The sequence below is a fragment of the Nocardia higoensis genome (genome assembly GCF_015477835.1).
Lineage (GTDB): Bacteria > Actinomycetota > Actinomycetes > Mycobacteriales > Mycobacteriaceae > Nocardia > Nocardia higoensis_A.
The window spans coordinates 115,343-172,748 of record NZ_JADLQN010000004.1 but is presented as its reverse complement, the minus strand read 5'-3'; the positions used below and the strand labels follow the sequence as shown (position 1 = coordinate 172,748).

Genomic DNA, 57,406 nt, shown 5'->3' with positions numbered 1-57,406 from the left:
TGCGAATTTCCTGTTTCATGAACTGCCGGCCGAATACGATGATTTCCACCGGCAACCGGCGCTCTTCGATCACCGGTATGAGTTTCATCGTCGTCGCCGACCGAGGTGTTTCTGTCTCGGACAGAATTTCTGGCGGCCGGGCACCAACTACATCACCGGTATCGGCAGGTGCATTCCGGCACAAATTCGGTGAGCATCGGATGCGAATAAACGCGTTTGATCGTGGCGGTAACGGGAATACGGCGGCGGGTTTCAGGCCCGCAGAGCCGATCCGGTCCGGCTCCGCAGTTCGTCGAGGGAGATTCCGTAGGTCGACCGCACCCACACCCCGTCGCCGGTGATCTCGAAGACCGCGTGGTCGGTGTAGACGCGGCTGACGCAGCGCCGGCCGGTGAGCGGGTAGGTGCACTCGGCCACCAGCTTCGACGCCCCGTCGCGGGTGAACAGCGACATCATCACGAAGACCTGTTTCGCCCCGATGGCCAGGTCCATCGCGCCGCCCACGGCGGGGATCGAGCCGGGCTTGCCGGTGTCCCAATTGGCGAGGTCACCGTTCACGGAGACCTGGAAGGCGCCGAGCACGCAGACGTCGAGATGTCCGCCGCGCATCATGGCGAAGGAATCGGCGTGGTGGAAATAGGACGCTCCCGGCGTCTCGATCACCGGGACCTTGCCCGCGTTGATCAGGTCGGGGTCGATCTCGTCGCCGACGGCGGCGCGGCCCATACCGAGCATGCCGTTCTCGGTGTGCAGAACGATGCCCTGTTCGGGGGTGAGGTGGTCGGCGACCGTGGTGGGTTGGCCGATGCCGAGATTGACGAAGGCGCCGTCCGGGATGTCGACGGCGACCAGGGCGGCGAGTTCGTCCTTGTCCAGTGGACCGCGATCGGTGTGTTCGATTGTTCCTGAACGGTTCATCCTGCCGCTCCTTGCCTGGCGAGTTCGGTCACCCCGGCCAGGTGCACGACCCGGTCGACGAAGATGGCGGGGGTGACGATGTTCTCCGGGTCGAGTGCGCCGGTCTCGACGACCTCGCCGACCTGGACGATCGTCGTGCTCGCGGCGGTGGCCATGATCGGGCCGAAGTTACGTGCGGTCTTGCGGTACACGAGGTTGCCCATCCGGTCGGCGCGGTGGGCCTTGATAAGGGCGAAGTCGCCGCGGATGGGGTATTCGAGCACGTAGTCGCGACCGTCGATGGTGCGCTGTTCCTTGCCTTCGGCGAGGCTGGTGCCGACACCGGTGGGCGAGAAGAACGCGCCGATCCCCGCTCCGGCGGCGCGCAGGCGTTCGGCGAGGTTGCCCTGCGGGACCACCTCGAGTTCGATCCGCCCGGAGCGGTAGAGGTCGTCGAAGACCCAGGAGTCGCGCTGGCGGGGGAACGAGCAGACGATCTTGCGGACATTGCCGGTGGCGAGCAACGCGGCGAGTCCGTGGTCGCCGTTGCCCGCGTTGTTGTTGACGACGATGAGGTCTTTCGCGCCGTGACGGCGCAGGGCGTCGATGAGTTCCATCGGCTGGCCCGCGGTGCCGAAGCCACCGATCAGCACGGTGGCGCCGTCGGGGATGTCGGCGACGGCCTCGTCCGCGTCGGCCAGATGGGCAATGGTCACGCTGTCTCCTCGTTTCCCGAAGCAGTGCTTCCCGAAGCGGTGTTCTCGAGCACGACGGCGAGGCCCTGGCCCACGCCGATGCAGATGGCGGCCACGCCCCACCGGTGACCGCCCGCGCGCAGCACCGCGGCGAGCGTGCCCAGGATGCGGCCGCCGGACGCGCCGAGCGGATGGCCGAGGGCGATCGCGCCGCCTCTGGTGTTGACGATCTCCGGATCGACCTTCCACGCGTCGAGGCAGACCAGCGACTGCACCGCGAACGCTTCGTTGAGTTCGACGGCACCGACGTCGGACCAGCTGATCCCCGCTCGGGCGAGGGCCTTCTCGGCCGCCTCGACCGGGGCGTAACCGAAGCGGTGCGGCTCGACGGCGTGGATACCGCGACCGGCGATGCGGGCCACGGGTTCGCGGCCGATGCGGTTCGCGGCGGCGGCGGAGCCGAGCAGCACGGCCGAGGAGCCGTCGCTCAGCGGTGAGGCGTTGCCCGCGGTGATGGTGCCGTCCCCGCGGAAGGAGGGCTTCAGATTCGCCAGGGTCTGCGGGGTCGAATCGGGCCGGATGCTCTCGTCGCGCACGAGATCGACGCCGGGGACGCCGACGACCAGATCATCGTAGAAGCCGGACTCCCATGCGGCGTGGGCGGATCGGTGGGAACGCGCGGCGAATTCGTCCTGTCGCTCGCGGGAGACGCCGTGGATCTCCCGCAGCTGTTCGTTGCATTCGCCGAGCGAGACCGTCCACTCCTTCGGCATGGCCGGATTGACCAGCCGCCAGCCCAGTGTCGTGGAGACGAGTTCGGTATCGCCCGCCGGGAAGGCGCGTGACGGTTTGGGCAGGACCCAGGGCGCGCGGGTCATCGACTCGGCGCCGCCGGTGAGAACGATGTCGGCGTCGCCGGTCTCGATGGCGCGGGAGCCGATCATGGCGGCATCCAGCGAGGAGCCGCACAACCGGTTCACGGTCGTGCCGGGCACCGATACCGGCAGCCCGGCCAGCAGCGCGGCCATGCGGGCGACATTGCGGTTCTCCTCCCCCGCGCCGTTGGCATTGCCGAGCACGACCTCGTCGACGAGGGCCGGATCGAGGCCGGTCCGCTCGACCACCGCTCGCAGCGTGGCGGCGGCGAGGTCGTCGGTGCGGGTCTCGGCGAAGGCGCCTCCGAAGCGGCCGAACGGCGTGCGCACCGCGTCGTAGATGTACGCCTGCGGGGTCATCGGGGGTTCCTTTCCTCGGGTTCGGTCAGCGTCTCGCGCGCGATGCGGAAGGCGGTGTTGGCGTCGGGCACGCCGCAGTAGATCGCCGACTGCAGGATCACTTCCTTGATCTCGTCGTCGGTCAGGCCGTTGGTGCGGGCGGCGCGCAGGTGCATCGCCAGTTCCTCGTGGTGGCCGCGGGCGATGAGCGCGGTGAGCACGGCGACAGACCTGCTGCGGCGGTCCAGGCCCGGCCTGGTCCAGATGCCGCCCCAGGCGTAATCGGTGATGAATTCCTGGAATTCGCGGGTGAGATCGGTGATCGCCGCAGTCGCGCGGTCGACGTGTTCGTCGCCGAGTACCGCCCGGCGCACGGCCGTTCCGGCCGCTCTCCGGTCTGCGATCGTGACCGTGTCCGGGTCGGCGGCGGCGACCGGGCCGATGCTCGCAGGCGCGTCGGTATGCGCGACCGGACCTGTGCCCGCCACAGCTCCAGCGCTCTCGGGCGGACGGCTGTCCGGCGTGGTTTCGGCACCTGCGGCGCTCGCGGTGCGTGCGGCCGGATCGGCATCGGCCGGGCGCCCGCCACCCGTCGCCGGGCGAGGGCGCGCGGGTGCGATGCCCGCCGACTCCGCAATGACGCGGGCCGTGTCGCCCGGGGCTTCGACGGGGGCCAGGTGCGCGGCTCGGTCGAGGACCACGAGGCGGCCGTCGCGAACGCCATGGGCGAGTTCGGCCATAGCGGCGACCGGAGTGGCCCGGTCGTAGGCGCCCGCGAGGGCCACGACCGGGGTACCGATACGCCGGAGGTCGGCGCGCAGGTCGAAGGTCGCCAGGGCGTCGCACACCGCCGCGTACCCGCCCCGGTCGGCGTGCTGTAGCGAATTCAGCAGGGCCACGGTGGTTTCGGGGTGGCCTTCGATGAAGCCGGGGGCGAACCAGCGCTCGGCGGAGCCTTCCACCATGACCGGGGTACCCGCACGGCGGACCAGTTCCGCGCGCTCGCGCCACAGCGTCTCGTCGCCGATGCGCGCCGCGGTACAGACCAACACAGCGGTGGTGATACGGGCCGGGTGGTCGAGCGACAGCTGCAGGCCGACCGCCCCGCCGACCGAGACACCCGCGTAGACGAACGTGCCGCCGCGCTCGCCGCGCTCGGTGAGCACGCCGTCGACGAAAACCCGTACCCCTTCGGCGAGTTCGGCCATGGTGAATCCGTCGCCGACCCCTGCCGCGTTGTGGCCGTGGCCCGGCAGGTCCCAGCCGATCACCTGGAAGTGGTCCGCGAGGAGTTCGGCGGTGGACGACCACAGCGCCACGGCGGAGGTGCCGAGCGAGGGGCCGCAGACCAGCAGCGGCAGCTCGGCGCAGCCGCCCAGCTGCACACCGGTGATGGTGGGGATGGTCATCGCGTGCCTCCCGTGGCGGATCGAGCCCCCGCGAGAGGTACACGGGCGCGGCGGAGGATCTCGTCGATCAGGACATCGGCGCTGCCGAGGTAGTGGGCCGGGTCGAAGTCCGGTTCGGGCGGGTTGTCGACCAGCTCGCCGATACTGCGCTGTTCGGCGAGCAGGGCCGACCTCGCGACCTGGACCGATCGCGCCATACGGCCGGTGTCGACGTGCAGGCCGGCCAGGAGTTCGGCGGTCTGGTCGGCGGCGGTCACCGCGTGCCGGGCGAGCTGAGCCAGGGCGGGCCATTCGGTGTGCCAGGCGCCGTCGGGGCGTTCGTCCACGGCGGTGGCGGCGGCGAGATGGAGCTGGGCGGCCAGGCCGGGGGCGGTCAGTGCGGCCCGGCGGATGAGGACCGACAGGATCGGGTTGGCCTTCTGCGGCATGGTCGAGGAGCCGCCGCGCCCTCGGCCCGCTGGTTCGGCGAGTTCGGCGATCTCGGGGCGGGCGAGGATCAGCACGTCACAGGCGATGTGACCCCAGGCGTCGGTGGCTCTGGTGAGCGCGTCGGCGACGCGATTGAACGGGGTGCGGACGGTGTGCCACGGTGGTGTCCACGCGAGATCGAGCCGGGCGGCTGTGGAGCGGGCCAGGGCGAGGGCATCGCCGGTGCCGCCGGTGAGGCGCACCAATTCGGCGGCAGCGGCGAGAGTGCCTGCGGCGCCACCGATTTGGACGGGCAGGCGATCGTGGGCATCGCGCAGGTCGTCACGCGCTTCGAGGACGCCGTGCAGCCACTGGGCAACTTTGAGTCCGAAGGTGATCGGGACGGCGTGCTGGGTGAGCGTGCGCCCGGCCATCAGGGCGTCCCGGTGTCGTTCGGCGAGTTCGACGAGTGCTTCGACCTGCCGGTCCATGAGTGCGAGCACGGCGTCGGCGGCGCCGCGCAGACCAAGCGCGAGGGCGGTGTCGAGCACGTCCTGACTGGTCAGCCCACGGTGGACCCATCGCGCGGCGTCGGGATGCGCGGCGGCCAGCTGGTCACGCAGCATGCTCACCAGCGGGATGACCGGGTTGCCGCCCGCTTCGGCCGCCACGGCGAGCGCAGCGGCGTCGATATCTCCCACGACCTCGCCGAGATCGACGGCAGCCGGGGCAGGGGCGACGCCCGCTTCGGACAGGGCCGCCAGCCAAGCGGATTCGACCCGCACCAGGTCGCGGACGAACTGTGCGTCGGAGAAGTGGTCGCCCGCCCGGTGGTCACCGGGCCACAGCAGGTCCGGCATCAGCGGTCCCCGTAGTCGAGGAAGACGGTCTCGTCGGGGCCCTGCAGGTGGATGTCGAAGACGAAGCCGTGCTCGTCGGCACGGGTTACCAGGGTGGCGCGACGCTCCTCCGGCAGGGTCGACAGCAGCGGGTCGGCGGCTGCGGCCCGGTCGTCGAGCGGCAGGTAGGCGCGGGTGAACAGCCGGTGCAGCAGGCCGCGGGCGAAGACGGTGATCGCGAAGAACGACGCCCGGCCGGGTTCGGTCGCGCCGGGGCGCACGGTGGTGAAGCAGTAGTGGCCGGTGTCGTCGACCGGGGTGCGGCCGAACCCGGTGAACGTCCAGCCGTCGCGGGCGCGGGAACCCTCGACCTGCGCGACATTGCCGTTCTCGTCGGCCTGCCACAGTTCGATGAGAGCGTCGGGAACCGTCTCGCCCGCGCCGTCGAACACCGTGCCGTGCAGGCGAATCGCCCGAGGATGACCGGCGGGGACCAAGTCGCCGCCACCGGCGAAGGGCAGGGCGTAGCCGAAGAACGGGCCGACGGTCTGGCCGGGGGTGGGTGCGAGCCGGCTCATGCGGTCTCCTCCATCGGGGTGCGGTGGCTGCCGGTCAGGACGATGTCCCAGGTGTAGCCTGTGGCCCACTCGTGGCGGGTCACGTCGTGGTCGTAGGTGGCGACCAGGCGCGCGCGGGCGGCCGGATCGAGGATGGACTGGTAGATCGGGTCCAGCGCGAACAGCGGGTCACCCGGGAAATACATCTGGGTCACCAGGCGCTGGGTGAAATCGGTGCCGAACAGCGAGAAGTGGATGTGCGCGGGCCGCCAGGCGTTGTGGTGGTTCTTCCACGGGTAGGGTCCGGGCTTGATGGTGGTGAAGCTGTAGCGGCCCTCGCGATCGGTGAGGGTGCGGCCGACGCCGGTGAAGTTCGGGTCGATCGGGGCCGGATGCTGGTCGCGTTTGTGGATGTAGCGACCGGCGGCGTTGGCCTGCCAGATCTCCACGAGCTGGTCGCGCACCGGGCGGCCGTCGCCGTCGAGCACCCGGCCGGTCACGATGATCCGCTCGCCGACGGGCTCGCCGGTGGCCTGGATGGTCAGATCCGACTCGAGACGGGCGACATCGCGGTGGCCGAACACCGGGGCGAACAGTTCGATGGTCTCCGGGTCGGCGTGGTGCGGGTCCTTGGTCGGGTGGCGCAGCAGGCTGCTGCGGTAGGGGGCGTAGTTCAACCGGGGCTGGTGCTCGACGGTTGCCGCGGCAGCGTACTCGGCGCTGATCACGGCCATTTCCGCATTCATCTGTGCCTGGCTCGCCGACGCCGAATCCGGGTCGGGCAGCGGGGCCGGGGGCGTCTGCATGCTCTGGGTCACAGGCCGTACCGTAGCCCCGGCCACCCGGCACCGACTTGCCTGTTCTTCCACTGAGCGGAAGGATGTTCGCCATGGCAGGCAACTCCGGCCGGCCCGGACTCTCCGTCACCAGCCGCGCGCTGGCACTCCTGGGCGCCTTCGACCAACGCCACCGGCGGCTCACCTTGACCGAACTCGCCGATCGCGCGGACCTGCCGTTGCCGACCGCGCACCGGCTGGTCCGCGAACTGCTCGCCTGGGGCGCGCTCAGCCGCACCGAGTCCGGGCACTACGTCGTCGGGCGCAGACTCTGGGACATCGGGCTGCTCGCGCCCGTGCAGTCGAGCCTGCGCCAGATCGCCTCGCCGTATCTGCACGACCTCTACGGCGCGACCCTGGCCACCGTGCATCTGGCGGTCCGCGACGGCAGTGAGGTGCTCTACGTCGACCGGCTGTCCGGGCACGCCTCGGTACCCGTGGTCAGCACGATCGGTTCCCGGCTGCCGCTGCACGCCACGGGGGTCGGCAAGGTGCTGCTGGCGCACGCACCCGAAGAGATCAGGGCCGCGGTCCTCGCCCACCTGCCCCGCATCACCCCCTACACGGTGAGCCAGCCCGGCGCGCTGCGCCGCCAGCTCGACAACGTCCTCGACGACGACTACGCGACCACCGTCGAGGAGATGAGCCTCGGGGCGTGCTCGGTGGCCGTCCCGATCCGATCGGGCGAACAGGTGGTGGCGGCCCTGGGCGTCGTCGTGCCCAGCCTCGACCGGGAGCAGGCGAGGCTGGTCAGCGCCCTGCACGTCGCCGCGCGCGGGATCGGGCGCAGCATCCCCGGTCCGATCACCGACTGAAGCGAGTTCCGCTGAGCGGAAGAGTGCCGTGGTAGCGACGCTCGCCATGAGCCCAGAATTCCGGCATGTCCCCCTCACGCACCCACAGTCGCACCCAGATCGCCATCGTCGGCGCGGGCCCGGCTGGGCTCATGTTGTCCCACCTGCTGGCCCGAGCCGGGATCGACTCGGTGGCCGTCGACGTCCGCGGCCGCGAAGAGATCGAGCAGACCCACCGCGCGGGCATTCTCGAACAGGATTCGGTGGATCTGCTGGTCGACACCGGCGTCTCGGACCGGGTGCACCGCGACGGCTACCGGCACGACGGCATCGAACTGGCCTTCGGGGGCGGCGGCCATCGCATCGACTTCACAGCCCTGGTCGGCGCGTCGACCCAGCTCTATCCGCAGACCGATGTCTTCATCGACCTCGCCGACGCCAGGGCACGCGACGGCGGTGACGTCCGGTTCGGCGTCACCGACGTCTCCGTCGGCGATCTCACCTCTGACGCCCCCGTCGTGCGTTTCACCGACGCGGACGGCTCCGCCCACGAGATCCGCGCGGACTTCCTCGTCGGCGCGGACGGCTCGCGCAGCCTGTGCCGCCACGAGGTGCCAGAAGACCGGCGCCGGCAGTACTTCCGCGAATACCCCTTCGCCTGGTTCGGCATCCTCGCGCAGGCGCCGCCGAGCTCGCCGGAGCTGATCTACAACCACTCCCCCCGCGGCTTCGCGCTGATCAGCCAGCGCACCGAGACGCTGCAGCGCATGTACTTCCAGTGCGACCCGTCCGAGAACGTCGAGGACTGGCCCGAGGACCGGATCTGGGCGGAACTGCAGGCCCGCGTCGGCGCCAACGGCTACTCCCTGATCGAGGGCCCGATCACCTCGCGCAGCGTGCTCCCGTTCCGCAGCTTCGTCCAGGAACCGGTGCACTACGGCAGACTCGTGCTCGCGGGCGACGCCGCGCACACCGTGCCGCCGACCGGGGCCAAGGGCCTCAACCTCGCCCTCGCCGACGTGCGCATCCTCGCCGAGGAACTCGAACGCGCGCTCGCCGCGAAGGATCTCGCGCCGCTGGCCGTCTACAGCGAGCGCGCCCTCAGCAGGGTGTGGAAGGCCCAGCACTTCTCGTACTGGATGACCGCCATGCTGCACACGCTGCCCGAGGCCACCCCGTTCGACGTGCGCAGGCAGATCGGCGAGCTGGCCTCGGTCACCGGCTCCACCGCCGGATCGACCTACCTCGCCGAGGCCTACACCGGCTGGCCGGGAGGTCGCCGACCGTGACACTGCCCCGCTTGAGGGCCGACGCCAACCACCTCGGCGCGGACGTCACCGGTTTCCTCCCCGACCCCGCGAGCGTGCCCGGCACCGCGGGCTTCCGCTCCGAGGACGACGCGATCTGGCGGCAGGCCGTCGAGCATCTGCATGTACGCAGCAACGACGTCCACACCGTCTACTCCTACGGTCTGGCCACCGCGCTGTGCGACCTGCACCCGCAAGCCGACCGCGATATCGTCCTGCCCGCGATCATCCTGCACGACACCGGCTGGTCGAGGGTGCCCGAAGCCGAGGTCCTCGAGGCCATCCGCCCCGGCGGCGGCCGCAAGGATCTGGTCGTCGCGCACGAGAAGGCGGGGGCCGAGATCGCCGCCAGGATCCTGACCGAGCTGGGTCACGATCCCGCGAAGACCAGCGAGATCGTCGCGATCATCGACGGCCACGATTCCCGGCTCACCTCGCTGTCGCTGGAGGACTCACTGGTCAAGGACGCCGACAAACTGTGGCGGCTCACCCCGCACGGCGTCGACACTGTGATGAACTGGTTCGGGCTGACCCGGCAGCAGGCGCACACGCTGATCGGCAGCCGAGTGCACGACCATCTGTTCACCGACGCGGCACGGATCGCGGCCAGGGCCCTGGCCGCGATAGCGACGACGGACAGCACTCCGCAGCGGTTCGCGCTGGGCTGAGCCACCAGCGATCCGCGCGACAACAGCCTGGACCGAGGAGACGGCGATGCGAGGTGACGGCCGGACGGTGACCTCCAAGGCGCTGGCCTTGCTCGCCGCCTTCGAATCCGGACCCAATGCCCTGTCCCTGAGCGACCTGGCCGAGTTCGCCGACCTGCCGCTGCCCACCGCGCACCGGCTGGTCGGCGAACTCGTCGAATGGGGCGCGCTCGAACGCGACAGCCAGGGCCGCTACACCGTGGGCCTGCGCCTGTGGACCGTCGCCCAGAACGCGGGCCGCCATCTGCGCGACACCGCCCGCCCCTACCTGCAGGACCTGTTCTCCCTGACCCACGAGACCGCGCACATCGCCATCCGCGACGGCGACGAAGCGCTCTACATCGACCGCATCTACGGCTCGACCCGCGTCCCCCGCGCCTCCCGCGTCGGCGGCCGCCTGCCCCTGCACGCCACCGCCGTGGGCAAGGTGCTGCTCGCCTACGAAGAGGACTGGGTGCGCGAGGCCTACCTGGCCCACCGGCTCGAGGCGACCACCAAACACACCCACGTCAATCCCGGCCGGCTGGCCGCCGAGCTGCGCAGGGTGCGCGACGAGGGCTACGCGACCACGCAGGAAGAGGTCAGGGAAGGCTCCTGCTCGATCGCGGTGCCGGTGCGCCTGGACCCGCAGCCCGCGGCGATCGGGCTGGTCCTGCTCTCCGCGCACGCCGCGACGATGACCCGGTACCTGCCGACCCTGCGCGGCATCGCACAGCGGATCGAGGCCGCCGCCGCCCGGCCGCAGCCCAGCCTGGCGCGCTTTCCCAGCCGAGGACGACGAACCCCCTGATCAGGGCAAGACCCGAGCCACTTCCGTCCAACGGAAGCGCCGCCTGTACTCGCGCAGTGACGCGGAGCACGATGAGGTGACCGTCACACAGCGGTGCGTGACACATGACAGGAGGCGTGATGACGTCGACACACAGCCCGGCCGATACGGCCACCGGCTGCCCGGTCCACCACGGCTACGAGCCCTTCGCCCAGAACGACCCGTTCCCCGCCTATGCCGCGCTGCGCGCCGAGGAGCCGGTGATGTTCGACGAGCGCATCGGCTACTGGGTGGTGACCCGCTACGACGACATCAAAGCCGTCTTCGGCGACTGGGAGACCTTCTCCTCCGAGAACGCCCAGGCGCCGGTGCGCGAACGCGGCCCGCAGGCGAAGCGGATCATGGATGAGGGCGGCTTCACCGCCTACTCGGGACTGTCCGCACGAGTCCCCCCGGAACACACCAGGATTCGCAAGGTCGCCGCGAAGGCGTTCACCCCGCGCCGGTACAAGGTGCTCGAACCGCAGATCCGGGCCAATGTGGTGCGCCTGCTGGACACCATGCTGGCCCGCCCGCAGCGACGCGGCGATCTGGTCCGCGACCTGGCCTACGACGTCCCCACCATCACGATTCTCACCCTGATCGGCGCGGACGTGCACCAGATCGACACCTTCAAGCGCTGGTCGGACTCCCGCGCCGCGATGACCTGGGGCGATCTGTCCGACGACGAGCAGATCCCGCATGCCCGCAATCTCGTCGAATACTGGGCCGAATGCCGCAGGCTCGTCGCCGAGGCCCACGAGACCCGACCCGACAGCCTGGTCGGCGACATGGTCCGCATGCAGTCCGAGGGCGATGAGATCACCGACCACGAGATCGCCTCGCTGTGCTACTCGCTGCTGTTCGCCGGGCACGAGACCACCACCACCCTGATCTCCAACGCCCTGCGCGTGCTGCTCTCGCACCCCGGCCAGTGGCAGCGGATCGTCGCCGACCCCGGCCGCATCCCCGCCGCCGTCGACGAGGTACTGCGCTACAGCCCCTCCATCGTCGGCTGGCGGCGAAAGGCCCTGCGCGAGACCGAGATCGGCGGTGTGGCCATCCCTCAGGGTGCGAACATCCTGCTGCTGATGGGCTCGGCCAACCGCGACGAAACCCGCTTCGACGACGCCGACACCTTCGACATCGACCGGCCCAACGCCCGCGAGCACCTGTCCTTCGGCTACGGCATCCACTACTGCCTGGGCAACATGCTCGCCAAACTCCAGACGAAGGTCGCGATCGAAGAGGTCGCCCGCCTGGTGCCCGGCCTGCGCCTGGCCGACGACGCCGACATCCGCTTCGGCGACAACCTGTCCTTCCGCGCGCCCGTCGCGGTTCCGGTCACCTGGGAGGTCTGACCCCGTGAACGCCCACCCCGACAACACGGACTACATCGTCTTCTTCGACAGCGGCCACGAGCCGACCCTGGCACTGCTCGGCGGCAAGTGCGCCTCGCTGGTCTCGATGACCTCCGCGGGCATGCCCGTCCCGCCCGGATTCGCCATGACCACCGCCGCCTACGACGCCTTCGTCACCGGGACCGGCCTGCGCGAGAAGATCAAGGCCGCGCTCGCCGAGATCGACCCCGACGACGTCGCCTCCATCGACCGCATCTCCGCGAAGATCCGCGCCGCCATCGAATCCCGTGACGTCCCCGAGGACATGCACGGTGTCTTCCGCGCCGCCTACGACGAGCTGATGTCGCGTTTCCCCGGCGGCGAGGTGCCGGTCGCGGTGCGCTCGTCGGCGACCGCCGAGGATCTGCCCGACGCCAGCTTCGCCGGCCAGCAGGACACCTACCTGTGGCTCACCGGCTACGAGAACGTCCGCGAGCACGTGCGCCGCTGCTGGGCCTCGCTTTACACCAGCCGCGCCATCACCTACCGGCTGCGCAACAACATCCCCGAAGAAGATCTGTCGATGGCCGTCGCCGTGCAGAAGATGGTCAACGCCCGCGCCTCCGGTGTCGCCATGACCCTCGACCCGTCCAACGGCGACCGCTCCAAGATCGTCGTGGACGCCTCCTGGGGTGTCGGTGAGATGGTGGTCTCCGGCCAGGTCACCCCCGACAACATCCTGCTCGACAAGGTGATGCTCGCGATCGTGCGCCAGCACATCGGCGACAAGCACGCCGAACTCGTGCCCGACCCGGCCACCGGCGCACTCGTCGAACGCGAGGTCGAGGCCGAACGCCGCGAGGTCCGCTGCCTGTCGGATGTCGAACTGCAGGCCGTCGCCGCCATGGCCAAGCGCGCCGAGAAGCATTACGGCTGCCCGCAAGACATCGAGTGGGCGCTCGACGCCGACCTGCCCGACGGCGAGAACCTGCTGCTGTTGCAGTCGCGTCCGGAGACCGTGCACTCCGTCGCGACGCCCGCCGCTGTCGTGGCCGCCCCCGTGGCGTCGCCTTCCAAAAGCTCCACCGGCTTCTCCTTCTCCGGCCTCGCCGCCCTCAGCCGCCGCTGAATCGAACTCCCGCAAAGGAACATCCATGACCGTCGAGCAGACAATGAAGTCTTTCCCGAAGCCCTCGGAGATCGAGGTGCCCGCCGGAGCCGAGGGCTGGGAGCAGCTCTACCCCTACAACCTCGTCTTCGACAACGCCCCCGGCGGCGACGAGAAGTTCTGGTTCTGCGACAGCCAGCACTGGCCCACCGTGTTCAAGCCCTTCGAGACCATCGGCGGCGAATTCGCGGTCAAGTGCCTCGGCCAGTACAACACCCGCCACCTGCTCATCCCGCCGGCCAACGGCATCGAGTTCAAGATCCACCTCGGCTACCTGTACATGAGTCCTGTCGCCGTGCCCGAGGATCAGATCGCCGCCCGCGTACCGGAATTCGAGCGCCGCGCCGGTCACTACTTCCAGAACTGGGATGTCCTGCTCGACGCCTGGCGCGCCAAGGTGCGCGCCACCATCGACGAGATGGAGACCCTCGAGTTCGCCGCGTTGCCCGACGCCGTGCCCTTCGACGACATCGTCTCCGGCAAGGCCATGGACGGCTCGCAGGTGCTCATGGAGAACTACGACCGGCTGATCGCCCTGCTCTACCGCAACTGGCAGTACCACTTCGAGTTCCTGAATCTGGGCTACCTCGCCTACCTCGAATTCTTCGGCTTCTGCAAGGAAGTCTTCCCCGGCATCCCCGACCAGGCCATCGCCAAGATGGTGCAGGGCGTCGACATGGAGCTGTTCCGGCCAGACGACGAACTCAAGAAGCTCGCCGTCATGGCCGTCGAGATGAACCTGCAGGCCGCCTTCACCGACACCGACGACGTGGCGGGCACGCTGGAGGCGGTGCGCGCCGCGGGCGGCGGGGAATGGCTCGCCGCCTACCAGGCCGCCCAGGACCCGTGGTTCAACTTCACCGTCGGCAACGGCTTCTACGGCCACGACAAGTACTGGAAGGAACACCAGGAGATCCCGCTCGGGTTCATCGCCGACTACATCCGCCGCGTCGACGAGGGCCAGAACATCATGCGCCCGGTCGAGGAACTCGTCGCCGAGAAGGACCGCATCGTCGAGGAGTACCGCGACATCCTCACCGAGGACCTGCGCGAGCAGTTCGACGCCAAGCGCGGCCTCGCCGCCACCGCCTACCCCTACGTCGAGAACCACAACTTCTACATCGAGCACTGGACCATGGGAGTGTTCTGGCGCAAGGTCCGTGAGCTGGGCCGGGTCTTCACCGACGCGGGCTTCTGGTCCGACCCCGCCGACATGCTCTACCTCAACCGCAACGAAGTCCGCGACGCCATCTTCGACCTGGTGACCGGCTGGGCCGTCGGCGCGGAAGCCACCGGCCCGTACTACTGGCCCGCCGAGATCGAACGCCGCCGCGGCATCATCGACGCGCTGAACACCCGCCGCCCGCAGCCCGCCCTGAACACTCCGCCCGCCGAGATCACCGAGCCGTTCACGATGATGCTCTACGGCATCACCACCGAACAGGTTCAGCAGTGGCTGGCAGGCGAGGACACCGACGACGGCGCCATCACCGGCATGGCCGCTTCCCCCGGCGTCGTCGAGGGCCGGGCGCGCGTGGTCACCTCCGCCGATCATCTCTCCGGAGTGCGCGACGGCGAGATCCTCGTCGCCACCATCACCGCGCCGTCGTGGGGCCCGATCTTCGGCAAGATCAAAGCGACGGTCACCGACATCGGCGGCATGATGAGCCACGCCGCCATCGTCTGCCGCGAATACGGCCTGCCCGCGGTCACCGGCACCGGCTCGGCCTCCACGACCATCAGGACCGGCCAGCTCATCCGCGTCGACGGCAACACCGGCCGCGTCGAGATCCTGGAGAGCTGAGCCCATGACGGATTCCGCGCCCCGCACAGTCCTGATCACCGGCGCCGCAGGCGGACTCGGCCGGACCTTCGCCCTCGGGTTCGCCGGGCGCGGCCACCGTGTCGCCGTGGCCGACCTCGACACCGACGGCGTGGCCGAAACCGCCCGCCTGGTCGAGAAGGCCGGCGTCGATGCCTGGTCCGGCCGGGTCGACGTCACCGACCCCGACTCCACGGCGGAACTGGCCGCACAGGTCGCGGAATTCGGCGGCGGCCGCATCGACGTGCTGATCAACAACGCCGCCGTCTACGGCACCGTCAGACGTTCCCGCTTCGAGGACATCGACCCGGTCGAATGGGATCTGGTCATGTCGGTCAATCTCAAAGGCCCGTGGCTGATGACCCGCGCGGTCAGCCCGTACCTGCCCGCGGGCGGCCGCGTCGTCAACCTCTCCTCGGCCACCGTCTACAGCGGCTCGGAGAACTGGGCGCACTACGTCGCGTCCAAGGGCGGCGTCATCGCCCTCACGCGGGTGCTGGCCAAGGAACTCGGCAGGCGTTCGATCACCGTCAACGCCATCGCCCCCGGCTTCACCCTCACCGAGGCCAGCCGCGGCCTGATGGACGACGCCGAATCCTATGGCGTCGACCGCGGCGCGCTGCGGCGCTCCAGCACACCCGAGGACGTCGTCGGCGCCGCCCTCTACCTCGCGGGCCCCGACAGCGGCTTCGTCACCGGACAGACCCTGGTCGTCGACGGCGGCCGCCAGTTCATCTGAGACCACGCTTTCGACCAAGGAGGAACGACATGCCCCAGGTCACCTACACCGACCACACCGGCCGGTCCCGCACCATCACCGCGAACGTCGGCGACTCCGTCATGGAGACCGCCGTGCGCAACGGCGTCCCCGGCATCGTCGCCGAATGCGGCGGCTCGCTGTCGTGCGCCACCTGCCACGTCTACGTCGACGAGGCCGAACTCGACGCGCTGCCGCCCATGGACGAGATGGAAGACGAAATGCTCTGGGGCACGGCCGAAGACCGACGGGACAACTCCCGGCTGTGCTGCCAGCTGAAAGTCACCGAGGATTTCGACCTGCACGTCACCACCCCCGCCACCCAGGTGTGATCATGACCCACGGACTGCTGATCATCGGCTCCTCGCAGGCGGGTGTCGCGCTGGCCACCTCGCTGCGCGCCCTCGGCTACGGCGACCCGATCACCATGCTCGGCGACGAGAACCACCGCCCCTACCAGCGTCCCGCGCTGTCCAAGGAGTGGTTGCAGGGCGAGATCACCAACGAGTCGCTGATGTTCCGCACCCAGGAGTACTGGGCCGAGCACCGCATCGACGTGGTGAAGAACGAGCGCGTCATCCGCATCGACAAACGCGTGGACGGCTCCGGTGTCGCGCACTCCATGTCCGGCGCGCGGTTCCCGTTCGACCGGCTGGCCTTCGCCGTCGGCGCCCGGCCGCGCAGGCTGCTCATCGAAGGCGTCGACCTGCCCGGCGTGCTGTATCTGCGCAACGCCGACGACGCCCTCGAGCTGAAGGCCCGGGTTCCCGACGTGCGTGAGGTCGTCATCATCGGCGGCGGCTTCATCGGCATCGAGGCGGCGGCGTCGTTGAACGTGATGGGCCGCACGGTGACTCTGCTGGAAGCGGCCCCGCGCCTGGTCGCCCGCGCCGTGGGTGAACAGACTTCGGCCTACCTGCTCGACCACCACCGCGCCGCGGGCATCGCCATCGAACTCGGCGCCTCGGTGCGCCGCATCGTGGCCCGCGGCGACCACGTCGGCGGCGTCGAACTGGCGGACGGCCGCGTCGTCCCCGCCGATCTGGTGCTCGTCGGCGTCGGCGTCATCCCCAACACCGAACTCGCCGAATCCATCGGCCTGGAGTGCGACAACGGCATTCGCGTCGACGACGCAGCCCTGGCCTCCGACGGCGTGACCGTCGCGGTGGGCGACTGCGCCAACCTGCCCAACCCGCTGCCCGGCGCCCCCGAAGGCGACCGCGTCCGCTTCGAGAGCGTCAACCACGCCATCGAACAGGCCAAGGTCGCCGCCTACGCCATCACCGGCCGCCGCGAGGAATACGCGGGCATCCCGTGGTTCTGGTCAAACCAGGGCAAGATCAAGCTCCAGATCGCCGGCCTGTCCCACGGCCACGACCGCACCCTGGTCCGCGCCGACCCCGAACGCGGCAAGTTCTCGGTGCTGTACTACCGCGGCGACCGCATCCTCGCCGCCGACTGCGTCAACCACCCGTTGGATTTCATGGCCGTCCGCAAAGCCTTGACCAAGGGCGCGTTTATCCCCTTCGACGCCGCCGCCGACCCATCCGTCCCGCTCGAGTCAGTGACCGTCGCACCGGCGACCCTGGTCGCGACCGACTGAGGAGGCTCCCATGCCCACCGCCCTGCCCACCGAACGGCCGATCCCCGGCCCCGGCCCCGTCGACACCTCCCCCATCACCCTCACCCCCGCGCTGGACCCCGACCTCGATCCCATCTGGAAGGCCGTCGTCCCCGAGACCCGCTCCCGCTCCAACGACATCCACCTGCCCATCTCTCTCGCCTACGCCGAACGCCTCTGCAACGCCTTCCCACACGCCGACCGCCAGCTGGTGCGCGTCGCCATCCAGCTGCACGACACCGGCTGGGGCCGCGTCGACGAAAACCGCATCCTCTCCGAAGGCTTCTCCGGCGAATGGCGCAAAGCCGAGATCCGCTTCGAACACGAGCGCCAAGGCTGCCTCATCGCCCGCGAAGTCCTCCCGCCCCTGGGCTACGGCGACGAATTCGTCGAAGAGGTCTGCGCCATCATCGACGGCCACGACACCCGCATGGAGGCCCACACCCTCGAGGACGCCCTGGTCCGCGACGCCGACCGGCTGTGGCGCTTCGACCACGCGGGCATCGCGCTGGCATCGGGCTGGTTCCGCATGGACCCCGCCGTCTACACCGACCGCCTCGAATCCCAGATCATCCCCGAGTTGCTCACCGCGCCTGCCATCACGATGGCCACCGCCGACCTCCAGCGCTCCCGCGCACTGCTCAAGACGGCGGTGATCCGGTGAGTGCCACCGACATCGATCCGGATACCGCCCGGCCCGGCCGGGACCAGCCTGTCAGTGCCCGGCCCGGCAATGATCAGCCTCGCGGCGCGGTGCCCGAATCGCGGTGGGCCTTCGTCGACGACTTCTACGTCGACGGCGGTTGGGCGAGCTCGACCAGCGCGGCGCGCCTGCCCCAGATCGACCCCGCCACCGGCCGCGAGTGGGGCGCGGTCCCCGACTGCTCGGCCGAGGACATCGACGCCGCCCTCCGCACCGCCGACCGCGCCTTCCGCAGCGGCCCCTGGGCGAAGACCAGTCCGTCTGAGCGTGCCGCACTGCTGAGGCGGATCGCCGACGAGGTCGAGGCCAGGGCCGAGGAGATGGCCGTCACCAACACCCTCGAGAACGGCTCGCCCATCAGCGAGACCCGCGGCGCGGCGGCCAATGCCGCCGGAATCTTCCGGCATGTCGCCGGACTGGCCTCCTGGCTCGAGGACGAAGACGTCCGCCCCTTCCCGGCGGGCGGCGCGGAAACCGTCGTCCGCAAGGACCCCGTCGGCCCGTGCGTGCTGATCGCCCCGTGGAACTTCCCCATCAACCTCATGGTCGTCAAGCTCGCGCCCGCGCTGCTGGCAGGCTGCACGGTCGTCATGAAGCCCGCTCCCAGCACGTCGCTGTGCATCCGGTTCGTCGTGGAAGCGTGCGAAGCCGCGGGCATTCCGCCCGGAGTGATCAACCTCGTCACCGGCGGCGGCGAGGTCGGCGATCGGCTCGTGCGCCACCCGCTCACCGCGAAGGTGGCCTTCACCGGGTCGACGCCCGTGGGCCGTCGCATCGCCGCCGCCTGCGGGGAACTGCTCCGACCGGTGACCCTCGAACTCGGTGGCAAGTCCTCTGCCATCGTGCTGCCCGACGCCGACCTCGACCAGCTGTCCTCGGTACTGATCCGCACCTGCCTGCGCAATACCGGTCAGACCTGCTACATCTCCACCCGGATCCTGGCGCCGTCGTCCCGCTACGACGAGGTGGTCGACGCGGTGAGTCGCGCGGTTTCCGCTGCGCCGCAGGGTGATCCGTTCGACGAGCGGACAGTGTTCGGGCCGATGGCCTCGCAGGCACAGTTCGAGGTCGTGCGCGACTATCTCGACTCGGCCCGTCGAGAGGGCGCCCGCGCGGTCGTCGGCGGCCACGCGCTCGAGCGCGACGGCGGCTGGTTCATCGAACCCACCGTCTTCGCCGATGTCACCCCCGACATGCGCATCGCCCGCGAAGAGATCTTCGGCCCCGTCATCGGCGTGCTGCGCTACGACGACATCGACGAGGCCGTCGCCCTGGCCAACAACACCTCCTTCGGCCTCGGCGGCGTGGTCTTCTCCACCGATCCCGTCGCCGCCCAGGCCGTCGCCGAACGCATCGACAGCGGTTCGGTGGGCGTGAACTTCTTCGCCTCCAACCACAACGCGCCGTTCGGCGGCAGGCACGACTCGGGGCTCGGCGTCGAGTACGGGATCGAGGGGTTGTCGCAGTACATCACCTACAAGTCGATCCACCGCAAGACGGGCTGAGCGAGACCGCCTCGGCAGTGCGGACCCGAGTACGGTCGGACAGTACGACCACGATGTGCCGCCCGCCTTGGAGCGCCGATGACGACAACCGCACCTTCCCTCCAGCGATGCGCCGATGCGCGCGCCGGCGGCCGGCGATCCCCACTCGTCCGAGCTGTCGGCGCGGCGGTCGCCGCGCTGTCGGTGCTGACATCCTGCTCCGGCTCGGATGACGCACCGGCACCGACCACCGCCAGCGCATCGGCCGAGATTCCCGGATTCGAGCCGGAGGCGGAGATCGCTCGTGGCATAAATGTTCCCTGGGGCCTGGCGTTCCTCCCCGACGGCGCGGCATTGGTCGCCGAGCGTGACACCGCCCGCATTCTGCGCATCGAGCAGGGCCTACCCCCGCAGGAGGTCTACCGCGTCCCCGATGTGGTCGCCGAGGGCGAAGGCGGCCTGCTCGGTCTCGCCCTCTCCCCCACCTACGCCGACGACGGCTACGTCTACGCCTACTTCACCGCCGCCGACGACAACCGCATCGTCCGCTTCCGGCTCGACGGCGCCCCGCAACCGGTGTTCACGGGAATAGCCAAGGCGAACAACCACAACGGCGGCCGAATCGCCTTCGGCCCCGACGGCATGCTCTACGCGGGTACCGGCGACGCCGAAGACCCCGACCTCGCCCAGGACCCCGCCTCACCGAACGGCAAGATCCTCCGGCTGACCCCGGAGGGCTCGCCCGCACCCGGTAACCCGACTACCGATTCCCCCGTCTACAGCCTCGGTCACCGAAACGTCCAAGGCCTGGCGTGGGACAGTGCCGGTCGCCTCTTCGCCGCCGATTTCGGTCAGAACTTGTTCGACGAGATCAATCGGATCGAACCCGGCAGGAATTACGGCTGGCCCGCGGTGCAGGGCGGGGGCGGAGCGGACGACGGATACACCGACCCGGTGCTGATCTGGACGCCCTCGGAAGCCTCACCGTCCGGCATCGCGATCACCCGCGACACCCTCTACGTCGCCGCACTCCGAGGCAAGCGGCTGTGGACGGCGCCGCTGAGCGCGGGAACGACAGGTGAACCACGCGCCGTCCTGGACGGCACCTACGGCAGACTCCGCACCGTGACCGTCGCCCCGGACGGCGCCCTGTGGCTCACCACCTCGAACACCGACGGCCGAGGCGACGTCCGGGACGGAGACGACCGGGTCCTCCGCTTCCCCCGCCAGAACTCGTGAAAGCGGAACTCGTCGGCCTTCCCGTCGGCTGAACGCGCCCACGCACCGTCACACCGGCTGGAAACTCACCTCAACGGCGATCGAACGCCTCGGTTCGGCCACCGCTCTCCGACGGATCGATGAGGAGTCGGAGCACTTCGGCGAGTCGACGCAGCACATGACTACGCCAGCCACCGTTCATGAACCGGCGAGCGAGCTGCTGGGTGGGATCATCCGGGTCGAACCCGGAGTGTTCGAGAAACAGGCGGGTGCCCTTCCCCTCGGGCTCCAGCGTCCAGGCGACCTCGGTCGCCATCCGGTCCGGATCGGCGGCGTCGGCCCAGCTGATCCGCAGCCGCTGCGGTGGTGTGCACTCCAGGACTCGGCAGGCGATCTGCCCGGAAAATCCGGTCTGCGCGACCGGGCGGCCACGGAAGGTGAACCGGTGGCCGACCACGGGCCGGAAGTCGTTGGGCATCAGCCACTGCGCCATCAGCTCCGGAATCGTCAACGCGCGCCAGAGCTTCGCCGGCGGGTGCGGAAAGTACTGGTCCACCTCGATGGTGGTCGAATCGTCATTCGTCGTCATCGTCGCCCATCCTTTCGAGGACTCCGCCCAGCGCGGTCATGCGATCACGCCAGAACCGTTCATACGGGGTGAGCCAGTCGATCAGCTCCGCCATTGGTGCTCCCGTGACGCGATAGAAGCGGTGACGACCCACCTGTCGTTCCTCGACCAGGCCGGTCTCGCGCAGGGCGCGGAGGTGTTCGGAGACGCTCGGACGGGCCATCTCGAACTTCCCGGCGAGCTCTCCGACCGTGCGCTCACCGTCGAGGAGTTCGTCGAGAATGTCACGGCGGGTGGGATTGGCGAGCGCGCCGAACACGTCGTCCAACGGGCCGCTCTTGCTGCGGCGAGGCATCGGCTGTCCCCTCAGCCCTGCAGGGCGTAGCCGTTGCCGTCCGGGTCGGCGAATGTCGCCTGCTTGCCCCACGGCATCTCGTTCGGACCGTCCACGACAATCCCGGCCTCCCGCAGGCGGGCGATATCGCCGTCGAGGTCGTCGCTGGCGAACAAGGTGCGCTTCCCCCCGCCTGCGGTCATGCCGGGGAAGGGCTTGTGGAGGACGAGGGTGGTGCCCTCCGGGGCGCCGACCTCCAACCATCGGTTGTCTCCGAAGGTTCGATCGGCCTTCACCTCGAGGCCGAGCACGTCGACGTAGAAGTCACGGGCACGATCCTGGTCGGAGACGAACACGGTCACGGTCTTCACAGTGTTGATAGCCACACCGCCAAGATAGGTAGGAAGTTTCCTACCTGTCAAGCGTTCCGCGCTCGGCGAAGAACCTCCTCCTCGGTCAGCGCGCTGGGCGGATGGTGGCTCAGGCACATGGGCACCACGAGCTTGCCGAAGGCAGCCCCCTCGGTCGCACCGTAGAACCGGCCGGCCGAGAGCCGGGAGATGTCGTCCACGCTCCCGCCTTTCGCCCGCGCCAGCTCGGTGGCGGCCTGGATCTGCGCCGGCGCGTTCAGCAGACCGAAGAACTGGGTGGCGGCGTTGCCGGTCACCATGTTGTGCAGTCCCTTCGGTGCCTGCGTCGCATACACCATGCCGAGTCCGTATTTGCGCGCCTGCGCCGCCAGTCGCAACGTGCTTTCGCTCGATGCCGTCGTGCCACGCGAGGGTACGAACGTCTGCGCCTCATCGAGTACCAGCAGACCCCCCAACGGGCGGTCACCGGCCGGAAATCTCTTGATCCACGCGAACAGGGCCAGCTGGAGTTGGTTGACGAAGGTCTGCCGCTGCGCGTCCGTGGGTAGGCCGATGCAGCTGATCACCGAGACCCGCGCGCGATGGCCCGCGCTCGGGGTGAGCAGCATTCCGGGATCCAGCCTCGTCCCCGCGCCCCCGAAGACCGGGTCGTTGATCATTGCGGCGGAGAACTCGACGGCCATAGCGGCCGCCAGCTGTCGGGCGTCTTTCAGGGTGCTCGCCTCATCAGGCAGGTCGGCGAGCAAGTCGACGAGGTCGTCGAGGTCGGTGCCCCCTCGACGCGCGAAGTAGGTGAGCGCTTGCGTCAGTACGGCATTTCCGGTTTCGAACTTCCTGCTCGTGAGCCCGGCACGGGGGACGAGGCCCGCCACGCACGCGTCGACGGCGATCCGGAATTCGTCGGGGTCGCCGAGTACCGACGAGAAATCGGGCAACGGATTCAGCGACAGCGGCCGCCCTGCCTCCCGCCGCGGAGTCCACACGACGACCTCGGTGTCGGACAGATAGCGCGCGGCGCGCGCCGGGTCGTCGGGATTCCATCCCGGCGGCGGCGTGGGCCACGGGTCGCCCAGCCGTGCCAGGTCGTTGTTGCTGTCGATGAGAATGGCGGACACCCCGTGCAGTGCCGCCTCCTCCACCAGGCGCCGCAAGAGCACGGTCTTTCCCGAGCCGCTTCCGGCGAAGACAGCGGTGTGTTTGCGCAGCAGCGCGAGCGGCACGCGGAATTCGCGGCCGGTCTCGAGGTAACGCCCGAGCGCGATCGACGGCTCGTCCACAGCCACCGTCTCACCCTCGTTCCCGCCGACTCCGGGCTCCGCGACGGAAGCCTCGACGGCGTCCGGGATCGCCGACTCCGGGACCCGCTCCCAGGCGCCGTCGACGCTCGGTTGCGCCATGTCACCGAGCACGCGCGTGAACAGCTGTGTGCTGCTCGCGGGCCGTCGTTCCGCGAGCCAGTTCAGCAGCCCCGGCACGGGCTCGGCGAGCAGCTTCTCGAGGGCGCTGAAGGTGCGCAGGTCCTCGGGCGCCACGGGAAGCGCTTGCCCGTGCGCGGCTTCCAACGCGTTCAGGGCCTCGGCGGTGACAGGCCCGCGGGCGAAGGCCGTGTTGCGCAGCACGACCAGATGCCGAGTGGAAGAACCCGGGCGAATACCGGATTCCAATGTCGCCGAACGCAGTCTGGTCAGCACTGCCCGGTGATGGGGGTGCGCGATGGCACGGAAGCTCCAGTGCTCCTCGTCCTCGGTGGCCTCGTCCAGGGTCCGTCGTAGTCGCGCGTGCAGCGCCGGTCGCGCGACACTCGGGAGATCGACGGTGAGGTCGTGGCGCTCCTGCTCGTGCACGAAGGCCCGCAGTCCCGCATTCAGCAACTCGGACATTCTGCTGTCCTCATGCTTGGCGTCCAGCGGGGCCGTCACGTCGGCGTCCCGCCACAACCGAGCGAAACGCTCGTCCAAGACAGCGGAGTCCTCGGGCGTGACCGAAGGTCTGGCAGCTTCGTCGACAGCGGTAGCGAAGTGTTCGAGCTCGATGACCCGACCTTCGCTCAGACACCTTCGGACATGGCCGTCCAGGTGCTGGAGCAACCGCCGGGGCGTGAAGGCGGCGATCACCGGATCGTCGAAGGCGACAGGCAGCACCGGCCAGGTCGGATAGGGCGGCACGAAGCCGATGTCGCCGTACAACCCGCCGAGGTGCCGCTCGACGATCGCCGCGGCCACCGCGGAATCCGGCATGGCTGTGGCGAGTTCGAGCACGGTGAATCGGTCGGCCGCCGAATTCACCGCCCGGTGGGCGATCAGATCCCAGGATTTCGGAATGCAGGCGACCACGACGAGTGTGCGAACGGTCTCCTCGCGCATCCGCATGAGGCCGTCGGCGAGACGCTCGGCGAGGCCGTCACCGTCGCTGTGACCGGATTGGGCGATCACCGAGTCGATCTGGTCGACAGCCAGCACGACCGGGCCGGTGAGCGCGAACAACCGGCACAGTTCATGGAAGACGAGCTGCGGCGGTTTGACGCGCTGCCGGAAGCCCCACTCGCCGCGCGCGGCTTCCTCTATCCCGTCCTCGAGGACCAGGAAGCTGTGCCCGATCTCGCGCGCCTCCCCCTTGGCCTGATAGAGGATCAGGGCGCGCAGAGTGTCCCGGCATTCCTCCGCCGCCTGGATGTCGAGATCCTCGACCGCGTCGACGAACGCGCTCACGTCGGCCGGGCAGACGGGAAGCATCCCCCGCACCCGCAACCCCAGCTCGCGATCGCAGCCGGTGAGTTCGGTCAACGTGGTGAGCATGCGCCCCAGCTGCCCGCCGTCGGCCCCGCGCAACTGAGTGACGATGCCGTGCACAGCCCCCGCCCAGAACGACGCCCCGTCGATCAGCTTGGGCATGAAGAAAGAGCCACCGGCCTGCTGCACATGCTGACGCAGCCAGCCGAGCATGTGCGTCTTCCCGACCCCCTTCTCACCGCTGAGCACGAACCCCGTCGGTGCCACCGTGGGCCTGGCCCGAGCAGCCCGAACGGCGCGGACGAGCTCGGCCACGGCGTCCGGATGCAATCCGTCGACGTGGTGGCTCAGCGGGCTCCAGATCGCTTCCGGATTGAGCACGCTGCTGAACTGGATCGCGGACAGCGCGTTGTGCTGTTCCTCGTTCATCACCGTATCGATCTCGACACCCCGGCATTCATTTCGACGCTTCCACCGTCAGCAGGTGCCGAGGTGTCCCACCGAGCACCACGGCCGCGTCCCGGTCCTCGTCGGTCAGCGTCTTCTGATCCGCCTCGGCCCGGACGTGCACACCCGGACGGCGCGACAGCAGTTCGACGCCCCGGTCGAATTCCCCTCTCGGCAATCCGTCGAGCCGATCCCGCAGCACCGCGAGCCGAACCGGCCCGCCGCCGCCCTTGCTGACCGCCGTGTACGCCGATTCGACCTGCCCCGCCACGTCGGGCCGGAACAGATCAGCCGGTGAAAGACCCGCCTCGTCGAGGTACCGGCGCAACGCGGCGAGCACGGCGTAGAGGGCGCCCCCGGCGGGCCCGGAGCGGGCGGGCCGCTCCCGCGTCAGCTCCGCGCCGCACCAGACCGCGCCGCGATCGGTGAGTTCGTGCACGAAGGACCGATTCAGCTGGACGCTGTCCACCAGGCCGAGGTCGTTGAGGCGCCGCCGGTACCTGCCCTCGAGCTTGACGCCCGCGACGGCGTAGAGCTCCGCGTTGGTCATCTCCCTGGCCTCGGCCATCAGCACGAGCAGCACGCACCGCTCGGTGAGGGTCAGCCGGTCCTCGGACATATTCGTCCCCTGTTCCTGGTGTGTCGGTGAATCCCGCTCGACTGCGTGACTCACGAGGTACGCGCGATCCCTGCCCGCGGCCGGTCACCCCCCGCACCACGCCCCGCCCGTCCCGGCGCAGTCCGATATTCCCCGTCGCCGACGATCGGCTCGTTCGTCGACGGCGGTGTCCGATCGGCGGGCGACGGGCATCGATGATTCGACTTGTCGAGCATCGAATTCTTCTCCCCACGATTCCATGATCAGCCGCTCGTCACGCTGCGCCGAAACGAGACTCTAACCCCGATGAGGCGGCCCGTGCAGGGTACGCGGGAACCACACCGCCGAGCCGACCACAGACGTTGTAGTCGATTCGGTTGATTTTCCGCCCGTATCCCGGCATTTTCGTCCGGACCGAGGGCGAGATCGACGACAACGCTTCTACTATGAGCCCGCACAACGCCTACCCGTACAGCGAGTTCGACTGTCCTGCAGCAGTTTCTGCTCGGACATCCGCACGAACGACTGTGCTCACCGAATGCGCGGCACGGCAATGCCGGCATTCCCCGGTCGGCAGATCCGCAGCCGAAGATCGCGGCCCAGCCGACGAAGACACCGCGGGACAACCCGCACATCATCGACCCCAAAGGCTCCTCATGGCATACCAGGACCGACAAGCCGAGAACCGCGCACGCGCCCGGCGCACCAACCGGAACAGCCTCATCATCGTCGGCGCGATCATCGGATTGCTCTGCCTGTGTGGCGGCATCGGCTCGGTATTCGGCGACGACAACGACGCCGAACAACCGGCACCGACCACCACCCGGGCAACCCCCACAACCACTCGACCGACGACCACCCGTGCGCCGACATCGGTTCCGATGCCTCTCGAAAGCGTCTCCCCGCCAGCTCATTCCGCGACCGATTCGGCACCGGCCGGCCCGCCGGTCACGCACGCACCGGAGCCGACGCCCGCCCCACCGGTCGCTTCTGTCCCCGAGCCCGAGCGCGCACCGGAGCCCACTGCCGTGCCACCCCCGCCCGCGCCCGAACCCGAGCCGACTATCGCGCCGCCCCCACCCGCGCCGTCGAACGTCTACTACAAGAACTGCGCCGCCGCCCGCGCCGCAGGCGCTGCGCCACTGTACGCGGGTGAACCGGGATACCGGTCCGGCCTGGACAGAGACGGCGATGGCGTGGCCTGCGAGTGATCGACGGCATCCCCCGGACAATCATCGAAGCTATCCGACCCTGACAGGAGATCCGTATGCGAGTTACCCGTATAACGACGAACCTTCCGGTGGCCGACATCGCCGCCGCGAAGGGCTTCTATACCGATTTCCTCGGCCTGAGCACCGAGGAGTTCGATCTCGGCTGGGTCGCCCGGTTCACCTCGCCGACGACCGGCGCCCATGTGCAACTGGTGACAAGCGATGCCACCGCACCCGAGGACTCGGCCATCTCCGTCCACGTGGACGACCTCGACGCCGCCTACGAGGAGGCCCGCCGACTCGGTTATGAGATCGTGCACCCCCTCACCACCGAGGAGTGGGGCGTGCGCAGGTTCTTCGTCCGCGCACCGGACGGCACCGTGGTCAACGTCGTCGCCCACCACGACTGACCCCGCCCTGATCGGGCCACCGCCCCAGCAGATCGCCCCGCCCATCCGGCTGCTCGTAGCGCAGTAGTTCCTGACGTCTGCCGGTCTTCCGGAGGAATCGATGCTTGGGTGCGACACCGAAGCGGTGACCGGGGCGAGCGGCTCGGCGGCGCACTCACGGCAATGGATTCCGGCCTCATGGCGTGAGATTGTGGCCTGCTGTTCGGGAAACGAGGTCGACGATCGTATCGACTTTTTTGCGGTCCGTGAGGAAGTTCCGGCCGAGCTCGTGACGGCCCGAACGGTAGGTGGGCATGGGGTACGAACTCCGGGCAATGGGGTGGCCCGGGCAGCACGAAGACGCCGCCCAGCAACTGACGTGCTGAAAGCGGCGGAACTCGGTCACTGCGATGCTCGTAATTCCCACGGCCGCGACCTGCACCATGGATGCGAGTCGGGATCACTCGTTGCAGATCGACTCCATAGAGCCTGGCTCCGCGGCAGCGGCCCCAGGTCGGCAGAAATCGAGTACTTCAGGCAGGAGGATAGGAGGTAGCTTGTCGTCCGTGACCGGACACGTGATCATCCTGACGGGCCCACCCGGGGCCGGCAAGTCCACCCTCGCCGCGAAGCTCGCCCGCTGTTCCAGCAAGGGAGTTCATCTGCACACGGACGACTTCTGGCACTACATCGTTTCAGGTGCGATACCTCCGTACGAACCCGCCTCTAGTGCGCAGAACCAGACCGTCATGGATGTGATCGCAGGCGCCGGCTATACCTATGCGCTCGGCGGATTCACCACGGTGATCGACGGAATCGTGGGGCCGTGGATGCTCGACCACTTCCGAACCCGAGCGGCACAGCACCCGGAGCTGGTGGTCCACTACGTGGTGCTCCGGCCGCAGCGCGATATCACGCTGCAGCGAGCCCGAGCCCGAACCGCGCCGAACGCTTTGATCGACGAGGGGCCGATCCTCTCCATGTGGGGTCAGTTCTCCGACCTCGGCGAGTTCGAAAACCATGTACTCGACACCTCGGACGAACCGGAAGAGCGCAGTGCCCAACGGGTGGCAGAAGCCATCAGTGGCCGCCGTTTCCGGCTGTTTGCTACGCCGTGAGCTCACCGCGTTGGTGACGTCGGTGCGGAGTTGAATCACGGAAGGCCGGTTCCTGGCGACAGTGTCGAATCGACCGTAGTTGTAGTGAACGGGCACCGATCAGGAGCACGGGGCAGTCCCCAGCAACGGACGTCAACAGCGTCATGACCCGCAACGTCAGCTGCTGCTGGTGGCTTCGGCCATCCTGCTCGTCGCCCCCGACCGCGCCGACTCCAGCGTCGCCACATCGTTCGCCACGGGATGCGTCCTCGCTCTGCCGGCGCGACCTGCGTGGCCGGGCTCATCACGCTCGTGGCGAGGCATTCGGCCTCAGGCTCATGGTCCTGGCTGTTCAATAGTGCGCGAGTTCGCTTCACGATGCGCTGCCGTCACAAATGCCGCGCAGGCCCGCGGGTCCTTGTCACCAGCGGGGGTTTCGACGCCGCTGTTGACGTCGATGCCGTGCGGTCGGACAGCCGCGATGGCTTCATCGATGTTGGCGGGGCCGAGCCCACCCGCGAGGACCACCGGGCAATTCACCTCGGTGAGGGCACGCACGATCTCGGCGCTGATCGTCCAATCATGCGTCCTTCCGGTACCACCGAGGCGATCCGCTGTCCGCGAATCCAGCAGTACAGCATCGCAATCCGCGGCGGCGCGCACCGCGACCTCGACAGCTTCGGGCCCGGTCACATGCACCGCCCGCAGCACCTTGCGACCGTTGGCCAGTTCGCGCACGCGGCGTGTCGTTTCATCGGTGACCAGGCCGTGCACCTGGATCGCATCGACCCCGATCCGATCGGCGAGCCGGACGATCTCGGAGGCCTCCTCCAGATGAGTGACCAGCACCCTGGTCACGAAGGGAGGTGTGCGGCGGGACAATTCGGCCGCGCGATCGGCATCCAGCGCGTCTTCACTGACATGGGTCACACCGCTGATGAGCCCGATCGCATCGGCTCCCGCGTCGACCGCGATTCTCAGGTCCCTTTCGGAGCGAATCCCGCAGATCTTCGCGCGTATGGTCATTCCGAACAACCTACCGCCGGAGGCGACCGCGCAGATCGTTGCCGCACGATCCGAAGGCCCTTCGAGTGGCTCAGCAAGATGGAGTATCCGCTCGAGCCTGACTTCGGTCGTCCACACCCGGTGTCCGCACTGCGAGCCGCATTCTTCGACAACCAGATTCGGGCCTTCGTCCGACCGCGCCCCGGTCGCTGTACGCGATGCGAAGGGCGCCCGAATCGGCGAAGAGCCCAAGGCCGCGTCCATACCCGGCCGGTCGTCGAGCCGGCCCGGCCGCGAGACCGTTCGAGTCATCGGTAAGGACTCCAGCCGGCCGCGCGCGGGATGACCGTGTGGGGCGCGATCAGCGTGCAGGCCAGCGCGAGTGCCTTCGCGGCGGAGCCGAAGTGCGCCGAACCGGGGGCGAGGATCACGACCGCGCCGAGCTTGTGCGCGGTGTGGGTGATCAGCGTGGTCGGCATATAGGTGTTCTCGTCGATGGCGATCACCTCGGCGACGTGGCAACCGTGCTGGGCCGCCAATGCGACGAGCGTGGCCCGATCGTCGGCTTCGGACTCGCTGATTCCGAGGTTCACCAATCCGAGTGCGGTATCCATGCGTCCCTTTCGATCAGCCCGCGGTCGCGGAAGTACCGGTAGCCGTCGGCGCTCACGAGCAACGCCGCGACGCGGGTCGAGCAGTGCCAGGGGCATTCGTCGTGCAGGAGCAGCGCTTTCGCGGCGTCGGCCGGTGAGCGCACGGGCCAGTGCGGATTGTCGTGGCGGAGCCGGTCGGTGGCGGTGCGATCACGAATGCTGAGGGCATGGGTGATCGGGATGACGCCGCCGACAGGCGAAGGCGACATCGGCTCCGGACTGTCAGCGACCACGACGGCACTCCCCTCCCCTGCCGCGCGACCGCCCCGATGCGCCTCGCTCGCGCCGTGGCGCCCTCACCGGCCGGAGTCCGCGGACAGCCGCACGGGCAGCGACCGGTGACCGTGGGCGACGAAGCTGCTCAACGGCTCGAGCGCTTCGGGCGCGACGGCGAGCGTGAGGTCGGGGAACCGGTGGAACAGCGCGGGCAGCGCGATCCCGGCTTCCAGGCGGGCCAGCGGCGCGCCGAGGCAGTAGTGCGGGCCGTAGCCGAAGGACAGATGCTCGGTGCTCGGGCGGGCCGGGTCGAAATCGTCGGCGTCGGATCCGTGCGAGCGGCGGTTGGCGGCGGCGAAGCAGGCGAGAACGGCCTCCCCGGCCTTGATCCGCCTGCCCGCCACATCGAAGTCCACGACCGCGTACCGCAGCGGCAGATTCGCCACCGGCGGCGCCCACCGCAAGGTCTCCTCGACGAGACTCGACCAGCTGATCCGCCCGGCACGAAGCCGACCCAGAAGCTCGCGCCGGCGCAGCAACTGACACACCGCCTGGTCGAGCAGGTTCACGGTGGTCTCGTAGCCGGCGCTGATCATCAGCAGCAGCGTGTGCACCAGCTCTTCCTCGCTCAGCCGGTCCCCGTCGTCGCGATGACCGATGAGCAGACTGGTCATGTCCTCCCCCGGCTCGGCCCGGCGGCGGGCCACGAGCGTGGTCAGGATGTCGACCATCTCGGCGAACGTGACTCGCGGATCACGCTGCGGCGCAGTCGAGAAGATCTCCCCGACACACACCCGCAGCCCCTCCCGCAGGTCCGTCGGGACACCCATCAACGCGGTGATCACCCGCAACGGCACCTGCGCCGCGAACTCCTCCCGCAGATCCACCACCACCCCCGCGGGCCGCGCGGCCAGCCCGTCGAGCAGCTCGGCGACGATCCGCCTGATCTGCGGCCGCAGCAATGCGACCCGGCGCACGGTGAACGCGGGCCCGACGAGTCGGCGCAGCCGCTGATGGTCGGTGCCGTAGGCGGTGAACATATTGCGCACCGACACCCACGAGATCAGCGGCCAGTCCGGCGGGACCAGCCCGGCGACGAAATCCGGCCAATGCCGATGGGCGTCCTTGGACACCCGCCAATCGACGAACAGATCCTTCACCAGGTCGGCATCGGTCACCGCCCAGGCACGTATCCCGCCGGGCAACACCACCGGCACCAACGGCCCCAGCGCACGCAGCCGTGCCGCTTCACCGGCGATATCAGCCCCGGTGACATCGAGCACGACAGGTGCGGGGGCGGACTGAAGATCGGTCATCACGTTTGCCTTCTCGAGTCGGATGGATGTCAACGGCCGGTCGGCAGAGCCAGCGGCGGAACAGGCGCGAAGACGACGGGCAGCGCCTCCAGCGCCCGGTGGAACGGTCCGGGCCGCCACCGCAGCTGGTCCACGGGAACCGCGGGCACGATCTCCGGCAGGGCGTCGAGGAACTGATCGATCGCGTCCCCGGCGATCAGATGAGCCAGCCGCGACGCCGGGCACCTGTGCGGTCCGGCGCCGAGCGCCAGATGCGATGCGTTGTGCCGGATATCGCCGCCCACGATGTCCGGATCGGTATTGCACGCGGCCAGGCTGATCACGACCGGCTGATGCGCGGGCACCCACACCGCACCGCCGATCAACTGCGGCCGACGCGGATAGGACATGCAGAAATTCGCGATCGGCGGGTCACGGAACAGCACGCGCTCGAGCGCATCCCGGGTCGAGCATGCCCCACCGGCGACGTCACCCCCGAAACCGGAGCGAGTCATCATCGCCAGCAACGTGTTCACGATCAGGTTCGTCAACGGCTCACTCGCCGCGCCGTAGAGGGTGACCAGCTGGTGGACGAGCTCCTCGTCGGTGAGACCGGCACGATGGGCCGCCAGCCAGGAGGTGATGTCCCGGCCCGGCCGAGCGCGTTTGCGGCGGACCAGTTCGGCCAGCGCTTCCACGAGCAGCCGGTTCCCCTCGGCGGCGTCGGTCGTGTCGAAGACCATCGCCATTCCGGTAGCGGCTTGCTCGCTGAGGTCGGGGTCGCATCCCAGCAGGTCGCTGATCACGTCGAAGACCAGCGGGAAGGCGAACTCGCCGATCAGGTCGGCGTAGCCGCGTTCGCAGAACCGGTTGATGTGGTCGAGGGCGATCCGCTCGACCACGGCGTGGGTGGCGTGGAGGTCGACCCGGTCGAGTGCGGCCACGGTGGCGGAGCGGTATCGGGCGTGCTCGGGGCCGGTGCTGCGCAGGGCGTTGGGGCGCCACTGCATCATCGGCAACACCGGGCAGTGCGGTGGGATGGCTTGCTGCCAGGTGCGCGGGTCGGTGGGGAAATGCTCGGGGTCGTGCAGGATCTCCAGGGCTGCTCGGTAGCCGATCACCAAGGTTGCGGGGACGCCCGGCGCGAGCCATACCGGAACCAGTGATCCGAACCGCTCGCGCATCTGCGCGTAGACGGCGTGCGGGTTCACCGCGAACTGCTCGGTGTACATCGGGACACGGAACTCTCGGTCCGCGACCTGGGGTGAGCCGTACCCAGCCGGGCATACTCTGGGGACGCCGGATGGTGTTGTGAGCAAGGCTGATACTCCGAATCACGAACGTGGACATGTGCACCGTTGCCGTGCAGGCGATCGCTCATGTACCGATCGCGGCGCGTTCCCTGGCGCAAGGAGACTCCGATCGGCAGCGACGAGCTGAGGAGCTGCTGGCAATTTCGTGGTCAGCGCCCGATGCCGAGGGATCGCCACACGTCGTCGCCATGCAGTTCTCGCACCCCGGCACCGGGGCCGAGATCTACTCTCGTGGAGATTGATTCAGCCGAAGATGGCCTAATGACGGAGTACTGTGGGCGCAGCGTAGGGGTGGTCTTCCATACAGGGTGCGAAGGCGGGGCGATGGTACGAGCGCAGGAGTGGACGGGGTTCGAAGCGGTCGCTTTGCAGGAGGCGATGCGCAGATCGGTGCGCGACTTCGCCTCGTTGCTGGGTGTCGAGACGACCACGGTCAACAACTGGCGCGCCGGCTTGGGCAGTGTCGTCCTCCGCACCAAGACTCAGGAGATTCTCGACACCGCGCTGCGGCAGCGGGCATCGGATGAAGACCGCGCCCGGTTCGAGGAAATAGTCGCCGCTGGCCAGACCGCATGGGAGGAACGCAGACAGCGCCAGCGGCGCCGAGCTACAGCGCTTCCACAGGTAGCGAATGCGGCTACCGTGGAGCTGAGCCCTCCAGTTGCGGCAGAAGAGGTTTCAGTGGATCGGAAGAGATTCCTTCAGGTGATGACCGGGTCAGTAGCAGGGCTGGTGCTCGGTCCATCGGCGCTGAACGAGTCGTGCGAATGCCGGACCTACATGGCGGATTCGCCACTCGGCAGCCTCAAAGACACACATACGCCGCCCGAACTCGTCGACCACTTCCACGTCCAGCTCGCCGGACACTACGCAGCGGACGCCTTTCTAGGCCCCCTTCACCTCATACCCGCCGTGCAGGCTCAAACCGAACTGATCATCCAGTTGGCGAGCGAAGCCGATTCCCTCACACGCTGCGGCCTACTCGAAACCGGCGCCGCCTACGCCGCTCTCCTCGGCTGGCTCCATCAAGACGCTGGCAACCTCGCCGCCTCCACACAATGGCGCTACACCACCTTGGCCCTCGCGCACCGCTCTGGTGAGCAGCAGGTCATCTCATACGCCTTGTCCAACATGGCGATGCTCGCGCTGGACCTCGACGACGGCCGTGTCGTTGTGGACTACGCCCGTGCCGCTCAGTCTGCCGGGCAGAAACTGTCCCCGAAGTGCCGCGTGATCGCACTTCAACACGAAGCACAAGGCCACGCCATGCTTGGAGACCGCGCAACAGCGGACCGCCTGCTAGACAACGTCGCCGCTCTCACTGCCAGGGTTGACGACGAACATCCATGGGGCAACGCCTGCCGACGCACCCCACACCATGTCGAAGTGCAACGTGCGATCAGCTACGGACGCACCGGCACAGCGCAAGACGCCGCCGACGCAGCAGCCCTGTGGGACGAAATCATGGACTCCATGCCCGAGCTGGCACGCCGCGACAACGCAGTCTTCCGGGCACGACAATCCGCCGCACTCGCCAAAATGCCAGACCCTGACCGTGCCGTCTGGGCAGCCACGGAAGCTGCCAAAGCCTTCGAGAAAACTGGTTCAGCGAGACTCCGCCGGGAATTGAAGGCCCTCCTTGCCCATTCAAGCGCGTGGGCACACACTTCAGCGGGCCGTGAACTCCAAGCCATCGTGGGGTCCCTCGCATGAGCTCACCGCCCGCACCACTGAACGACAGCCAGATCGCCGCTGCCCTTGCCGCCCTACCCGGCTGGAAGCGCGACGGGAACGAGATCACACGTACGTTCGCCCACACCTATCACGAATGCGTCCACTTGGCCGTTTACGTCGCAGCGAAGGCCCGTGAAGTCGGCCATCACCCGGACATGCTGATCACCTGGCAGCGAGTCGAGTTCCGGATCACAACTCACGACGCCGGACGGAAACTGACCAAGCTGGATTTCGATCTCGCTAGGCATATCGATCAGATCGCAGAAGCGGCCGGTGCAACGCCTGTTACAGGAACATAGCTTCGGATTCGGGAAGCGCAGTGCGATCCCAGTCGCGCCGGGCCCTTCCCTACGCCCACCTACACGCAAGCGTCAATAACGTGGTGCCCCGCAATGCCGCCAGCAAGAGAGCGAGCTGTGGGGGATGCATCATTCCGTGGCAGATAACGCTGACGCATCCCTGCGTGCGCGGGCAGGCGCGGTTTCTCTGCCGGGAAGAGTGGCGGTGGTGGGGCACTCCCTGCGGGTGCGGGGCAGACGCCGTCAACAGCGCGCAGGACAACCTCGGCACGGGACCATCCCCGCTCGTGCGGGGCAGACCTGCCCGCCGCGGGGCGGGCGATCGCGGCCCAGGGACCATCCCCGCACGTGCGGGGCAGACCGCAAACGCACTCAGTTCGAGGGCGAGATCAAGGGACCATCCCCGCACGTGCGGGGCAGACATCGGCCACCGCATGGTCGCCGAGACCCGCGGGGGACCATCCCCGCACGTGCGGGGCAGACGCCACCTGCAACCCCGAAGGGCCGCGGCACTGGGGACCATCCCCGCACGTGCGGGGCAGACATCTGCGTGAAGTCGGTGCTGCGACTATTCCGGGGACCATCCCCGCACGTGCGGGGCAGACAAGCCGCGGGGGTGCCGCGCCGCCCACTGCCCGGGACCATCCCCGCACGTGCGGGGCAGACGTGCCCACCCCGGCTGATCACATCCTGAACCGGGGACCATCCCCGCACGTGCGGGGCAGACCAATCTTGCGACCCGCACAATGTCGGCCAGGCGGGACCATCCCCGCACGTGCGGGGCAGACGTCGATTCCGCGCGTAGGGCGATCACCGAGCAGGGACCATCCCGCACGTGCGGGGCAGACGCGAACTTGCGGCATGGCACCCGATATGTGTGGGGACCATCCCCGCACGTGCGGGGCAGACATCGCGTACGCCGTCACCACACAGCAATGGTGGGGATCATCCCCGCACGTGCGGGGCAGACCAGCCCGATGATGTGAAATACGTGCACAACAAGGGACCATCCCCGCACGTGCGGGGCAGACACCGCCATCTATCAGAGGATGAACGGGCGGGAGGGACCATCCCCGCACGTGCGGGGCAGACCGATGTCTGGAGCGTTTTCATTGCCATATTCAGGGACCATCCCCGCACGTGCGGGGCAGACTGGCAAGAACTCGTGTTTCGTTCGTGGCTATCGGGACCATCCCCGCACGTGCGGGGCAGACATCGCGGCGAAGTCGGGCTGCTGGGTGTTGGTGGGACCATCCCCGCACGTGCGGGGCAGACCGCCACGAATCCCAGATCTGCACGGCGTTCGGGGGACCATCCCCGCACGTGCGGGGCAGACGGCGGCATGGTGCGCTACCTGAGTCTCCGCGAGGGACCATCCCCGCACGTGCGGGGCAGACACCACTGTCCTCGACCTGATCACGGCCACCCCGGGACCATCCCCGCACGTGCGGGGCAGACGCGGTGCGGGGATGGCCCTTAGCTCGGCGTGAGGGACCATCCCCGCACGTGCGGGGCAGACACTTGTTGACCTGCGGCGTTCCGACGCATCACGTCCGTTTTCATTCACTTTGAATCGCTACCGTGAAAGAGCGCAGCCCGCCGAAGTCGACCAGCATCCACTACTGCGGGGGACGACTCGCACGATGCGCCTCTGTACATGATCGCGAATTCAACCATGATGCTTGCAGATGCAACGAGCGTTTCCCCGGTTCTCCGGGGCTCGAGATGAGCTGACGCCCAGCTACGGTCCATCCCCGCCATTACGGGGCGACTGGTACGTTACTTCACTTCGTTTCAGCAGGCGAACCCTTCCGTCCGAGCCTATCGACAGGTCCGAGGTTGTCATCGAGAAATCGACAGACCCCGGGTATCGGAGTACCGAAGGCGTTCGGGGAGCCCCTCGCACCGACCATCAGCATCGACGACGAGAACGTCCAGCCGTCCGAATGGTCCCCGACCGAGAGGCGGCCATGTCTTGGTAGCAGGTATGCGCCCCCTCGAAAACCACCGGACCGGAACGGCGATCGTGTTCGACATGATGTCGTACTGCTGTCGACGAGCAACGTCGACTTCGGCTGGCGTGAGGTCTCCCCGATACCGGCGAAAGTCCAGCGGCAAAGTTCCCGTCGAGTCGTAGGCGAGCCCGCCATCCGATCGCCGAAACACGACCACGACAGGAACGGTCTCCTCGCCGAGTCGCGATCGGGCGCGAATCCCCTGTGCTCCACCGTTATCCCCGGAACCATGAGCCGATCCCGAAGCTAGATTCTCGATGCCGGTCGGCCTCCCACGACGCGTGTAGGGGGCGACCGCGAGGTGCTCGGCCTGCATGTACTCCTCCTGAAGCTCGACTTCCCATTCGTGCCTCGTTGTTTCGATCAGTTCCCCGATCGAACCACCGGCGGGAGAAAGCGGACCGTAGACAGACTCGATGAGAGCGCCCGAATCGGCCGGAGTCACGATGTGCAGCGTCGAGTTCCCTCCCGGATGAACACCACAGGTGCCGCAGGTTCCTCGCCCGATGCGATCCGACAGCGTTTTCCAGGTAGCAGCGAGGACGAAGGGCGCATAGACCCAGGCATCGGCATTGGTCTCGTCGTCCGGCCTGTTCCGACTCGGTTTTCCGACAACCGGCAACCCATTACGCGTTCGGTGCAGAACGGTCATCTGCGGCGCCCTGAACCGAGGCGGCCGGAGGGGATCGTTCACCGAGTGGCGATGCAGTCTGCCGCGTCGCTGGATCAGCAGGTCGATGGGCGCCAGATCGGTGACGATCCAGTCGAAGTCGAGATCGAGCGACTGTTCGACGACTTGCGTCGCGATGACGATGAGGCGCTGTGGCCGGAGCGGATTGGGGCCGCCACCCGGAACAGCACCGACCTGTTCGGTTATCTCGGCTTCGATCTGTTGGCGGATCCGGGGAAGCATCCCCGCGTGGAGAATGACGATCTCGTCAGGTTCCCAGCCCTCGTTCTCGGCGAGGGCACGCACTTCGGTGTAGAGATCGTGCGCCTGTTGCACGCGATTACGAATGACTGCGACGATCCCGCCGGACCGAATCTCGGATAGGAGCCGATGCGCCAGCGCGACATGTCCTGGATCCTCCTCGAGGCAGATCGTCGTGTGGAGCGGATGCGGCACCGGCGGGGCAATACGGCGGACCGAACCGTGCTGATCGACGATTGTGATCGGACCGGACTCTCCCGCATCGACAGGTGCGGTACCCAGTCCCCTGCACCATGCTTCGGTGAGTTCCGAACGCACATTCCGCGGCAACGTAGCGGACAGGACGATGACCGACGCACCTGCATCGGCGAACCAGGACAAGGCGGCCTGTAAGAGATGCTGCTGGAACAGTTCATAGGCATGGGCTTCGTCGATGATGATGATCTTGCAGGCAAGTCCGAACATCCGGAGGAACCAATGCCGCGACGGCTGCGCGGACAACACCACCTGATCGACGGTCCCGACGCCGAAAGGTGAGATCAGACCGAGGCAGCGGCGCAGAAACCAGGGATCGAGCACGACATGTCCGTCGAGATCGTTACCCGCTTCGATGGATGCCGCAGCGGCCTCGCGAATCGCGTCCAGTTCCGACTGTTCGGCCGCACCGGCATCGAGCAGCTCGTGGACGATAGTGGCGGCTGCCGCTGCGCCGTGGACGACGGCGAGATTGGCGATGCCGTCTCGACCGAGCGCGGTCCCGAGAAAGGACCTCATCTCACGTGCGGCCTGATTCGTTGCCGCGCGGGTCGGAACCGCCTGGTAGACCCCGGTATAACCGCGGGTCCGAATCAGCCGGTGGGCACACCACAGCGCTCCCCTGGTCTTTCCCGATCCGGTGTCGGATTCGATGATGGCGAGGATCTGCCCTTCCGACGGAACGTGGTCGACAACCGCGGATTGGAAAGGGCGCGGCATCGTCGCCGGCCAAATATCCGCCCATTGCACCGGATTCGGCTCCCAGCGATTCAGATGCAGCCGGTCACACGCGGCGACTGCCTCGGCTCGCGAACTCGCCCACCATGACGAGATCGGCCCGAGGCGCCGGTAGGTGAACAGCGTTTCGGTGGAGGCTACCCAGTCGGCGAGCACCACCAAACCGGCGAACACCGGAAAAGTACTCGGCCTGGTGGGCCGGACAACGTGTGGCAGTGCTTCCAGATCGACCTCGAGCTGTTCGGCCAGGTCCGTCAGCAGCAAAGGATGCACCTCGCGCAGCAGTTGCGGCGAGACGGCAGCAGCAGCGCGATCGACGGTGTCCTTCGGTGGTATATGGCCGTGATGCCCGCCGAGCAGCATCGCGACAATGTGCAGCCCTCGCACCGGCTGCTCGTTACCGCCGCAATCCGGGCACCGGCATCCGAGTAGCCGGGGAAGAACAGCCGCAGTGACGTGCTCGTGACGGGCGCCGGCCGCCAAGTCCGCCGCATGCGCCAATGGAAACCCGTGAGCGTGCACTATCCGCTCCCATTCGGCGCGACCTTCGACAAGCCCCGGCCTGGCTCCGCGTCCGGTGCCGAACAGGTGTTGAAAGCAATCGGAGGCCTTGCCTAGATCGTGCAGTGCGGCGAGGAACGCCACCACCGCACGCGCGACGGACTCGTCACCGCCACCGAATGCCTCGGCCAGTCGCACCCGCATGGGTTTCGGCAGGTATACGTCCCACAGCCGCATGGTGACCGCGGCTACGTCGAGGAGGTGCGCCAGCAGCGGGTCCCAGGATGGCCCACCCCGGGCCGCAGACATCCCCGACAGATCCGTCTTCCCCCACGGCAATTGGGAGTTTCTAAGTTCCTCTTCCATGACTTCCTCTGCGGCAGTATGGTTCTCGCGTGCCATCAACTAGCTTGGCGTCATATCAGGATATTCCACAGGGTTCCGCGTTCCACTGGGATCCGCGGACCGAATCATGCCTTCTCGCACTGACAACCAGCGGAGAGCGACGCCCCGTCTCCCTCGTCACCGCGTTGGCCGAAGCCGAAGAGCTGCAGACTGTCTCGGGGACGACTCCCGGCGAAACCGTGGCAATCATCGAGTGTCTGCTCGCCATCTGCTATGCAGCAGGGATCCACCCGGAAGACACCGAAGAATGGGTGGAGTGGGTAAGGACCAGACACCCGCTGGACGAAGCCGCCACCTGGCTACGCAACGATCCCGGCACATGGAACATGTTCGACCGACTGTTGCCGTTGTGGCAGAACGCCCACCTCGCGCCATTCATCGACGAACACGGCTGCGGGCCCGCACAACTGGTGCTCGAACACAGCGGGGACTACCTCCTGCATTTCGACAAACACCATCTCGAATACGAGCACCCTCTTCGCCCCGCCGAGGCGTTCCGGGCGACGCTCGTTCAGCACTGCTATGCACCCGGCACCCGTGGTCGTGTGCCCGGCAACTTGCCGGGACTGGGGCCGGCACTCAACAATCTCGCCACTACTCGGCTCTCATCACGCATCCGCGTACTCGCCCTCGGCGACACCCTCGCCGATACCTTGCGCCTGAATCTCGCTCCCTGCGAGATGGGCAAGGCGGGCACGTTCAACAGGAGCTGGACGCAACGACAACGCCGCCCATTCGATCGCAAACCGAACGGGCGAACACCCGATGGTCCCGCCGACCTGCATAGCATTCTCGGCCGTTCCATCCTTCTACGACCGGTCCGTGCGGAAGACGGAAGCATCGCGGTCGATCGCGTCCTGATCGGCGCAGGCGAACTTCTCGCCCCCCTTCCGGCAACGTACCTTCAGGATGCGGTCCTGGTCCCCAAGGGAACGACTTCCGAAATGGCCCCCTTGCAGCCTTCCGTCAGGCGCGCACTGTGGCGGCAGTCGCACGCGCTCTACGCGGCAGTCGCCCAGCGCACCATGGGAAGTGATCTCTACAGTCGGCTCGCTTCGATCAGTGAACGTCGGATACTTCTGTGGGCGGTCGGTCTGGCTACGGACCAGAACAAGATCGCCACTTGGATTTCCGATACTTTCCCTTTCGTCCCGGGCCGCGAGCAGGAGCTGCACAGAGCTTCCGAAACCGGTTCGCAAGTGGCTGAATACCTCGGAACCGCACTCCGCGCCGCAGCACACACTGCCTGGACCCTCGCCTATCCGAGCGCAAAGCCTGCCGACAAAGCCCACCAGATGGCTCGCTTCGACGCGTCTGCCGAACACTACGCTGCTGCCGCCAACCCCTTTCATGAACTGCTCGATGCCATCGCAGAAGGCCGGGGAGTCGAAGACGCCGGGCGTGAGTACGCAGGAACGCTCCGCCGTTCCGCACATCGACTACTAGGACTTCGTCTGGCCTCACTACCGAAGAACTCGCGCGGATTCCGTGCCCGGGCGGCTGCCGAGCACCGGTTCGCCTCGGAACTGACAAGTACCAAAGCGCCCTCCCTTCTCCAGAAAGCCCCCCGACCGTGACCGATTCTCTTCCTGCCGACGCACAGGAGATCGACTCCCCCGCAAAGCCTTCCGCAGTCCGACTCACCGCGCACCTGTGCGGGCTCGTCCGCAACCACGATCTCGGCGCACTGGCCGATCTACGCCGGATCCACGCCATCAGTCAGGCTCGCCTACTCGTCGCGTCATACGCACCGACCGAAGCAGATCGGGAAGTCTACGAACGAGTCGCATTCCTGTTCGCTCGGTACCACGCAGGAAAGACCAGGCCCTCCACCGGTTGGGGCAGTATCGGCAATGCGCTCGGGTTGATCGGCGCTCCGGGTCATCGCGGCCCGAAGAATCCGGGCACCACTCGGCTACTCGACCGGATCACCACATCACGCGATATCCCGTGGCGCCACCTCCAGCACGCTGTCGAGCGCGCCCGCGCAGCCGATACACCCCCGCCGGAGTGGGTCCGGCTCACCGACAATCTCACCGCATGGCATAAATCCAAGCGAGAAGTCGCCTACCGATGGGCCCGCGACTTCTACACTCCCGCACCACACACCGCGAATGGAGCCACCCGATGACCGACCTCGGCCAACCACAGTTCCTCTCTTTGCAGGCACTCGAAACTGCGGCTGCCGCACTGCCGGTGCGTGACGAGAACGGGATGCCCAAAACCATTGTCTTCGGCGGTCAGGAACGCACCCTCATCACCAGTCAGGCAAGGCGCCGAGCAGAGCGAATGCATTCGCGACGACGCGCCAACGACGGCGAGGGCCCGCTGGCCGGCAAATCCACCGGACTCCGCACGCGCGAATGGGCATTGCTGGCCTCCCGCGCACTGGCTACCGAACACGGTTGGGATCGCGACAAAGCCCTCGACACCACCCGGGCCTGCCTCGAAGCCGTGGGCCTGAAATTCGGCGACAAACCCACCACCGCTGCACTCACCAAAGTGCTGATCTTCGCCCCCGGCGATGCCGGTAGCGAGATCGCATGCTACATAGCTACACACCACGAGATCGTCACCGCTTGGGTCGACGAATACCTGGACGCGAAGGCAAAACTGGCTGCACAGAAGAAGACGAGAGGTAGGAAGGCAGATACATCCGACGACACCACCGAGGCAGGACCCGCAGCAAAGACTCCCCTGCCTGCCGCGCCGAAAGAGCTTCGTTCCGCAGTCCTGACCGCACTTGCTCCACGGGATGCCATCGATATCGCCCTCTACGGTCGGTTCCTTGCTGAAATCCCGGACGCGGCCAACGTCGATGGAGCAATCCAGACCGCGCATGCGTTCACGGTGCACCCCGCGGAACACATCGACGACTTCTACGCCGCCGCCGACGACGCCAAACTCGAACGCAAGCGCAATGCGCTCGACTTCCTCGAAGCCGGCGACGATGCGGGCGCAGGCATGACCGGATACCAATCGCTGATATCAGGCACCTTCTACCGACACGCGGCCCTCGATCGCCGCCGCCTCCGCACCAACCTCCGAGCGGCTGGGATGGCCGAGGCGGACGTGGAGTCCGCCGCCCAGGCGGCTGAAGCGGAGTTCATCGAGGCATTCGTCAACGCATACCCGGAAGCCAAGCGGAACAGCACCGCATCCACCGGCAGCCTTCCCAACTTCGTTCTCTCGTTCGAGGGATCACGCCCGTTCAACTACGCAGCCACCTTCGAACGTCCCATCATCCCGACAGGCACCAGCAGCACCGCCGCTGCGGCCACCGAGCGATTGCTCGACCATCACGCGTTCGTCGTCGGCAAACGCCCTGACATCACCGCGGGCAAGATGCTCACCTACGACCTCGATATCGAGGAGTTGCTCGCCAAACGCGCCAGCACGAACACCTTGGTCGGCATCGAAGTCGCCACTCTCGACGAACTCATCGGCGGATGACTACCGATCGCATGACGTCGGTACTGCTGTTGCGTCTGGCGGGCCCACTGCAGTCCTGGGGCAGCCGATCCCGCTTCGCCCACCGCGACACCGACCTGCGTCCCACCAAAAGCGGAGTCATCGGTCTATGCGCGGCCGCCATGGGGCTGGACCGTGCCGATCCGTTGGGCCCCCTCGCGGAACTCCGTTTCGGTGTTCGCGCAGACCGGCCCGGCACTGTCATCCGCGACTACCAGACCGTCGGTGGTGGCACCTACCCGTTGCGGCCCCGGGACCTGATCCTCGACCACCGCCGCGCTTCGCGCGCACAACCCAGCAGACCACTGGCTGATGACGGCACCTTCGGCGACTACGTCCTCGAAGACTGGTACGGCATACCGAAATACGTTATCCGCGATCCGGACAGCGGGGGTTTGATCACGGAGACGAAGGCAGTCACCCGCAGCCCCATGATCACCGAGCACTGGTACCTCGCTGATGCCGCGTTCGTCGTCGCGCTGGAATACAGCGACCATGATTTCCTAGAACAGATCGGCCATGCCGTCGAGCACCCCCAGCAGCTACTGTGGCTCGGCCGGAAATCCTGTCCCCCTACCGGTGAACTCGCAAATGGAGTCCACTCGGGCACAGCGGAATCCGTTCTGGCTCGCACTGCACTGCTCGAGAATGCCACCGATACGCGACCGCGAGTCTGGCTGGAAACCCATCCCGGAGTCGGTGCCACTCCAGCCCACGACCAGCCCGTCACCTTCGACTCCGACAACCGATGCCACACTCTCCGCTGGGAGAAACGAACCCGCATCACCCCCACCTCCGAGATCGAATGGAACCTGATCCAGTGACCGAACCAGCCGCTCCCGCTCCAGCATCGGCCCGTTTCGTCACCACTCACCACGTTCTTGCCCTCGATGCACGACATCCCTTCACTACCAAGGCCCTGCTCGACGCCCAAGCCATGCACCGAACCGTCATGAGCGGCTTCCACGGCTGGGTAGAGCAGGGAGAGCCCAATGCACGTCAGCTCATGGGAATCCTTTCGACCTGGAACCTCGACCTGCAAACCGCGACTCTCGTCCTTGTCGTCCAGGCCGCTGTCCCCGCGGATTGGTCCCGAATTCCCTCGGCGGCAATGAAATTCGCACCGAAATCCCTTCCCGTGGACGCCGTGATCCGAAAGGGAGCGACCTACGGTTTCCGCACGGTTGTCAACCCGACCCGCGATCGGGCAGCCCCTAAACCGGCCGGCGGCAGTGCGAAACAGCGCGGCAGACGCTCTCCCCATTCGAGCCCGAAGTGGGTGGAATCCTGGTTCACAGAACGTCTTCAGCCGGAAGGAGAGCCAAACATCTCGCCGAACGGCGTTCGCAGAATCGGCGCCCATGCCACCAGTGAACAATTCGCTGTTCGTATGCTGCCGATGGTCTCTTCCAATGGACCGCATGCCGGCCTTCGGATCACCCGAGCGGAGATCAAAGGCACTCTCACAGCAACCGACCCAGCCACCTTCGTCAACGCGCTCACCACCGGCATCGGGCACGGGCGGGCGTACTCGACTGGGCTGATCCTCATTCGCGCGTGAAGGTAAACCATCGGAGCGAGCTACTCGCCGAACCAGTACGTGCGCAATAGACCTTGGGAAAGTGAATGAAAACCGAGGTGTTGCGCTGCAAAGCAGCAGGTCAGGAAGTGTCGGCCCCGCGTACGCGGGGATGGTCCCGCCGCACCGCTGATTCAGCCGTTCGGTGACGCGTCGGCCCCGCGTACGCGGGGATGGTCCCAAGTGCCGGAACCGTACAGACTTGGGGTGCAGGTCGGCCCCGCGTACGCGGGGATGGTCCCAAACAGACTTGGGGTGCAGGTCGGCCCCGCGTACGCGGGGATGGTCCCAGCATCACAGTCGCGGCGGACGACATCAAGCTGTCGGCCCCGCGTACGCGGGGATGGTCCCAGGGCGCGGTCGGCGTCGGTCTCGGGGTCGAGGTCGGCCCCGCGTACGCGGGGATGGTCCCAGTCCCCAATGTTTCCTGCGAGTCGGTGAAAGGTCGGCCCCGCGTACGCGGGGATGGTCCCGCCGCTGTGCGGGACAACCAGCCTGGAGAAGCGTCGGCCCCGCGTACGCGGGGATGGTCCCTCGGTCATCGCTTCGGTCATCGCGTAGCGCAGGTCGGCCCCGCGTACGCGGGGATGGTCCCCGTTTGGTCTGTGTGCTTGTGGGCCCTGGATGGTCGGCCCCGCGTACGCGGGGATGGTCCCTCCACCCGGCCGTCGAGCGTGTACTCGACGGCGTCGGCCCCGCGTACGCGGGGATGGTCCCGCGTACCGGGTGCCGCGGGTGGTGACCGGTTTGTCGGCCCCGCGTACGCGGGGATGGTCCCGCCAACGAGATCGAGCAGCAGCGCGGGTTGATGTCGGCCCCGCGTACGCGGGGATGGTCCCGCATCGATCTCGTCATCGACGTCTCGCAGCATGTCGGCCCCGCGTACGCGGGGATGGTCCCCCGACCAGCACCTGATCGAGCACGCCGGATTCGTCGGCCCCGCGTACGCGGGGATGGTCCCGAGACCCGCACCTGACCGAGGCGTTGCAGCTGGTCGGCCCCGTGTACGCGGGAATGGTCCCGGCGACCCTGGGTACTCGGGGATCTCGAACCGGTCGGCCCCGCGTACGCGGGGATAGCCCCCGCAGCATCTGGTGGAGCTCCTCTCGATCGCCGTAGGCCCGCGTAGTGGGGATCGTTTCGACCGGCGGGTGCCGGCCAGCACCAACCGCAAGTCAGCCCTGCGTATGCAGGGATGGTCCTCCTATCAGGGCGTCGCCACAGCCGAAGCATGAAGTTTGATGTCAGGTCCCAGGATCTGGAATTGGGACTGACCGGGCTCACCGTGTTCGAGGTACACAGTCGTTCCTTCGGTGGCGTACGCGCGATGCAGGCGGCGGGCAAGCCTCGGAATCAGGTAGTCATCGATGCGGTTGTTCGGCACCCACTCCCAGTGGTCCAGTTCGACGGTATCGAGTCGTATCCGCTCTTCGTCGGCACCAAGTATGCCGCAGGCAAAGATGTACAGGAGCTTGTCGCCTTCGTCATCACGCGGTGCCCAGTCATACGCGAGTAGCCGTGTGGGTGCACGGTCAAGGCCGATCTCTTCTCGGACCTCGCGGCGGCACGCCTCGACCAGGGACTCGCCGTGACCTTGTCAGGAGTTGGTCTGCTGCGGAACGCGTTTCCTTGAGGGAAATCAATCCGACAGCTCTCAGAACTTTCATGATGGCCGCAGGCTTGGCGTCGCCCGGGGCGAGTTGAATGATGGTCGGCCCGTTCGCAGCGAGTATCGCCTCCCGAATCCTCGGAGGTAACGGCTCGAAACCGCATTCCTGCCACACACATTCACATCTCGGGCAGTGACCTTCCAGCTCCCGCTCGTGTCCTCTGCCCTCCACCTCTGAGACCTCGGCGACCGTGCAGTCGGTCGACATCCCGCATTCAATGCAGTTCGTCGCATACGGCGCGGATTCCACCACGGTGTCCATCGCGCTGAATCGTAGTGTCGATTCCGGTACTGCCTTCGGAATGCAAATAGATCCGCTACCAGCTGACGCTGGTAGCGGATCTATTGCTGCTCCCCCATCTGGACTCGAACCAGAAACCTGCCGATTAACAGTCGGCTGCTCTGCCAATTGAGCTATAGGGGACTATTCTGTTCGGTTCGACCCTTTCGGTCCGACCGAGGAGAAACTTTAGCGCATGCTCGCACCGGTTCCCAAATCGGCCATCTACCTGCGGCGATGCATCCCACCTCGGCGTGTCGTAGGCGACGTACGGGCGGGTGGTGGCCGGATCGACACGGAGGCGCCGTTTCGGGCAGGATGGTAGCCGCGAACAGGCGATTGGGAGGAGCTCCACCAGATGCTGCGGGTGTTGATCGGTATCGCGGCCGGGTACGTACTCGGGACCAAGGCCGGGCGGGCTCGGTATGAGCAGATCAGTTCGGCCACCCGGGCGGTGGCGGGCAGCCCGGTCACTCGCAAGCTGGTGTTGGTGGGGCGGCAGCGGCTGGCGGACAAGCTGAGCACTCGGCCGCCGTTGGAGCCTATGAAGCCGATCGACGAGCGGACCACGATTCTGGTGCCACAGGATCAGCTGCGGCGGGGCAGCAAGCGGGTCTAGCCGGTGGCGAAGTCGCCGACGTTGCCCATGGCCTGAGCTTCCAGGCTCTTGCGGTACTGCTCGAGGGCGACGAGATCGCCGAAGAGGGCCATGTATTCGTCGGTGTTGTCGCTGGCCGACAGGCGCTGGAGTTTGGACTTCAGGGTGGCGATCTGGCGGCCTACGTGGGCTTCCTGGGTGCGGGCCAGCAGGCCCGTGATGACGCGCGGCATGTCGTTGATCGACTTCACCGGGATCGACGTGCCCGCCAGTTCCGAGACCAGGGCCCGCAGGGTGAGGTCTTCGGTGGCGTCGGCGACGGCGTTCACCCATTCGGCGCCGCTGAGGCCGCAGGACGCGCCGCCCGCTTCGGCGATCGCGGTGCGGATCGCGATGTAGGCGGGGTGGGTGAACGCCTCGATTTCGAGGGCGTCGAAGACCGCGCCCGCGATGGCGGGGTATTGCAGTGCGGCGCACAGGGATTGGCGTTGCGGGAGCAGGACCGGGTCGTTCGGATTGGGGCGTGCGGCGGGGTGCTCGGCGACCTTGGATTCGGCGGGGGCGCGCTTGGGGATGATGCCCGAGCGGGGGGCTTTCTTGGCTTCCTCGCCGACGCGGCGGACGACGGTCTGGATGTCGTCCCAGCCGACCCAGCCGGCCAGGCGGGTGGCGTAGGCCTTGCGGGTGGCGTTGTCCTTGATCTGGGCGACCACGGGGACCGCGCGGCGCAGCGCCTCGACCTGGCCTTCGACGGTGTCGAGGTTGTGTTCGGCGAGCAAGCCCTTGATCACGAACTCGTACAACGGGGTTCGGCGGGCGACGAGGTCGCGGACCGCGGCGTCGCCGTGGCGCTGGCGCAGGTCGCAGGGGTCCTGGCCGTCGGGGGCGACGGCGATGTAGGTCTGACCGGCGAGCTTCTGGTCGCCGGAGAAGGCTTTGAGGGCGGCGGCCTGACCGGCGGCGTCGCCGTCGAAGGTGTAGATGATCTCGCCGCGCCAGAAGTTGTCGTCCATGAGCAGGCGGCGCAGGATCGCCATGTGGTCGTCGCCGAAGGCGGTGCCGCAGGAAGCGACGGCGGTGGTGACGCCGGCCAGGTGCATGGCCATGACGTCGGTGTAGCCCTCGACGACGACGGCTTGGCGGCTCTTGGCGATGTCACGCTTGGCGAGGTCGAGACCGAAGAGCACCTGGGACTTCTTGTACAGCAACGTTTCCGGGGTGTTGATGTACTTGCCGGGCATGGTGTCGTCGTCGAAGAGCTTGCGGGCGCCGAAGCCGATGACCTCACCGCCGAGATTGCGGATCGGCCACAGCAGCCTGCGGTGGAAGCGGTCGATGGGGCCGCGTTTGCCCTGCTTGGACAGGCCGGCGGCCTCCAGTTCCTTGAATTCGAAGCCCTTGCGGAGCAGGTGCTTGGTGAGGGTGTCCCACCCGGCGGGGGCGTAGCCGCAGCCGAAGTGGCGGGCGGCGTCGGCGTCGAAGTCGCGGTCGGTGAGGAACCTGCGGGCGGTCTCGGCTTCGGGGGTGGCGAGCTGGGCCATGTAGTACTCGTGGGCCGCGGCGTTGGCCGCGACCAGGCGGGAGCGGGTGCCGCGGTCGCGCTGCACGGAGGTGCCGCCGCCCTCGTAGTTGATCTGGTAGCCGATGCGGTCGGCGAGCTGCTCGACGGCTTCGACGAAGCCGATGTGCTCGATCTGCTGGAGGAACTTGTAGACGTCGCCGCCCTCGCCGCAGCCGAAGCAGTGGAACAGGCCGTGGTTGGGCCGCACGTGGAAGGAGGGGGACTTCTCGTCGTGGAACGGGCACAGGCCCTTCATGGAGTCCGCGCCCGCGCGCTTGAGGGCGACGTACTCACCGACCACGTCTTCGATCCGGACGCGGTCGCGAATCGCCGCGATATCGCGATCAGGAAGTCGTCCGGCCACGGGTTGCAGTCTAGCCGCGCGGGCGGGGTCCGATCACCCGGCCAGCTCGACCGCCATACGTTCGAGGCGGCTCTCGGTGTAGGAGGCGATCTGGTCGATGACCACCCGCACACGGGCGGTGTCGGTGTCGGCTTCGTTCCACCACGGCAGCAGCGGGGGGTCCAGGTGATGTGGGGCGGATTCCAGCAGGCCCGCGGCCACTTCCTGGATGCGCTGGCGCTGGACGGCCTGGCGCTGCTTGTGGACGGGATCGAACATGACGTAGCGCAGGGCGAAGGTCTTGAGGATGGTGACCTCGGCGGCGGCGATCCGCGGGATCTCCAGGTCGGCGTGGTAGCGGATGAGCGGTCCGGGGCCCGCGACGGCGCGGGTGGCGGTGATGGCCGCGGTGGCGAAGCGGCCGACCAGCTCGCTGGTGAGGCGTTTGAGGGCGACCGAGGCGGTGAAGGAGCCGTCGTAGTGGAAGACGTCGGCGAGGACGGGGATCTCGGACAGACGCTGGGCGGCTTCGACCAGGTCGTCGACGGGGATCTCGGGGTGCTGGCGGTGGCCCATCCGGGCGAGGGCGTCGCGCTCGGCGGGGTCGGCGAGTGCGCGCAGGTCGATGCGGCCGTCGATCACGCCGTCCTCGACATCGTGCACGGAATAGGCGACGTCGTCGGACCAGTCCATGATCTGGCATTCCAGGCTGCGCACGCGGTCGGGGGCGTCCTTGCGGATCCAGGCCAGGCGGTCGGTGTCGATGTCGTAGGCGCCGAATTTGGTGCCGGGTCCTGTTCTGCCCCAGGGGTATTTGATGGCGGCGTCGAGGGCGGCGCGGGTGAGGTTCAGGCCCGCGCTGACGCCGTCGGGGGTGAGGATCTTGGGTTCCAAGCGGGTGAGGATGCGCAGGTTCTGGGCGTTGCCTTCGAAGCCGCCGTAGGCGTCGGCCCAGGTGTCGAGGGCCTTCTCGCCGTTGTGGCCGTAGGGCGGGTGGCCGATGTCGTGGGCGAGGCCGGCCAGGTCGACGAGGTCGGGGTCGGCGCCGAGGCCGTCGGCGATGCTGCGGCCGATCTGGGCGACCTCGAGGGAGTGGGTGAGGCGGGTGCGCGGAGTGTCGCCGTCGCGCGGGCCCATGACCTGGGTTTTGTCGGCCAGGCGGCGCAGGGCCGCCGAGTGCAGCACGCGGGCGCGGTCGCGGGCGAATTCGGAGCGGTGGCCGACGGTGAATTCGGCTTCGGGGGAACCGAATCCGGCGGTCTTGGGGGCCTCGGTGACCATGCGCTCGCGGTCGTGGCCGGTGTATTCGTTCATGGCGTCCATCGCGTCACTACCTGCCCTGCGTGTTGTGGCTGCACTGCCTGCCGTGCATGGTCGTCACTGCCCCGCCGTGTAGGGGAAGTCGGCGGAGAAGTGGGTCAGCTGGTACCAGAGCAGCGCGAAGGTCTCGCGGAAGATGCCGTGGGCCTGGGATTCGCGGGTGTAGACGGCGGGGCCGGTACGAGTCGGGGCGGTCCAGGCGCGCAGGCCGTCGTCGCGGGCCATGGTGCGGGTGCGCAGGGAATGCCAGGGGTCGCTGACCAGGGCCACCGAGGACCAGCCGCGTTCGGCCATGGCGTCGGAGACGGCTTCGACGCTGCGCAGGGTGTCGGAGCCGGTTTCCACGGCCAGGATGGCCTCGCCGGGGATACCGCGGTCCTCGAGGTAGTTCTTGCCGGAGGCGGCCTCGGTGTAGAGGTCGCCTTCCTGTTTGCCGCCGACGGTGATGACGCGCGGGGCGACGCCCGCCTCGAAGAGGTCGTAGGCCTGGTCCAGGCGTGCTTCGAACACCGAGGACGGGGTGCCCGAGTACTGGGCGGCGCCGAGGACGACGATGGCATCGGCGGGGGTGTAGTCGTTGATCCGGGCGACCTGCCACACGCGTACCGCGGTTCCGCCGACCACGATCGAAGCCATCAGCACAGCGCCAGCGACACCCCGCCTGATCCAGCGCGCGAGGCCGGGGCCGAAGCCCCGGCGGAGCCCGGATTCATGGGTCGAAGCCGAGTGGGCGCGGGGGGCTGGCGAGATCACTCCCCAAGTTTGCCAGGCGGGGGCCGCCGAGCAGGTGCGGCGGCCGTGACGGTGATCACCCGGGCGTTGCCGGCCTCACCAGCCTCGGGCGCGCCACTCCCCCAGATGCGGGCGTTCGGCGGCCAGGGTCGTGTCGTCGCCGTGGCCGGGGTAGACGAAGGCGTCGTCGTAGTGGTCGAACAGTTTCGTGGTCACGTCGGTGAGCAGGGAGTCGAAGGCCTCGGGCGAGTGGGTCTTTCCGACGCCGCCGGGGAAGAGGGAGTCACCGGTGAAGATGTGGGCGCGGCCGGTGGGCTCGGTGAGTACCAACGCGATCGAGCCGGGGGTGTGGCCGCTCAGATGGATGACATCGAGGGCGAGGTCGCCGACGTCGAAGGTCTCGCCGTCTTCGAGGAGGCGATCGGGAGGCACCGGGAGGGCATCGGCGTCCAGGCGGTGCGCGGCGGTGGGCACGCCGAGGGATTCGGTGACCTGTTCGAGGGCCATCCAGTGGTCGCGATGCTGGTGGGTGGTGATGACGAAGCGGACCTTGCCGGGCATCTCCTGCTCGACCAGTTGGAGGATGCGATCGGGTTCGTTCGCGGCGTCGATGACGACGGCGGCGCCGCTGACGGCGCACTGTACGAAGTAGACGTTGTTGTCCATCCCGCCGACGGACATCTTGATGATCCGCGCGCCGTCGAGATCGCGTTGCTGCGGATTCGACCCGGACGACACATGGCCGGTGTACGGGCGGTCGATGGTGATCACCTCGACGATGCTATTGCACGCCGGTAGCCGAAGGCTATTGCGCGCCGGTAGCTGCGGCGGGCTATACATTCGGACTATGTCGTCGTGCCTCGAGAGCTGTCGCCGCTGGATCTCCCGGGCGGTCGTCGGCCTTGCGCTCTTGGTCGCCGCGTTGCTGGGGGCCGCGCCCGGTTCCGCGGAGCCGCCGGGCCGGATGGACACCTACGTGGTCGACTCGGCGGGCGCGCTGAGGGGAGAGGAGGCGGCGCGGGTCGGAACGGCGGTGGACCGGCTCTACACCGACCACCGGGTTCGGCTGTGGGTCTACTACGTCGAGGACTTCGACGGGAAGTCGGCGCAGCAATGGGCGGCGCAGACCGCGAGCGCGTCCGGGTTCGGTTCCCGCGACATGCTGCTCGCCGTCGCCACCGGCGCGCGGGAGTACTGGCTGGACGGCGACGCGCCCAGCGGGGTCAGCGAACAGGAGCTCGACGATGTCCTGGCGAACGAGGTCGAGCCCGCGCTGCGGGAGAGCCGGTGGGCGGACGCGGCCGTGCTGACCGCCGACGGGATCGGTGCGGCGATCAGCGGCGGCGGCACCAGCATGCGGGGCCTGCTGATCGTGGCGCTCGTCGTGGCGGCGGGCTTGGCCGCGCTGGTGTGGTGGTCGCGCAGGCGCGGTAAGCGGCGATCGGCCGCCGAACTGGCCGCGGCCCGCCGGATCGATCCCGACAACACCGCCGCGCTGGCGGCGCTGCCGCTGGAGGCCCTGCACGCCCGATCCCGCGAGGTCCTGGTGGAGATCGACGACGCGATACGCGCCAGCGACGAGGAGTTGCAGCTTGCGATCGGCGAATTCGGGACCACGGCCACAGCGCCGTTCACCGCCGCGGTGAACAATGCGAAGGCGGCCGCGGCGCAAGCGTTCCGAATCCGTCAGCAGCTCGACGACGACATTCCCGAGACCACGGACGAGCAGCACCGCCTGCTGGTGGAGCTGCTCACCACGGCTGGGCGCGCCGATCGCGAACTCGACGCGCGGGTGGCCGAATTCGACGCGATGCGTGATCTGCTCATCGACGCCCCGAACCGGCTCGACAGGCTTACCCGCGATCTGGTGGAGCTGACCGGGCGCACTCCGGCCTCGGAGGCCGAACTGGCCCGGCTGACGGCCGCACATCCGGCGAGCGTGCTGGCTCCGATCGCCGACAATGTGCGGATGGCGGGAGAGCGGATCGCCTTCGCCGAACAGAACATCGATGCCGCGCGCGGTGCGCTCGCCCTTCCGGTCGGGCAGCAGGGCGGCGCGGTCGCGGCGATCCGAACCGCCGAGAGCGCGATCGGGCAGGCCAGGACGTTGCTGGACGCGGTCGACAACGCGGCGTCGAACATCCAGCAGGCACGCGACGGGTTACCCGCGGCGCTGGACGAACTGCGCAAGGACATCGCGGCCGCGGCCGGACTCACCGGCTACGGCGGGTCGGAGCTGGCCACCGCGGTCACCGCCGCCCAGCAGACGCTGGACACTGCGGGCGGGCAGGCCGACAGCGATCCGCTCAGCGCCTTCCACGCCGCGGTCTCCGCCGACGCCGCACTCGATCGCGCGGCGTCGGCCGCCACCGACCGCAAGCTGGCCGCCGAGGAGCTGCGCAGGCGGTTCGACAACGCGCTCATCGACGCGCAGACACGGGTGACCGCCGCCTCGGACTACATCAGCACCCGCCGGGGCGGAGTCGACGCGACCGCGCGCACCCGGTTGTCGGAGGCGCAGCGTCACCTCGATGCCGCTCGAGGGCTGGCGGGCGCCGATCCGGCGGGGGCGCTCGAACATGCCAGGACAGCAGCCGATCTGGCGGGCCGCGCCTTGCGGGAGGCGCAGACCAGTGTCAACGCGTGGGAGAAGAACATGAACCCGTTCTCGGGCCCGGGCAACAGCACCGGCGCGATTCTCGGCGGCATCATCATCGGGGAGATACTGCGCGGGGCGGCAGGCGGATCGGGGGGCTTCCGCCCGACGTCGTTCGGCGGGGCGTCGAGTCGCGGTGGGCGCGGCGGACGGTTTTGAGCCGACCGCCGGGCGGCGCACATCACATCCATCGGTCTTGGACCCCGGCGGCCGCGGAGATCGGTTGCCGCGTTGCCCCGGACCGTCAGCGGCGGGTCGGCCCCTGGACGGTGCCGCTACGACGGCCCGGGTTGGTCCGTGCGACCGGAGACATCGCCGGGGGCTGCGCCGGATGCGGAACATGAGGTCGGATTCCCGCCGGTGCGCAAGGCTCCGGAGCCCCACCCTCGAAGAGAAAGGTTTTGCGACAAGACACCCGGAAAGGAACAGGTGTGGCAGACATCGCGGTGGTGACAGGCTCGACGCGGGGCATCGGATTCGAAACGGCCCTGGCATTGGGCTCGGCGGGATACACGGTGATCGTGACGGGGCGGTCACAGGAGGCGGCCACGGCCGCAGCGCGCCGACTGGGCGAGCACGGGATCGACGCACGGGGGTACGCCCTCGACGTCACTTCGTTCGGTTCCGTACAGCGCCTGGCCACCATTCTCGCCGAGACCCATGGGCGAGTCGATGTGCTGGTGAACAACGCCGGCATCGCCGGCGAATGGGACGCGCCCGGCCCCAGCGTGTACGCCCATCCGCAAGCGGTGCGCAAGACGATGGAAACCAATGTGTTCGGCGTGTTCCACACGGTAGAGGCCATGCTGCCGTTGTTGCGGCGCAGCGAATCCGGCCGGATCGTCAACGTGTCCTCGTTCGTGGGCTCGCTGACCCTGCAGGCGCAAGCCGATCCGGCCGACCTGATGGTCCCCGTCTATCAAGCTTCCAAGGCGGCACTCAACAGCCTGACCATCACGTTGTCGAAGGCGCTCGCCGACACCAGCATCAAAGTGTTCTCGATCGATCCGGGGTTCGTGCAAACCGACTTCTCCCCCATCAACCGCGCGCAGGCGCCGCTGACCGCCGCACAAGGCGCCGAGCCCGTGGTCAAGGCCGCAATGCTCGACCTCGACGCCCCGTCAGGCGCGTTCCTCGGCCGCGACGGCGCGCTGCCCTGGTAATCGGGCCTCGCCGCCGTGCCCGATTGCTTGTGAACTCATGACGGCATCTGGCTGATCCCGACTGTGCTCCGGGTCTCGACATCGGCTGCGGGGTGCGAGAGCCGAGACCCGGCACGTTCGGGCACCGCGCGAGGCGGGCTCGGCCGATAGCCGTGATGCGAAGCCGAGCAAGAGCGTAGAGTCGGGATCGGTCCCGCCGCGCTCACATCTGATGTGGTTGCGACATCCTTCGGCGGGCCGAATCAGGTATCTCGGTTGCGGAAAACCGCGACCATCCCGGCACCGGCTTCTTCCGGTGAGCCGTTTCCGCCACCACCAGCAGATAGGTCTGTCTGGCGCGCACCGGACCGGCCGAGGAAGGACCACCCGCGATGACCACTTCACCGCGTACCGCCGGCACCGAACGAGAAGTACTCGAGACTCTGCTCGACCAGGCGCGCGCCGACCTCATCGACACGGTGCGCGGCCTGTCCGAATCCGACGCCAGGACTCGGCTCGTGCCCTCACCGACCACGCCGATCACCCTGATCAAACACGCCACCTTCGCTGAGCGAATGTGGTTCCAGCGCACACTCGGAGGACTCACCGACGCCGACTGCGACGGCCCGCTGTGGGCCCACGGCGGTTTCGAGGTAAGCGATGAGGAGACCGTGACCGAGGTGATCGCGGAGTTCGAACGCGCAAGCGCCCGAGCCCGGTCCATCGCCGCGGAGCTCTCCCTGGACGAAATCCGCAACCATCCCCACACCGGAGTGGTCGTCAGCCTCCGATGGATCTACGTGTTCATGACCGCTGAGTTCGCTCGGCATGCCGGCCACGGAGACATCTTGCGCGAGCAGATCGACTCGATGACAGACCCGCTGCGGTGACCTCGAGGACTGGGGCGGGTTCCTCGGTGTCGAGAGCTGGACCGGCGAGAGGTGCGGGCTCGAGGAGCTGGGATTCTCCCTGACTTCGATTGCCATCCGAAGGTCGAACGCCGACTACGCGGGGCCGTTGACTGTGGACATGCCCCTGGTCGGCTCAGGCGTCTATGGGCTCGCTTGCCAGCGTGGACAATTCGCGGGAGACCGCTCGTGGCAGCCGGGCGGCCGCCGATCCGCCGCCGAGGATGCCGACGCACAGGCGGTCGGCGAAGGTGTAGACGAGGAAGGTGACCGCGGCGGAGCTGCCGGTCGAGGGGCGGGGATGGGCGCTGACGTAGACGATTTCGTAGTCCGAGAGCGTGAGACCGGGCGGGGTGGGCAGCTCGGGCACCCGGCCGGTGTTGGTGATGGCGACGTGGCCCGCGGTGGAGTGGACACGGTGGGGGCCGAAGAACTCGGGGAAGTGCAGGACCGACTGCTGGATCACGCCCTCGGCGAGGTCGTGGTTCAGGCGGGCGGCAATGCGTTTGGCCAGGGCGACGAAGCCGGTGCCGGGGCCGATATCGGCGGAGAATCCCGCCAGGCCCGCCATGTTGGTGCCTTCCTGCGCGGCGACGGGCGGATCGAAGCGGTTGCGCAGGTCGACCGGGTAGACACAGGTCAGGGGAATCGGTCCCTTGGTGGCGGCACCGTTTTCGGCTTCGCCGCGGCCTGCCGCGTAGGCGCGCAGCAGGGCGGCGGTGACCAGGCCGTTCACGCTCACGCCGTAGTGACGGCCGACCGCGATGATGTGCTCGGTGGACGCTGCGTCGAGCAGGACGCGCTCCGGGCGGGCGATGGTGGGCGGGGCGGGTTCGGGTGGGTCGAGCGGGAGCGCGGTGTCGGCGGGTGAGAGCGGCACGATCACTTCTTCCAGCCCGGAGATGGCGCTGCGCCGGGCGCCGCGGCGGACCGCGTAGTACTCCAGCGATTGTGGAAGCTCGTGCGGCACAACGGCTGTCGCGCCGTCGGTGACGCTTTCGGGGTGCACGCGTTCGGTGTAGTGCTGCCACAGGCGCACGAACAGCGCGACGCAGTGGCCCGCGTCGGCGACGGCGTGGTGGACGAACAGTGTCACCCTGGTCCCGCCCTCGCCCGGGGCGATGTCCAGGTAGGCGAGTTGGTGGCGTGGGTTCATCGGTTCGGGCGGGATGCGCACCTCGTCGATATCGCCCGGCTGCACCCAGGCACCCATGTAACCGATGGACCGCAGCAGCCAGCCGCCGCCCGCGCCGTCTTCGCCGATCCGGCAGACCAGCACCGGATACTCGCGCTGGAGGGCGGTGAAAGCCGCTCGCAGCGCGTCGATCTCGAGCTCACCCCGTGCTACGACCGAGCGCCCGGTATACGTGCCGTGCCGCACGAACCGCGCCTCCGACGGCGCGAGTTCGCGCACCACGACATCTTCTTCCCACACATCGAAGAGAGTGCGCGCAGCGGC

The 57,406-nt window shown here is 68.1% G+C and carries 52 protein-coding genes, 1 tRNA gene and 3 CRISPR repeat arrays (1 of these 56 only partly in view); of the genes, 27 read left to right on the top strand and 26 right to left on the bottom strand.

The annotated features are described in order from the left end of the window. The 8 genes from IU449_RS21365 to pcaH form a co-directional block, all read right to left on the bottom strand. Nucleotides 1-73 carry the 5' portion of a hypothetical protein gene (locus IU449_RS21365; RefSeq protein ID WP_195003897.1) on the bottom strand. 110 nt of this gene lie to the left of the window's left edge, so the window shows 73 of its 183 coding nt (coding positions 1-73); its start codon is at nucleotides 71-73; its stop codon lies beyond the left edge, outside the window. A gap of 179 nt (nucleotides 74-252) precedes the next feature. Further along, nucleotides 253-918 (bottom strand): 3-oxoacid CoA-transferase subunit B, encoded by a 666-nt coding sequence (locus IU449_RS21360; protein WP_195003896.1) that lies wholly within the window; start codon nucleotides 916-918, stop codon nucleotides 253-255. Further along, nucleotides 915-1,613, bottom strand: a complete 699-nt coding sequence (locus IU449_RS21355) for a 3-oxoacid CoA-transferase subunit A (protein ID WP_195003895.1) — start codon at nucleotides 1,611-1,613, stop codon at nucleotides 915-917. The genes IU449_RS21360 and IU449_RS21355 overlap by 4 nt, the downstream gene beginning before the upstream one ends. Next, entirely contained in the window at nucleotides 1,610-2,827 is a 1,218-nt protein-coding gene (locus tag IU449_RS21350) for a thiolase family protein (RefSeq protein ID WP_195003894.1), read from the bottom strand. The genes IU449_RS21355 and IU449_RS21350 overlap by 4 nt, the downstream gene beginning before the upstream one ends. Further along, nucleotides 2,824-4,215 carry a 4-carboxymuconolactone decarboxylase gene (pcaC, locus tag IU449_RS21345; RefSeq protein WP_195003893.1) on the bottom strand — a complete coding sequence of 464 codons (1,392 nt, stop codon included), beginning with the start codon at nucleotides 4,213-4,215 and terminating at the stop codon, nucleotides 2,824-2,826. Before pcaC ends, IU449_RS21350 begins: the two co-directional genes overlap by 4 nt. After that, entirely contained in the window at nucleotides 4,212-5,483 is a 1,272-nt protein-coding gene (locus tag IU449_RS21340) for a lyase family protein (RefSeq protein WP_195003892.1), read from the bottom strand. Before IU449_RS21340 ends, pcaC begins: the two co-directional genes overlap by 4 nt. Then, entirely contained in the window at nucleotides 5,483-6,040 is a 558-nt protein-coding gene (pcaG, locus tag IU449_RS21335; protein ID WP_195003891.1) for a protocatechuate 3,4-dioxygenase subunit alpha, read from the bottom strand. The genes IU449_RS21340 and pcaG overlap by 1 nt, the downstream gene beginning before the upstream one ends. After that, nucleotides 6,037-6,825: a protocatechuate 3,4-dioxygenase subunit beta gene (gene pcaH / locus IU449_RS21330; RefSeq protein WP_195004117.1), complete on the bottom strand. Its 789-nt coding sequence runs from the start codon at nucleotides 6,823-6,825 to the stop codon at nucleotides 6,037-6,039. Before pcaH ends, pcaG begins: the two co-directional genes overlap by 4 nt. Nucleotides 6,826-6,908: 83 nt before the next feature. Between pcaH and IU449_RS21325 the strand changes: the two genes are divergently transcribed. The 13 genes from IU449_RS21325 (at nucleotide 6,909) to IU449_RS21265 (ending at nucleotide 20,605) form a co-directional block, all read left to right on the top strand. After that, entirely contained in the window at nucleotides 6,909-7,670 is a 762-nt protein-coding gene (locus IU449_RS21325) for an IclR family transcriptional regulator (protein WP_195003890.1), read from the top strand. Between the two features lie 65 nt (nucleotides 7,671-7,735). Continuing rightward, nucleotides 7,736-8,938, top strand: coding sequence for a 4-hydroxybenzoate 3-monooxygenase (locus IU449_RS21320; protein WP_195003889.1), 1,203 nt, complete (start codon nucleotides 7,736-7,738; stop codon nucleotides 8,936-8,938). Further along, nucleotides 8,935-9,624, top strand: coding sequence for an HD domain-containing protein (locus IU449_RS21315; RefSeq protein ID WP_324188366.1), 690 nt, complete (start codon nucleotides 8,935-8,937; stop codon nucleotides 9,622-9,624). The genes IU449_RS21320 and IU449_RS21315 overlap by 4 nt, the downstream gene beginning before the upstream one ends. A 46-nt stretch (nucleotides 9,625-9,670) precedes the next feature. Then, on the top strand, nucleotides 9,671-10,453 hold the full coding sequence (locus IU449_RS21310) for an IclR family transcriptional regulator (protein WP_195003888.1): 783 nt from the start codon (nucleotides 9,671-9,673) through the stop codon (nucleotides 10,451-10,453). Nucleotides 10,454-10,572: 119 nt separating this feature from the next. Further along, a complete protein-coding gene (locus IU449_RS21305; protein ID WP_228805461.1) occupies nucleotides 10,573-11,832 on the top strand; it encodes a cytochrome P450 in 1,260 nt (419 codons plus the stop codon). A 4-nt stretch (nucleotides 11,833-11,836) separates the two neighbouring features. Further along, nucleotides 11,837-12,940, top strand: coding sequence for a PEP/pyruvate-binding domain-containing protein (locus IU449_RS21300; RefSeq protein WP_324188365.1), 1,104 nt, complete (start codon nucleotides 11,837-11,839; stop codon nucleotides 12,938-12,940). Nucleotides 12,941-12,965: 25 nt separating this feature from the next. Next, on the top strand, nucleotides 12,966-14,783 hold the full coding sequence (locus tag IU449_RS21295) for a PEP-utilizing enzyme (protein WP_195003886.1): 1,818 nt from the start codon (nucleotides 12,966-12,968) through the stop codon (nucleotides 14,781-14,783). Nucleotides 14,784-14,787: 4 nt separating this feature from the next. After that, a complete protein-coding gene (locus IU449_RS21290; protein ID WP_195003885.1) occupies nucleotides 14,788-15,540 on the top strand; it encodes an SDR family NAD(P)-dependent oxidoreductase in 753 nt (250 codons plus the stop codon). Between the two features lie 29 nt (nucleotides 15,541-15,569). Continuing rightward, entirely contained in the window at nucleotides 15,570-15,890 is a 321-nt protein-coding gene (locus tag IU449_RS21285) for a 2Fe-2S iron-sulfur cluster-binding protein (protein WP_195003884.1), read from the top strand. Nucleotides 15,891-15,892: 2 nt separating this feature from the next. Then, nucleotides 15,893-17,161, top strand: coding sequence for an NAD(P)/FAD-dependent oxidoreductase (locus IU449_RS21280; protein ID WP_195003883.1), 1,269 nt, complete (start codon nucleotides 15,893-15,895; stop codon nucleotides 17,159-17,161). 10 nt (nucleotides 17,162-17,171) lie between these two features. Further along, nucleotides 17,172-17,843, top strand: coding sequence for an HD domain-containing protein (locus tag IU449_RS21275; RefSeq protein ID WP_195003882.1), 672 nt, complete (start codon nucleotides 17,172-17,174; stop codon nucleotides 17,841-17,843). An 89-nt stretch (nucleotides 17,844-17,932) separates the two neighbouring features. Further along, nucleotides 17,933-19,387: an aldehyde dehydrogenase family protein gene (locus IU449_RS21270; RefSeq protein WP_195004114.1), complete on the top strand. Its 1,455-nt coding sequence runs from the start codon at nucleotides 17,933-17,935 to the stop codon at nucleotides 19,385-19,387. Between the two features lie 78 nt (nucleotides 19,388-19,465). Further along, nucleotides 19,466-20,605 (top strand): PQQ-dependent sugar dehydrogenase, encoded by a 1,140-nt coding sequence (locus IU449_RS21265; protein WP_195003881.1) that lies wholly within the window; start codon nucleotides 19,466-19,468, stop codon nucleotides 20,603-20,605. A gap of 70 nt (nucleotides 20,606-20,675) precedes the next feature. Here IU449_RS21265 and IU449_RS21260 read toward each other — a convergent pair whose 3' ends face one another. Genes IU449_RS21260 through IU449_RS21240 form a run of 5 tightly spaced genes read right to left on the bottom strand, consistent with a single transcriptional unit; the run spans nucleotide 20,676 to nucleotide 25,652 of the window. Continuing rightward, nucleotides 20,676-21,173: an SRPBCC family protein gene (locus tag IU449_RS21260; protein WP_195003880.1), complete on the bottom strand. Its 498-nt coding sequence runs from the start codon at nucleotides 21,171-21,173 to the stop codon at nucleotides 20,676-20,678. Next, nucleotides 21,160-21,507 (bottom strand): ArsR/SmtB family transcription factor, encoded by a 348-nt coding sequence (locus IU449_RS21255; RefSeq protein ID WP_195003879.1) that lies wholly within the window; start codon nucleotides 21,505-21,507, stop codon nucleotides 21,160-21,162. The genes IU449_RS21260 and IU449_RS21255 overlap by 14 nt, the downstream gene beginning before the upstream one ends. Nucleotides 21,508-21,518: 11 nt before the next feature. Next, nucleotides 21,519-21,872 (bottom strand): VOC family protein, encoded by a 354-nt coding sequence (locus IU449_RS21250; RefSeq protein WP_195003878.1) that lies wholly within the window; start codon nucleotides 21,870-21,872, stop codon nucleotides 21,519-21,521. 32 nt (nucleotides 21,873-21,904) lie between these two features. After that, nucleotides 21,905-25,015, bottom strand: coding sequence for an ATP-binding protein (locus tag IU449_RS21245; RefSeq protein ID WP_195003877.1), 3,111 nt, complete (start codon nucleotides 25,013-25,015; stop codon nucleotides 21,905-21,907). A gap of 28 nt (nucleotides 25,016-25,043) precedes the next feature. Then, nucleotides 25,044-25,652, bottom strand: a complete 609-nt coding sequence (locus IU449_RS21240) for a hypothetical protein (RefSeq protein ID WP_195003876.1) — start codon at nucleotides 25,650-25,652, stop codon at nucleotides 25,044-25,046. A 635-nt stretch (nucleotides 25,653-26,287) separates the two neighbouring features. On the opposite strand from IU449_RS21240, the gene IU449_RS21235 reads away from it, so the two are divergent. The 3 genes from IU449_RS21235 to IU449_RS21225 all read left to right on the top strand — a co-directional run bounded on the left by IU449_RS21235 (nucleotide 26,288) and on the right by IU449_RS21225 (nucleotide 28,349). After that, complete coding sequence (locus IU449_RS21235) at nucleotides 26,288-26,842, top strand: excalibur calcium-binding domain-containing protein (protein WP_228805459.1); 555 nt, start codon at nucleotides 26,288-26,290, stop codon at nucleotides 26,840-26,842. Between the two features lie 56 nt (nucleotides 26,843-26,898). Beyond that, nucleotides 26,899-27,252 (top strand): VOC family protein, encoded by a 354-nt coding sequence (locus IU449_RS21230; RefSeq protein WP_195003874.1) that lies wholly within the window; start codon nucleotides 26,899-26,901, stop codon nucleotides 27,250-27,252. Nucleotides 27,253-27,797: 545 nt separating this feature from the next. Next, nucleotides 27,798-28,349, top strand: a complete 552-nt coding sequence (locus IU449_RS21225; RefSeq protein ID WP_195003873.1) for an AAA family ATPase — start codon at nucleotides 27,798-27,800, stop codon at nucleotides 28,347-28,349. A 315-nt stretch (nucleotides 28,350-28,664) separates the two neighbouring features. Here the strand turns inward: IU449_RS21225 and IU449_RS21220 are convergent, their stop codons facing one another. The 5 genes from IU449_RS21220 to IU449_RS21200 form a co-directional block, all read right to left on the bottom strand. Then, the gene (locus IU449_RS21220) at nucleotides 28,665-29,597 is read right to left on the bottom strand and encodes a phosphoribosylanthranilate isomerase (RefSeq protein ID WP_228805458.1); all 933 of its coding nucleotides are present in this window, start codon (nucleotides 29,595-29,597) and stop codon (nucleotides 28,665-28,667) included. A gap of 44 nt (nucleotides 29,598-29,641) precedes the next feature. Then, complete coding sequence (locus tag IU449_RS21215) at nucleotides 29,642-29,947, bottom strand: hypothetical protein (RefSeq protein WP_195003872.1); 306 nt, start codon at nucleotides 29,945-29,947, stop codon at nucleotides 29,642-29,644. Then, nucleotides 29,923-30,219, bottom strand: coding sequence for a hypothetical protein (locus IU449_RS21210; protein ID WP_195003871.1), 297 nt, complete (start codon nucleotides 30,217-30,219; stop codon nucleotides 29,923-29,925). Before IU449_RS21210 ends, IU449_RS21215 begins: the two co-directional genes overlap by 25 nt. A gap of 63 nt (nucleotides 30,220-30,282) precedes the next feature. After that, the gene (locus IU449_RS21205; protein WP_195003870.1) at nucleotides 30,283-31,518 is read right to left on the bottom strand and encodes a cytochrome P450 family protein; all 1,236 of its coding nucleotides are present in this window, start codon (nucleotides 31,516-31,518) and stop codon (nucleotides 30,283-30,285) included. 29 nt (nucleotides 31,519-31,547) lie between these two features. Continuing rightward, nucleotides 31,548-32,729, bottom strand: a complete 1,182-nt coding sequence (locus IU449_RS21200) for a cytochrome P450 (protein WP_228805457.1) — start codon at nucleotides 32,727-32,729, stop codon at nucleotides 31,548-31,550. Nucleotides 32,730-33,134: 405 nt separating this feature from the next. On the opposite strand from IU449_RS21200, the gene IU449_RS21195 reads away from it, so the two are divergent. Next, the gene (locus IU449_RS21195; RefSeq protein ID WP_195003868.1) at nucleotides 33,135-34,523 is read left to right on the top strand and encodes a hypothetical protein; all 1,389 of its coding nucleotides are present in this window, start codon (nucleotides 33,135-33,137) and stop codon (nucleotides 34,521-34,523) included. Then, nucleotides 34,520-34,843, top strand: coding sequence for a 4a-hydroxytetrahydrobiopterin dehydratase (locus IU449_RS21190; protein WP_195003867.1), 324 nt, complete (start codon nucleotides 34,520-34,522; stop codon nucleotides 34,841-34,843). Before IU449_RS21195 ends, IU449_RS21190 begins: the two co-directional genes overlap by 4 nt. Nucleotides 34,844-35,114: 271 nt before the next feature. Beyond that, nucleotides 35,115-35,631: a CRISPR direct-repeat array (repeat unit 29 nt; unit sequence GGGACCATCCCCGCACGTGCGGGGCAGAC). A gap of 91 nt (nucleotides 35,632-35,722) precedes the next feature. Further along, nucleotides 35,723-36,362: direct repeats of the CRISPR family, unit length 29 nt; unit sequence GGGACCATCCCCGCACGTGCGGGGCAGAC. A gap of 323 nt (nucleotides 36,363-36,685) precedes the next feature. Here the strand turns inward: IU449_RS21190 and cas3 are convergent. Continuing rightward, complete coding sequence (gene cas3, locus IU449_RS21185; protein WP_195003866.1) at nucleotides 36,686-39,649, bottom strand: CRISPR-associated helicase Cas3'; 2,964 nt, start codon at nucleotides 39,647-39,649, stop codon at nucleotides 36,686-36,688. Between the two features lie 29 nt (nucleotides 39,650-39,678). Between cas3 and IU449_RS21180 the strand changes: the two genes are divergently transcribed. Genes IU449_RS21180 through IU449_RS21160 form a run of 5 tightly spaced genes read left to right on the top strand, consistent with a single transcriptional unit; the run spans nucleotide 39,679 to nucleotide 44,720 of the window. Beyond that, a complete protein-coding gene (locus IU449_RS21180) occupies nucleotides 39,679-41,265 on the top strand; it encodes a type I-E CRISPR-associated protein Cse1/CasA (RefSeq protein WP_324188364.1) in 1,587 nt (528 codons plus the stop codon). Then, on the top strand, nucleotides 41,262-41,819 hold the full coding sequence (casB, locus tag IU449_RS21175) for a type I-E CRISPR-associated protein Cse2/CasB (protein WP_324188363.1): 558 nt from the start codon (nucleotides 41,262-41,264) through the stop codon (nucleotides 41,817-41,819). The genes IU449_RS21180 and casB overlap by 4 nt, the downstream gene beginning before the upstream one ends. After that, nucleotides 41,816-43,141, top strand: coding sequence for a type I-E CRISPR-associated protein Cas7/Cse4/CasC (locus IU449_RS21170; protein ID WP_195003865.1), 1,326 nt, complete (start codon nucleotides 41,816-41,818; stop codon nucleotides 43,139-43,141). Before casB ends, IU449_RS21170 begins: the two co-directional genes overlap by 4 nt. After that, the gene (gene cas5e / locus IU449_RS21165) at nucleotides 43,138-43,983 is read left to right on the top strand and encodes a type I-E CRISPR-associated protein Cas5/CasD (protein ID WP_228805455.1); all 846 of its coding nucleotides are present in this window, start codon (nucleotides 43,138-43,140) and stop codon (nucleotides 43,981-43,983) included. The genes IU449_RS21170 and cas5e overlap by 4 nt, the downstream gene beginning before the upstream one ends. Further along, nucleotides 43,980-44,720, top strand: coding sequence for a type I-E CRISPR-associated protein Cas6/Cse3/CasE (locus IU449_RS21160; protein ID WP_324188362.1), 741 nt, complete (start codon nucleotides 43,980-43,982; stop codon nucleotides 44,718-44,720). The genes cas5e and IU449_RS21160 overlap by 4 nt, the downstream gene beginning before the upstream one ends. A 109-nt stretch (nucleotides 44,721-44,829) precedes the next feature. Next, a CRISPR array of direct repeats spans nucleotides 44,830-45,821; the repeat unit is 29 nt; unit sequence GTCGGCCCCGCGTACGCGGGGATGGTCCC. A 124-nt stretch (nucleotides 45,822-45,945) separates the two neighbouring features. Here the strand turns inward: IU449_RS21160 and IU449_RS29895 are convergent. Then, nucleotides 45,946-46,281 (bottom strand): hypothetical protein, encoded by a 336-nt coding sequence (locus tag IU449_RS29895; RefSeq protein WP_416382227.1) that lies wholly within the window; start codon nucleotides 46,279-46,281, stop codon nucleotides 45,946-45,948. Between the two features lie 477 nt (nucleotides 46,282-46,758). Beyond that, nucleotides 46,759-46,831 (bottom strand) — tRNA-Asn (locus tag IU449_RS21150). A 214-nt stretch (nucleotides 46,832-47,045) separates the two neighbouring features. On the opposite strand from IU449_RS21150, the gene IU449_RS21145 reads away from it, so the two are divergent. Beyond that, nucleotides 47,046-47,306, top strand: coding sequence for a hypothetical protein (locus IU449_RS21145; protein ID WP_195003863.1), 261 nt, complete (start codon nucleotides 47,046-47,048; stop codon nucleotides 47,304-47,306). Here IU449_RS21145 and dnaG read toward each other — a convergent pair. From dnaG to IU449_RS21125, 4 genes are all read right to left on the bottom strand, one after another. After that, entirely contained in the window at nucleotides 47,303-49,210 is a 1,908-nt protein-coding gene (gene dnaG / locus IU449_RS21140; RefSeq protein WP_195003862.1) for a DNA primase, read from the bottom strand. The two genes, IU449_RS21145 and dnaG, sit on opposite strands and share 4 nt — an antisense overlap. Before the next feature lie 33 nt (nucleotides 49,211-49,243). Next, entirely contained in the window at nucleotides 49,244-50,503 is a 1,260-nt protein-coding gene (locus IU449_RS21135) for a deoxyguanosinetriphosphate triphosphohydrolase (RefSeq protein ID WP_195004108.1), read from the bottom strand. Between the two features lie 63 nt (nucleotides 50,504-50,566). Beyond that, nucleotides 50,567-51,145, bottom strand: coding sequence for a YdcF family protein (locus IU449_RS21130; RefSeq protein WP_195004107.1), 579 nt, complete (start codon nucleotides 51,143-51,145; stop codon nucleotides 50,567-50,569). A gap of 192 nt (nucleotides 51,146-51,337) precedes the next feature. Beyond that, nucleotides 51,338-52,012 (bottom strand): MBL fold metallo-hydrolase, encoded by a 675-nt coding sequence (locus IU449_RS21125; RefSeq protein WP_324188361.1) that lies wholly within the window; start codon nucleotides 52,010-52,012, stop codon nucleotides 51,338-51,340. A 76-nt stretch (nucleotides 52,013-52,088) separates the two neighbouring features. Between IU449_RS21125 and IU449_RS21120 the strand changes: the two genes are divergently transcribed. The 3 genes from IU449_RS21120 (at nucleotide 52,089) to IU449_RS21110 (ending at nucleotide 55,929) form a co-directional block, all read left to right on the top strand. Further along, nucleotides 52,089-54,056 carry a TPM domain-containing protein gene (locus tag IU449_RS21120; RefSeq protein WP_195003860.1) on the top strand — a complete coding sequence of 656 codons (1,968 nt, stop codon included), beginning with the start codon at nucleotides 52,089-52,091 and terminating at the stop codon, nucleotides 54,054-54,056. A gap of 272 nt (nucleotides 54,057-54,328) precedes the next feature. After that, on the top strand, nucleotides 54,329-55,060 hold the full coding sequence (locus tag IU449_RS21115) for an SDR family NAD(P)-dependent oxidoreductase (protein ID WP_195003859.1): 732 nt from the start codon (nucleotides 54,329-54,331) through the stop codon (nucleotides 55,058-55,060). Nucleotides 55,061-55,431: 371 nt separating this feature from the next. Further along, on the top strand, nucleotides 55,432-55,929 hold the full coding sequence (locus IU449_RS21110) for a DinB family protein (RefSeq protein ID WP_195003858.1): 498 nt from the start codon (nucleotides 55,432-55,434) through the stop codon (nucleotides 55,927-55,929). A 154-nt stretch (nucleotides 55,930-56,083) separates the two neighbouring features. On the opposite strand, the gene IU449_RS21105 is transcribed toward IU449_RS21110, so the two are convergent. Then, a complete protein-coding gene (locus IU449_RS21105) occupies nucleotides 56,084-57,382 on the bottom strand; it encodes a phthiocerol/phthiodiolone dimycocerosyl transferase family protein (protein WP_324188360.1) in 1,299 nt (432 codons plus the stop codon). Nucleotides 57,383-57,406 lie beyond the last annotated feature (24 nt).

Bases quoted from the DNA above. Each gene is read 5' to 3' on its own strand.
- IU449_RS21360 (WP_195003896.1), bottom strand. From the start codon at position 918: ATGAACCGTTCAGGAACAATCGAACACACCGATCGCGGTCCACTGGAC.
- IU449_RS21350 (WP_195003894.1), bottom strand. From the start codon at position 2,827: ATGACCCCGCAGGCGTACATCTACGACGCGGTGCGCACGCCGTTCGGC.
- pcaC (WP_195003893.1), bottom strand. From the start codon at position 4,215: ATGACCATCCCCACCATCACCGGTGTGCAGCTGGGCGGCTGCGCCGAG.
- IU449_RS21340 (WP_195003892.1), bottom strand. From the start codon at position 5,483: ATGCCGGACCTGCTGTGGCCCGGTGACCACCGGGCGGGCGACCACTTC.
- pcaG (WP_195003891.1), bottom strand. From the start codon at position 6,040: ATGAGCCGGCTCGCACCCACCCCCGGCCAGACCGTCGGCCCGTTCTTC.
- pcaH (WP_195004117.1), bottom strand. From the start codon at position 6,825: ATGCAGACGCCCCCGGCCCCGCTGCCCGACCCGGATTCGGCGTCGGCG.
- IU449_RS21325 (WP_195003890.1), top strand. From the start codon at position 6,909: ATGGCAGGCAACTCCGGCCGGCCCGGACTCTCCGTCACCAGCCGCGCG.
- IU449_RS21320 (WP_195003889.1), top strand. From the start codon at position 7,736: ATGTCCCCCTCACGCACCCACAGTCGCACCCAGATCGCCATCGTCGGC.
- IU449_RS21310 (WP_195003888.1), top strand. From the start codon at position 9,671: ATGCGAGGTGACGGCCGGACGGTGACCTCCAAGGCGCTGGCCTTGCTC.
- IU449_RS21305 (WP_228805461.1), top strand. From the start codon at position 10,573: ATGACGTCGACACACAGCCCGGCCGATACGGCCACCGGCTGCCCGGTC.
- IU449_RS21295 (WP_195003886.1), top strand. From the start codon at position 12,966: ATGACCGTCGAGCAGACAATGAAGTCTTTCCCGAAGCCCTCGGAGATC.
- IU449_RS21290 (WP_195003885.1), top strand. From the start codon at position 14,788: ATGACGGATTCCGCGCCCCGCACAGTCCTGATCACCGGCGCCGCAGGC.
- IU449_RS21285 (WP_195003884.1), top strand. From the start codon at position 15,570: ATGCCCCAGGTCACCTACACCGACCACACCGGCCGGTCCCGCACCATC.
- IU449_RS21280 (WP_195003883.1), top strand. From the start codon at position 15,893: ATGACCCACGGACTGCTGATCATCGGCTCCTCGCAGGCGGGTGTCGCG.
- IU449_RS21275 (WP_195003882.1), top strand. From the start codon at position 17,172: ATGCCCACCGCCCTGCCCACCGAACGGCCGATCCCCGGCCCCGGCCCC.
- IU449_RS21265 (WP_195003881.1), top strand. From the start codon at position 19,466: ATGACGACAACCGCACCTTCCCTCCAGCGATGCGCCGATGCGCGCGCC.
- IU449_RS21260 (WP_195003880.1), bottom strand. From the start codon at position 21,173: ATGACGACGAATGACGATTCGACCACCATCGAGGTGGACCAGTACTTT.
- IU449_RS21255 (WP_195003879.1), bottom strand. From the start codon at position 21,507: ATGCCTCGCCGCAGCAAGAGCGGCCCGTTGGACGACGTGTTCGGCGCG.
- IU449_RS21245 (WP_195003877.1), bottom strand. From the start codon at position 25,015: ATGAACGAGGAACAGCACAACGCGCTGTCCGCGATCCAGTTCAGCAGC.
- IU449_RS21240 (WP_195003876.1), bottom strand. From the start codon at position 25,652: ATGTCCGAGGACCGGCTGACCCTCACCGAGCGGTGCGTGCTGCTCGTG.
- IU449_RS21235 (WP_228805459.1), top strand. From the start codon at position 26,288: ATGGCATACCAGGACCGACAAGCCGAGAACCGCGCACGCGCCCGGCGC.
- IU449_RS21230 (WP_195003874.1), top strand. From the start codon at position 26,899: ATGCGAGTTACCCGTATAACGACGAACCTTCCGGTGGCCGACATCGCC.
- IU449_RS21220 (WP_228805458.1), bottom strand. From the start codon at position 29,597: ATGGACGCGGCCTTGGGCTCTTCGCCGATTCGGGCGCCCTTCGCATCG.
- IU449_RS21215 (WP_195003872.1), bottom strand. From the start codon at position 29,947: ATGGATACCGCACTCGGATTGGTGAACCTCGGAATCAGCGAGTCCGAA.
- IU449_RS21205 (WP_195003870.1), bottom strand. From the start codon at position 31,518: ATGACCGATCTTCAGTCCGCCCCCGCACCTGTCGTGCTCGATGTCACC.
- IU449_RS21200 (WP_228805457.1), bottom strand. From the start codon at position 32,729: ATGTACACCGAGCAGTTCGCGGTGAACCCGCACGCCGTCTACGCGCAG.
- IU449_RS21195 (WP_195003868.1), top strand. From the start codon at position 33,135: ATGGTACGAGCGCAGGAGTGGACGGGGTTCGAAGCGGTCGCTTTGCAG.
- IU449_RS21190 (WP_195003867.1), top strand. From the start codon at position 34,520: ATGAGCTCACCGCCCGCACCACTGAACGACAGCCAGATCGCCGCTGCC.
- cas3 (WP_195003866.1), bottom strand. From the start codon at position 39,649: ATGGAAGAGGAACTTAGAAACTCCCAATTGCCGTGGGGGAAGACGGAT.
- IU449_RS21170 (WP_195003865.1), top strand. From the start codon at position 41,816: ATGACCGACCTCGGCCAACCACAGTTCCTCTCTTTGCAGGCACTCGAA.
- cas5e (WP_228805455.1), top strand. From the start codon at position 43,138: ATGACTACCGATCGCATGACGTCGGTACTGCTGTTGCGTCTGGCGGGC.
- IU449_RS21145 (WP_195003863.1), top strand. From the start codon at position 47,046: ATGCTGCGGGTGTTGATCGGTATCGCGGCCGGGTACGTACTCGGGACC.
- IU449_RS21135 (WP_195004108.1), bottom strand. From the start codon at position 50,503: ATGAACGAATACACCGGCCACGACCGCGAGCGCATGGTCACCGAGGCC.
- IU449_RS21130 (WP_195004107.1), bottom strand. From the start codon at position 51,145: ATGGCTTCGATCGTGGTCGGCGGAACCGCGGTACGCGTGTGGCAGGTC.
- IU449_RS21120 (WP_195003860.1), top strand. From the start codon at position 52,089: ATGTCGTCGTGCCTCGAGAGCTGTCGCCGCTGGATCTCCCGGGCGGTC.
- IU449_RS21110 (WP_195003858.1), top strand. From the start codon at position 55,432: ATGACCACTTCACCGCGTACCGCCGGCACCGAACGAGAAGTACTCGAG.